This window comes from Pseudomonas sp., from assembly GCF_030147005.1.
Classification (GTDB): Bacteria; Pseudomonadota; Gammaproteobacteria; order Pseudomonadales; family Pseudomonadaceae; genus Aquipseudomonas.
Genome location: NZ_JASLAW010000200.1, coordinates 1 through 48,786, shown reverse-complemented (window position 1 = coordinate 48,786; position 48,786 = coordinate 1). Strand labels below are relative to the sequence as shown.

The following is a 48,786-nucleotide window of genomic DNA, read 5'->3' as shown; positions in this document are numbered from 1 at the left end:
CGGCGTCGCTGTATACCGCGAATACCATGTCTGCGTAATGCGCGACCACAGCCTTGGCGGCAGCCTCGTCGACCTGGCCCGCAGGCGTGGCAGCCGCCGGGGCGGTAGTGCTGGCAGCGGCAGGCGCCTGAGGCGCGGCGGCCTTGTCTTTACCTTCGCCGCAACCGGCGAGAGAAATAGCAATGGCCAGCAGACTGGCGGTGGCCAGGGGCATACGAATCATGGCGAACATCCTGCTTCGGTTGTTGATAGGGCGCGCGTGCGGGCGCAAAAACTGCGACATAATGCGAAAGATTTGCATTTTGTGTAAAGGCTTATACGCGGGAAATATTTTGTATCGTCCTGCCCGCTCAGAGAATCGCCGCGTTGTTGCGTTCCGATTGCTTCAGAAAAGCCGCCAACTCCCTGGCCTGCAGCGGTTTGCTGTAGTGGTAGCCCTGGCCCTCATGGCAACCCTCGGAAATGATGTAGGCCTCTTGCTCGGCGGTTTCCACGCCTTCGGCAATCACCTGCATGCCCAGGCTTTTGCCCAGTTGGATGATGGCCCGCACGATCGTCGCATCGTCGTCGTCGTCGAGCAGGTCCTGGACGAAGCTCTTGTCGATCTTGATCTTGTCCAGCGGCAAACTTTTCAGGTAACTGAGGGATGAGTAGCCGGTGCCGAAGTCATCAATGGCGATCAGCGCCCCCGAACGGCGCAGGCTCAGAAGGTGTTGGGCGGCGGTGCTGATGTCTTCCATCAGGCCCGTTTCGGTGACTTCCAGCTCCAGGCTACGGGGTGGCAGGCGGTAAATCTGCATCAGGTTATTGACCACTCGCGGCAACTCGGTGTGGTGCAACTGCACGGTGGACAGGTTGACCGCCATGCGCAGCTCGGTGAAGCCCAGATCATGCCATTCGCGCAGTTGGCGGCACGCTTGGTCCAGCACCCATTCGCCAATCGGGATAATGGTGCCGTTCTGTTCCGCCAGCGGGATGAACAGATCCGGCGGAACCAGGCCGTGTTCCGGGTGCTGCCAGCGAATCAACGCCTCTACACCGACCACGCGATGGTCGCGGTAACTGATCTGCGGTTGGTACACCAGGTGAAACTGGTCGCGGCTCAAGGCCTCGCGCAGGTCTTTCTCCAGCTCACGGCGCCGACGCATTTCGCTGTCGACGCTGGCGATATAGAACTGATAGCGGTTGCGCGAGCGGCTTTTGGCCAGGGTCATGGTCTGTTCGGCTTTTTGCAGCAGCTTCTCTGTGCTGTCGCCGTCTTCCGGGAACAAGGTGATGCCGATGGTGGCGCGCAAGCGGATCTGGTCCTGGTCGAGGGCGAATTCCGCTTCCAGGTCATCGAGGATACTTTGCGCAAGCTCGGCGGCTTCGTAGGGCTGGTCGATATCGGCCTGCACCAGGGCGAACTGGTCGCCACCCAGGCGGGCGAGCGCGCCGAGGCGGCCGCTGTGGGCGCGCAACCGATCAGCCAGCGCCAGCAGCAGTTTGTCACCGTTCTGGTAGGTGAATTGTTCGTTGACGCTCTTGAAGTCATCCAGCCCCACGCACAATACCGCCACGCGGCGCTGGCGACGGCCGGCATCGGTCAGGATCCTGTCCAGTTGCTCCTGCAACTTCTGGCGGTTCGGCAGGCCGGTAAGAAAGTCGTACTGGGCCATGCGCAACAGGCTGGACTCAGCCTCGTGGCGCAAGTGGGTATTGCGTTGGATGGATTCGAGCAGCTGGTTGGCGGTGTTTATCCACAGGCCCAACTCGTTGCGTTCATGACCCTTGAGCTGCGGGATCTTGTGCTCGCTGGGCCGGTCCGGGTTGATCGATGTCAGGTGCTCGATAATCCGCGACAACGGTTTGGTCAGTAGCCAGTGATACACCAGGTACAGCACCAGGCCCATGGCCAGAGCGCGCAGCACGCCGGAAATAAAGATGATCACTGAGCTGACAAGGAAACCTTCGCCGTAGGTGGCGGTGTCGAGGGTAATGCTCAGGTCGCCGTAATACTCGCTGTACGGGCCCTTGCCGACCAGCGGGGTAGTAAAGGTGCGTTCCTGTCCAAGGATCAGGTCGGTCAACCAGCGGCTGGGAGATTGCTGCAAGGCGCGGCTTTTTTCCGCGAGCATGGTTTCGTTGGGATGGCCGATGGACGCGACGCGCACGGCGTCATCCTGAAACAGACCTTCGATCACCTGCATGCCCATTTCGCGGTCCAGGCTATAGACGGCCTGGGTCGAGGGGTCGCGAAACATGTCGAGGATACGCTGGGCATCCCCGGCCACGGCCTGGCGCGTCTTGTAGGCATCGAAAACGATCTGCGCCACACTCAGTGCCACGCCCACGATCAATGCCGAGAGCAAGACAACCCGTAGCAACTTCACCGACAAGCTGTTTTTGAGTTCCAGCTTCAAAGGGGCATTCCTTGTCTCATGCGGGTGGCCTTCAATATGCCATGAGTATTGGCAATCTGAAGGTGGCAGTCAAAGGAACATTGGGGCATCGACGGGTTTGACGAATAACTTGAGGGGAGGCGGGGGGGAAGGCGGAGGTGAGTCCGCCTGCCTTGGCCGCACAACGTGCGTTCGGAGCTGGCACAGTCGTGTTTTACGAGATTTTGATGCTCACGTTACTGTTTGCCGAGTTACCGCCGGAAAAATCCACAGGCTTGTTGTGATAATGGGTATTTTCCCAGGCGATTTTGTTCTGACCCTCCCAGTTTTGCTGCGCGGCGGTAAGTGAGTCGACCGCTTTACCCGCTACTTTGAACGCCTCGGTGGCTGTTTTAGCCAGTTCGCCCACCACCGGAAGGGCGGTTTTGGCCAGTTCGCCCACCATAGGGATTGCTGCTAGTGCGCCAATGGACATTGTAGTTTCTCCGACAGGTACGTGAGGCGGATTCCTCACGCTGATTGTGTGGCGACATTCCTTCATCCAGTTCCGATCATCGGAGGGCGTATTCAGAGCCCACAAAAAAGCCCGGCAATCGCCGGGCTCTTTCTATTGCAAACGCTGCTTAAGCAGTGAAGGCCTTGCCTTCGAACTGCTCAGCCACGAATTTCCAGTTGACCAGGTTCCAGAACGCTTCTACATACTTCGGACGCACGTTGCGGTAGTCGATGTAGTAGGCATGTTCCCAGACGTCGCAGGTCAGCAGTGGAGTATCGCCGCTGGTCAGCGGGTTGCCTGCGCCGATGGTGCTGGCCAGGGCCAGGGAGCCGTCAGCCTTTTTCACCAGCCAGCCCCAACCGGAACCGAAGGTGCCGATGGACGTCTTGCTGAACTCTTCCTTGAACGCGTCGAACGAACCGAACGCAGCGTTGATGGCTTCAGCCAATGCGCCGGTTGGTTGACCACCGGCGTTTGGCGCCAGGCAGTTCCAGTAGAAAGTGTGGTTCCAGACCTGAGCGGCGTTGTTGAAGATGCCGCCCGAAGAAGACTTGACGATTTCTTCCAGGGTCTTGCCTTCGAACTCGGTGCCTGGCACCAAGTTGTTCAGGTTCACGACATAGGTGTTGTGGTGCTTGTCGTGGTGGTACTCCAGGGTTTCCTTGGAGATGTGCGGCTGCAGAGCATCGTGTGCGTAGGGCAGCGGCGGCAATTCGAAAGCCATGATGATTCTCCTAATCAGGTCAGTTGCGGTGAGCGCAAGGCCGATCACGGGCGGCCAAACAAGCGCCGACGAGTCTGTACTCTTTGCGACGCAAGTTCGGGATCATAGCACCGGGGGTGCGGCAAAACCACGCAACAACTGTGTGGGATAGAGGTTCCAGAGCCTTTTGGAATAAGTTCATGGCGCACTGATTAATTGGTAGGCCACGCTGAACATCATCACGGCCACCAAGAGATCCAGCAGGCGCCATGTAGCGGGACGCGCCAGCCACGGCGCCAACCAGGCCGCACCGAGGGCCAGGGTGGTAAACCACAGGAACGATGCGCTCGCCGCACCGGCCACGTAGGCCCCCGGCTGCGTTTGTTGCGCGCCCAGTGAGCCGATCAGCAGCACGGTGTCCAGATAAACGTGGGGGTTAAGCAGGGTCACCGCCAACGCGCTTAACAGGACGGCGCGCAATGAGCGGGTCTTGAGGCTGGCGTCCTGGTCCAGGCTTTGTTTCGAACAGGCCCGGCGCAGTGCGCACGCCCCGTACCACAGCAGGAATGCCGCACCGCCCCAGCGCGCCACTGCCAGCAGTATCGGGCTCTGTGCCAACACGGTGGCGAGCCCGAATACCCCGGCCGCCACCAGCAGCGCATCGCAGATCACGCACAAGGCCGCGACCGGCAAGTGATGTTCGCGGCGCAGGCTTTGCGCCAGGACGAACGCATTCTGCGTGCCGATGGCCATGATCAGCCCAAGTGCCACCAGCAACCCGTTCATATAGCTCTGCCACATAGTGAAATCCTTAAGTCATGCTGAAACGATGCTGGCTATGGTGCCGGTCGGGCCTGTATAAGAAAAACCAATATTGCTGATCGCTCATTAGGAAAACTGATGTTCGACTATAAATTGCTTTCCGCTTTGGCGGCCGTGGTGGAACAGGCTGGCTTCGAACGCGGTTCACAGGTGCTGGGGCTTTCGCAGTCGGCCGTCTCCCAGCGCATCAAACTGCTGGAAGCGCGCGTCGGCCAACCGGTACTGGTACGGGCGACGCCGCCGACTCCCACTGACATTGGTCGGCGCTTGCTCAACCATGTGCAACAGGTACGCCTGCTGGAGCGCGATCTGCAAAGCCAAGTGCCGGCGCTGGACGAAGAGGGCATGCCCGAGCGCCTGCGCATCGCGCTGAATGCCGACAGCCTCGCCACCTGGTGGGCGCTGGCGGTCAGCGACTTTTGCGGCGAACAGCGCTTGCTGCTGGACATGGTGGTGGAAGACCAGACCGTGGGCCTCAAACGCATGCGGGCCGGTGAAGTGGCGGCGTGTATCTGCGCCAGCGAGCGTCCGGTTTCCGGCGCCCGCAGCCTGGTGCTTGGCGCCATGCGTTATCGCGCATTGGCCAGCCCTGCGTTTATAGCGCGGCACTTTCCCGCCGGCATACGGGCCGACCAATTGGCCGGTACGCCGGCGCTGGTGTTCGGGCCGGATGATTTCCTGCAACACCGTTACTTGGCGTCGCTCGGGGTGAACGGTGGTTTCGAGCACCATTTATGCCCGTCATCCGAAGGTTTTATCCGTCTGATGGAAGCCGGCCTGGGCTGGGGCCTGGTGCCTGAATTGCAGGTGCGCAATCAGCTCGAAAAAGGCCTGCTGGTCGAATTGCTGCCAGATAAGCCCATCGATGTGCCGCTGTACTGGCATCATTGGCGCAGCGGCGGGCAACTGTTGGGCCTGTTGACCGAGCATCTGGCCCAGGTCTGCGGGCAATGGTTGGTGCCGTTGGAGTGATGGCGGGCGTCAAGGCAAAGCGATGAAAAACGAAAGAACATGGGGTAATGCATGAAAATTCTGGTCACCGGCGCAAGCGGCTTCATCGGCGGGCGCTTTGCGCGTTTCGCCCTGGAGCAGGGCCTGGACGTGCGGGTCAACGGGCGACGCGCCGAGGGTGTGGAACACCTGGTCCGGCGCGGTGCCGAGTTTATCCAGGGTGATCTGAGCGATGCCGATCTGGTGCGCGACCTGTGCCGCGACGTCGAGGCCGTGGTGCATTGTGCCGGTGCCGTCGGGCTGTGGGGCAAGTATCAGGATTTCCATCAGGGCAACGTGCTGGTCACCGAGAACGTCGTCGAGGCGTGCCTCAAGCAGCGGGTCGGGCGGTTGGTGCATCTGTCGTCGCCTTCCATCTATTTCGATGGGCGCGACCACTTGGGGCTGACGGAAGAACAAGTGCCCAAGCGCTTCAAACATCCTTATGCCGCGACCAAATACCTGGCCGAGCAGAAGGTGTTCGGCGCTCAGGAGTTCGGCCTCGAAGTGCTGGCCCTGCGCCCGCGTTTCGTCACCGGCGCCGGTGACATGAGCATCTTCCCGCGCCTGTTGAAAATGCAGCGCAAGAACCGCCTGGCCATCGTCGGCGACGGCCTTAACAAGGTCGACTTCACCAGTGTGCACAACCTTAACGAGGCGCTGCTCAGCAGTTTGCTTGCTCACGGTTCGGCGTTGGGCAAGGCCTATAACATCAGCAACGGCACGCCGGTGCCGGTGTGGGATGTGGTGAACTACGTGATGCGACAAATGGACCTGCCGCAGGTCACTCGCTATCGGTCCTACGGGTTGTCCTACAGCGTGGCAGCATTGAACGAGGCGTTTTGCGCGATGTGGCCGGGTCGGCCGGAGCCGTCGTTGACGCGCCTGGGCATGCAGGTCATGAACAAAGATTTCACCCTCGACATCAGCCGGGCGCGGCATTATCTCGACTATGAGCCCAAGGTCAGCCTGTGGAGCGCCCTGGACGAATTCTGCACCTGGTGGAAGGCCCAGGCCCCGGCCCACCCGTAAGGTTACAACCAGCGACACATCGGGAACCCAATTGCGGGTTGTGTGTCGACCCATGCGCCGGGAGCACGGTTTATACTCCCGCCGCTCGGCTTCCCAGCTAGCCATCTCATTGATTCAGGGTAGATTCATGCGTAACGATGCTAAAGACGATTTCGACAACGTTCCCAGCCTGCGGGCCGATCTGGGGGACGATGATGATTTCGTGCCGACTGCCGCCACCTCGGTGCGCTCGCGGACGCCTGTGGTCAAGGTTAAAAGGGCCAACACCGGCCCGTTGTGGGCCTTGGTCGGCGCGCTGCTGATCGCCTTTGCCGGCCTTGCCTGGTGGAGCTTCCAGCAGATTTCCCTAATGGGCCAGCAACTGGTCGCCACCCAGGAAAGCTTTGCGCGGATCAGCGAAGAAGCGGCGGGGCGCCTGCAGGATATTTCCGGCAAGGTCGTGGCCAGCGAAGCCAATGTGAACAACGGCAGCGAAGCCCTCAAATTGCAGATCAAACAGCTGGAAACCCAACTGCTTGAGCAGGGTAGGCAGCAAGTGGGCGTGGCCGGCCAAGCCACCGAGCTGGACCAGCGTCTGGCGCAGATGAGCGCCAGCACCACCGAGCTGACCAGTGCGAACGCCAAGTTGCAGGGCCAGGTTCAGGCCCTGACCGAGGCCGTTGCCACGCTCACTGCGGCGCAGGGTGAGATCAAAAATCTGGCTAACGATGTGGCGGCCTTGAAGAAACAAGGCAACCCGACGGCAGCCATAGCCCGTCTTGAGCAGGACCTGCTGGTGCTCAAGAGTGCACAGGAAAACCAGCCCGCCAATACGGATGCGCCCACCAATAAAGAGTTCGACGTGTTCCGCATCCAGACCACGCGCAATATCACTACGTTGCAGAGCCAGGTGCAGAACCTGAATCAACGCCTGAATGCGCCGGCAGCTGCCGCGCCGCTGGGGCAATAATAGGAGGATCGTTCCTGCGCTCAGCGTGGGAGCGATCATTAAATGTCACCAGCTGGTGACATTTCTTTTCCCCTTCGTTACTTGCCACGCTCATCCCCTTGTTTAGACTCCGGCCACCCCACAAAAAATAACAAGGGCCACCCATGACCATGCAACCACTGCCTGCCAGCAGTTGGCTGAACGCACCTGCCCATCACGCCTGGCTTGCGGCCGAAGGCCAGCGTTTGCTGGCATTTGCCAAGGCTTCGCGCCTGCCGCACGGCTTCGGCAATCTCGACGATAAAGGCCAACTGCCGGCCGATGCCCGCGCCGAAACCATGAACAGCGCCCGCATGACCCACAGCTTCGCCATGGCGCACGCCATGGGCTTGCCCGGTTACGCCGACTTGGTAGCGCACGGCGTTGCGGCCCTGAGTGGCCCATTGCGCGATAGCGAACACGGTGGCTGGTTCGCCGCGCCCGACGCCATTGATGGCAATACTGGCAAGGCCGCTTACCTGCATGCCTTCGTCGCCCTGGCCGCCAGCTCCGCGGTGGTGGCCGGTGCGCCCGGCGCGCAAACCCTGTTGAACGATGCGATCCACATTATCGACCAGTTCTTTTGGAGCGAAGAGGAGGGCGCGATGCTCGAATCCTTCGCCCGAAACTGGAGCGGCGTCGAGGCCTATCGCGGCGCCAACAGCAACATGCACGCCACCGAAGCGTTCCTCGCCCTGGCCGACGTCACGGGTGACACGCGCTGGCTGGACCGCGCTTTGCGTATCGTCGAGCTCGTCATCCATGCCCATGCCGCCGGTAACCGCTTCATGGTGATCGAACACTTCGACGCCCAGTGGCAACCGTTGCTCGGTTACAACGAAGACAACCCCGCCGACGGCTTCCGTCCCTATGGCATCACCCCCGGCCATGGCTTTGAATGGGCGCGGCTGGTGCTGCACCTGGAAGCCGCGCGGCTGCAAGCCGGGCTGGTCACGCCGGACTGGCTGGTGACCGATGCCCAGGGGCTGTTTGCCAGTGCCTGCGATTACGCCTGGGGCGTGGATGGCGCGCCGGGCATTGTCTATACCCTGGATTGGGACCAGCGCCCGGTTGTTCGCGAACGCCTGCACTGGACCCATGCCGAAGCCAGCGCTGCGGCACAGGCGCTGCTCAAGCGCACCGGCGAGTTGCATTACGAGATCTGGTATCGGCGGTTCTGGGAGTTTTGCGAAACCCACTTTATCGACCGACTCCATGGCAGCTGGCACCACGAACTCAGCCCGCACAATCAACCCAGCAGCAAAATATGGGGTGGCAAGCCGGACCTGTATCACGCCTGGCAAGCCGTATTGCTGCCTGCGTTACCCTTGGCACCCAGCCTGGCCAGCGCATTGGGCAGCGCACGCTATGTCACCAAGTGGTGACATTTGTACGTCCCTTTGTTACCTGCGACTGGAAAATCCCTGTTTAAACTCCGTGCAGCGCAAGCTCTAGACTTGCATGCATAACAACAAGAAAAGGTACCCAGATGAACGCGATTAATCGCCTCGCCGTTGCTATTTCCATTGCCTCGTTGTTTCCCCTCACTGCATTCGCCGCCGACTCGAAAGGTACGGTTGAAGTCGTGCATTGGTGGACCTCAGGCGGTGAAAAAGCGGCTGTGGATGTACTGAAGGCCCAAGTTGAGAAAGACGGCTTCACCTGGAAAGACGGTGCCGTCGCAGGTGGCGGTGGCGCCACTGCCATGACCGTGCTGAAAAGCCGCGCGGTCGCCGGTAACCCGCCAGGCGTTGCCCAGATCAAAGGCCCCGACATCCAGGAATGGGCGTCCACCGGCCTGCTCGACACCGACGTGCTCAAAGACGTCGCCAAAGAAGAAAAGTGGGACTCCCTGCTCGACGAGAAAGTCTCCGACACCGTGAAGTACGACGGTGACTACGTTGCCGTACCGGTCAACATCCACCGCGTGAACTGGCTGTGGATCAACCCGGAAGTCTTCAAGAAAGCCGGCATCACCAAAAACCCAACCACGCTCGAAGAATTCTATGCCGCCGCCGACAAGCTGAAGGCGGCGGGCTTCATCCCGCTCGCTCACGGCGGTCAGCCTTGGCAGGACAGCACCGTGTTCGAAGCGGTGGTGCTCTCTGTGATGGGTGCAGATGGCTACAAGAAAGCCCTGGTCGACCTGGATAACGGCGCACTGACCGGCCCGGAAATGATCAAGGCCCTGACTGAGCTGAAGAAAGTCGCGACCTATATGGACGTTGACGGCAAAGGCCAGGACTGGAACCTTGAAGCCGGTAAAGTCATCAACGGCAAGGCCGGCATGCAGATCATGGGTGACTGGGCCAAGTCCGAATGGACCGCCGCCAAGAAAGTCGCCGGCAAGGATTACGAGTGCGTAGCCTTCCCGGGCACCGACAAAGCCTTTACCTACAACATCGATTCCCTGGCGGTGTTCAAGCAGAAAGACAAAGGCACCGCTGCCGGTCAGCAGGACATTGCCAAAGTCGTGCTGGGTGAAAACTTCCAGAAAGTCTTCAGCATCAACAAGGGTTCGATCCCTGTACGTAACGACATGCTGACCAAGATGGATTCGTACGGTTTCGACTCTTGCGCCCAGACCGCCGCCAAGGACTTCCTGGCCGACGCCAAGACCGGCGGCCTGCAGCCAAGCATGGCGCACAACATGGCCACCACCCTGGCGGTACAAGGTGCGTTCTTTGACGTGGTCACCAACTACATCAACGACCCGAAAGCCGACCCGGCCGACACCGCCAAGAAACTCGGCGCTGCGATCAAGTCTGCCAAGTAACCCTATGTAGGAACCCGGCTTGCTGTGGCGAGGGAGCTTGCTCCCGCTGGGGTGCGAAGCACCCCCAAAGGCAGCGTCTGCTTCGCAGCCGAGCGGGAGCAAGCTCCCTCGCCACAAAAAAGCGGGTTTCTGCAGGCTGTAGTCCTTTTCCCCTGTACTGGATTTTCCCATGAGTTCTGTTGCTGTCTTCAGCAAGGCCTCGCCGTTCGATGCACTGCAGCGCTGGCTCCCTAAACTGGTGCTGGCGCCAAGCATGTTCATCGTGCTGGTGGGCTTTTACGGCTACATCCTGTGGACGTTCGTGCTGTCGTTCACCACCTCCACATTCCTGCCCAGCTACAAGTGGGCCGGTCTGGCTCAGTATGAGCGCTTGTTCGACAACGACCGTTGGTGGGTCGCGAGCAAGAACCTGGCGGTTTTCGGCGGGATGTTCATCGGTATTACGTTGGTGATCGGCGTGACGCTGGCGATTTTCCTCGACCAGAAAATCCGCCGCGAAGGTTTCATCCGCACCATTTACCTGTACCCGATGGCGCTCTCGATGATCGTCACCGGTACCGCCTGGAAATGGCTGCTCAACCCGGGCATGGGCCTGGACAAATTACTGCGCGACTGGGGTTGGGAAGGCTTCCGTCTCGACTGGCTGATCGACCCCGACCGCGTGATCTACTGCCTGGTGATTGCCGCCGTGTGGCAAGCCTCGGGCTTTATCATGGCGATGTTCCTGGCAGGCCTGCGGGGCGTTGACCAATCGATCATCCGTGCCGCGCAGATCGACGGCGCGAGCCTGCCACGCATCTACTGGAGCGTGGTGCTGCCAAGCCTGCGTCCGGTGTTCTTCAGTGCGGTGATGATCCTGGCGCACATTGCGATCAAGAGCTTTGACCTGGTGGCGGCGATGACCGCTGGCGGCCCGGGCTATTCGTCCGACTTGCCGGCCATGTTCATGTACTCGTTCACCTTCAGTCGCGGCCAGATGGGCATGGGCTCGGCCAGTGCAATCCTGATGCTCGGTGCGATCCTTGCGATCATCGTGCCGTACCTGTATTCCGAGCTGAGGACCAAGCGTAATGACTAGTCTCGCCGCTAAACCTGCCATCAGCCTGAGTCGCATCGCGATCTACGCAGTGCTGGTCCTCGCGGTGCTGCTGTACCTGGTGCCGCTGGTGGTGATGCTGCTCACCAGCTTCAAGACGCCGGAAGACATCAGTACCGGCAACCTGCTGAGCTGGCCGACCGTGGTCAGCGGCATCGGCTGGGTCAAGGCCTGGGCGACTGTGGATGGCTACTTCTGGAACTCGATCAAGATCACTGTGCCCGCTGTGCTGATTTCCACGGCCATCGGTGCGTTGAACGGCTATGTGTTGTCGTTCTGGCGCTTTCGCGGTTCGCAGCTGTTCTTCGGCCTGTTGCTGTTCGGCTGCTTCCTGCCGTTCCAGACGGTGCTGCTGCCGGCCTCGTTTACCCTCGGCAAGATGGGCCTGGCCAACACCACTGCCGGTTTGGTGTTTGTGCATGTGGTCTACGGCCTGGCGTTTACCACGCTGTTCTTCCGTAACTACTACGTGAGTATTCCGGATGCGCTGATCAAGGCGGCCCGCCTGGATGGTGCCGGTTTCTTCACCATCTTCCGTCAGATCATTCTGCCGATGTCGACGCCGATCATCATGGTCTGCCTGATCTGGCAGTTCACCCAGATCTGGAACGACTTCCTGTTCGGTGTGGTGTTCTCCAGCGGCGACTCCCAGCCCATCACGGTGGCGCTGAACAACCTGGTCAACACCAGCACCGGGGCTAAGGAATATAACGTGGATATGGCGGCGGCGATGATCGCCGGGCTGCCGACCCTGCTGGTCTATGTGATCGCAGGCAAGTATTTCGTGCGCGGCCTCACGGCCGGCGCGGTCAAGGGGTAATCATGGCTACGCTTGAACTTCGCAATGTAAACAAGACCTATGGCGCCGGCCTGCCCGACACCTTGAAGAACATCGAACTGTCGATCAAGGAAGGCGAATTCCTGATTCTGGTCGGCCCTTCGGGTTGCGGCAAGTCCACGTTGATGAACTGCATCGCGGGCCTTGAGACCATCTCCGGCGGCGCGATCATGATCGGTGATCAAGATGTGAGTGGCATGAGCCCCAAGGACCGTGACATCGCCATGGTGTTTCAGTCCTACGCGCTGTACCCGACCATGAGCGTGCGCCAGAACATCGAGTTCGGCCTGAAGATTCGCAAGATGCCCCAGGCTGACATCGACGCCGAAGTGGCGCGCGTGGCCAAGCTGTTGCAGATCGAACACCTGCTCAACCGCAAGCCGGGCCAGTTGTCCGGCGGCCAGCAACAGCGTGTTGCCATGGGCCGGGCATTGGCGCGTCGGCCCAAGATCTACCTGTTCGACGAACCGCTGTCGAACCTCGACGCCAAGCTGCGCGTCGAGATGCGCACCGAAATGAAGCTGATGCATCAGCGCCTGAAAACCACCACCGTCTACGTGACCCACGACCAGATTGAGGCGATGACCCTGGGCGATAAAGTCGCGGTGATGAAGGATGGGATCATCCAGCAATTCGGCACGCCGAAAGAAATTTACAACGACCCTGCCAACCTATTTGTGGCAAGCTTTATCGGTTCACCACCCATGAACTTCGTTCCCATGCGCCTAAATCGCAAGGACGGACAACTGGTAGCGCTGCTCGACAGCGGGCAGGCCCGTTGCGAGCTGCCGCTGAGCATGAATGACGCTGGTCTGGAAGATCGCGATGTGATCCTGGGCCTGCGCCCGGAGCAGATTGTGCTGGCAGCGGGCGAGGGCAATGGCTCGTCGAGCATTCGTGCCGAAGTCCATGTGACCGAGCCGACCGGCCCGGACACCCTGGTCTTTGTGCAGCTCAATGACACCAAAGTCTGCTGCCGTTTGGCGCCGGATGTGGCACCGCAGGTGGGCGAAACCCTGACCCTGCAATTCGACCCCGCCAAGGTGTTGCTGTTTGACGCCAAGACCGGTGAGCGATTGGGCACGGTTGCTTCATTGCCGGCACAGGGGCATGCCGACAACGTGGCCCAATTCAAGGGTCGTTAAGCACGATAACTGGTTGTTTTAGTTAAAAAATGTAACCCGCGTTAGATAAAAACAGTTTAATAACAATAAAGACGAGGATGTAGGGATGAAAAAGCAACACAACAACACCCGGCTGCTCTGCCAACTGTCAGCAGCAGCAGCTCTTGTATTGTCCGCCAATGCGATGGCGGCCGATGCGTTCAGCGCCGATTCCAAGTGGATGACCGGCGATTGGGGCGGCGAGCGTACCAAGCTGATCGAGCAAGGTATCGATATCAAGGCTGACTACGTTGGGGAAATGGGCTACAACGCCCACGGTGGTTACAACGACGACAAGACCGGTCGCTACTCGGACCAGTTCGGTCTGGGCGTGGCACTGGACCTGCAAAAGCTGTGGGGCTGGGATAACACCCAGGCCAAGATCCAGTTCACCAACCGTAATGGCCAGAACATCTCCAATGACCGTATTGGCGACCCGCGTGCCGGCACCTTGAGTTCGTCTCAGGAAGTGTATGGCCGTGGCCATATGGTGCGTCTGACCCAGTTCTGGGTTCAGCACCAGATGTTCGACAACAAGTTGGACGTGAAGCTCGGCTACTTCGGTGAAGGCGAAGATTTCAACACCTTCCCGTGCGACTTCCAGAACCTGTCGTTCTGTGGCTCCCAGGTCGGTAACTACGTAAACACCTGGTACAACTGGCCGGTCAGCCAGGCCGCTATCCGCGTGAAATACAACATCACGCCTGAGCTGTATGCGCAGATTGGTGCCTACAACCAGAACCCGTCGCAGCTGGAGCACGGCAACGGCTTCAAACTCAGCGGCAGTGGTACCAAAGGCACCGTGATCCCGGTGGAATTGGTCTGGTCGCCGAAGGTCAACAACCTGCCGGGCGAATACCGTGTGGGTTACTACAAAAGCGCCGCCGATGCTCCGGATGTGCGTAAAGACGTGAACGGCGGCGATGCAGTCCTCACCGGCGCAGACTTCCGTACCCGCAGTAGCAAAAAAGGCTACTGGTTCGTTGCCCAACAGCAACTCACCACGCATAACGGCGACGCTACCCGTGGCCTGAACATCGCTGCCAACGCGACCTTCCACGACAAGGAAACCAACCTGGTCGACAACTATCAGTCGTTGATGCTGGTGTACAAAGGCCCATTCGACGCGCGTCCAAAAGATGACGTCGGCATTGGCGTCGCTCGCCTGCACGTCAACGATGACGTGAAGAAGAACTCGGAGCTGCTCAATGCCGCCAACGGCGTCAGCGACTACGACAACCCGCTGTACACGCCGATTCGCGAGACCGAGTACAACGTCGAACTGAACTACGGTTTCCACGTCACCAACTGGCTGACCGTGCGTCCGAACCTGCAATACGTTGTCCAGCCAGGTGGCGTGGACAAAGTCGACAATGCGCTGGTAGCGGGCCTGAAAATTCAGTCTACGTTCTAACGCTGTTGCGATAAGCTCCTTCTCTCTGTGCGCATTTTGCGGGTAGCCATGGCTATCCGCTTTTTTTTGGGTTGCACTGTGATATTCGGGACTGTGGCACATGCATGAGCAACCGCTGCAACGCTTTTTCAAATCCTTGCGCGAACGCCCGGTGTTTGCCTGGGAGCGCTTTCAGATGCGCGATGTGTTGGTGATCGACCATCCGCTGTGCCAGGCGGTCTTCAGTCGCCAAGGCGCGCAATTGCTGCACTTTCAACCCGCCGGCCAGAGACCCTGGCTGTGGTGCGCGGCCAAATGGCCGCAAGTCGGCGCCATTCGCGGTGGTGTCCCGGTGTGTTGGCCGTGGTACGGCCGTCACCCCAGCGAAAATGCCTGGCCTTCCCACGGCTGGGCACGCTTGATCGACTGGAAACTGCTCGACAGCAGCACCGACGACGATGGCGTGCGCCTGCATTGGCAGTTGCAGTTGTGCGACTGGCAGGTGGACCTGCACGCGCATTTGGGTGAAACCCTGGAACTGCGCCTGAGCACCGAGCATCAGGATGAACTGCCCTGCCAACTGAGCCACGCTTTGCACGCTTACTGGCGTATTGGTCACGTTGACGAGGTAGCGCTGTCTGGGCTCGACGGAGCGCAAGGTTATGACCAGCTCAACCGTCAGGTTTGCCAGCAGGAAGGCGAACTGCGAGTGGATGGTGGGTGCCAGCGGGTGTTCCAGCAGGAGGGTGAGTTGCACCTCAAGGACCATGCCTGGCAGCGTGAACTGTGCATCGACACCGGCGACAGCGCCGACACGGTGGTGTGGCATCCGGGCAGCCGGCCGTTGTTGGGCGTGAGCTTCAACGAGGCGTCGGGGTTTGTGTGCGTGGAGTCGGCGATGGCCGGGGCGAGCCTGGCGCCAGGGGAGCGGGCGCATTTGAGCTTACAGGCCAGGGCAGGGGGCTAGCGGTGTAGTGGATGCCGGCCTTTGTGCAAGGGAGCTCACTTCCTTGCACAAAGGCCGGCGTGCATCTCAGTTGAACTCATCCCCCACCGGATACCGGCTGTCGTTCAAGCTCTCTTTGATCTTGCGCAAGTGCGGCTGGAAATCCACTCCTCGGCGCAACGTCATTCCGGTCGCCAGCACATCCAGTACCGTCAGTTGAATGATCCGCGAGGTCATCGGCATGTAGATATCGGTGTCTTCCGGCAATGGAATATTCAGGCTCACCGTGCTGGCCTTGGCCAGTGGCGAATTTTCGGCCGTCACGCCCAGCACCGACGCGCCGTTTTCCCGTGCAATACGCGCCACTTCCACCAACTCACGGGTACGCCCGGTGTAGGAAATGATCACGAACAACTCGCCGGTATGCGCCACGGAGGCGATCATGCGTTGCATCAGCACGTCGGCGTGGGCCGTCACCGCCAGGTTGAAGCGGAAGAACTTGTGCAGCGCGTCCATGGCCACCGGTGCCGATGCACCCAGACCGAAAAAGTGGATCTGCCGCGCCTGGATCAATAAATCCACGGCCTTGCTGATCAGTGCCGGGTCAAGGGCCTGGCAGGCGCTGTCCAGAGACGCAATGGCGCTGCCAAAGATCTTCTGGGTGTAGGCCTCAGGGTTATCATCGGCTTCCACGGCGCGGCTGACATATGCTGCGCCACTGGCCAGACTTTGCGCCAACTGCAGTTTGAGTTCAGGGTAACCGCTCACGCCGAACGAACGGCAGAAACGGTTGACCGTCGGTTCACTGACCGAGGCGGCTTGGGCGAGGGCCGCGATCGAGAAGCGGGTGGCCTGCTGCGGGTTGAGCAAGATCACCTCGGCGACTTTGCGTTCGGCTTTGTTCAATTCTTCGAGGCGTTTCCGGATCTGTTCCAGAAGATTTCGCACGCGGTCCATTCAGTCTTTCCTTCGGGCGACGATGCAAATAAAAAGGCGGTAACCAATCGATGAGTGGCGTTTCGCGGTGGCCTATCCTACTGAGGGTAGCTGAACACCACCACTCGCAATGCGTATTTGCGGAAAATGTTGTGGTTATTACTACATTTTTCCTTGAGTGATGCCTTGAAAAAAGGTATTTGTAGCTTAACTTGATAAAAGAACAAACATCATGCCTTCGATAACCGTAGAACCCTGCACCTTTGCCCTGTTTGGCGCTTTGGGTGATCTGGCGCTGCGCAAGTTATTTCCTGCTCTCTATCAACTCGATGGCGCCGGCCTCCTGCATGACGACACGCGCATCCTGGCCTTGGCCCGCGAAGCCGGTTCCGAGCAGCAGCACCTGGCTCATATCGAAAAAGAACTGCGCAAGTACGTCGGCAAGGAACTGGACGAAGCCGTGGCCCAGCGTTTCCTGGCGCGCCTGGCTTATGTGCACGTCGACTTCATGAAAGCCGACGACTACGTCGCCCTGGCCGAAAAGGTCGGTAGCGAACAGCGCCTCATCGCCTATTTCGCCACCCCGGCCGCCGTGTACGGTGCGATCTGTGAAAACCTGTCCAAGGTCGGCCTGGCGGAAAACACCCGCGTCGTGCTGGAAAAGCCGATTGGTTCGGACCTGGAATCCTCGCGCAAGGTCAACGACGCCGTAGCGCAGTTTTTCCCGGAAAACCGCACCTACCGCATCGACCACTACCTGGGCAAAGAGACCGTCCAGAATCTGATCGCCTTGCGTTTCGCCAACAGCCTGTTCGAAACCCAATGGAACCAGCACTATATTTCCCACGTGGAAATTACCGTGGCCGAGCAGGTTGGCATCGAGGGCCGTTGGGGCTACTTCGACAAGGCTGGCCAACTGCGCGACATGATCCAGAACCACCTGCTGCAGTTGCTGTGCCTGATCGCCATGGACCCGCCGGCCGATCTGTCCGCAGACAGCATCCGTGACGAGAAGGTCAAGGTGCTCAAGGCCCTGGCGCCGATCAGCCCGGAAGGCCTGACCACTCAAGTGGTGCGCGGCCAGTACATTGCCGGCTACAGCGCCGGTAAAGCCGTGCCGGGGTACCTCGAAGAAGAGAATTCCAACACCCAGAGCGACACCGAGACCTTCGTCGCGCTGCGGGCCGATATCCGTAACTGGCGTTGGGCCGGGGTGCCGTTCTACCTGCGTACCGGCAAGCGCATGCCGCAAAAGCTGTCGCAGATCGTCATCCATTTCAAGGAACCGTCCCATTATATTTTCGCTCCCGAGCAGCGCTTGCAGATCAGCAACAAGTTGATCATCCGCCTGCAGCCGGACGAAGGTATTTCCTTGCGCGTGATGACCAAGGAGCAGGGCCTGGACAAGGGCATGCAACTGCGCAGCGGTCCGCTGCAACTGAATTTTTCCGACACTTATCGCAGCGCGCGCATCCCCGATGCCTACGAGCGTTTGCTGTTGGAAGTCATGCGCGGCAACCAGAACCTGTTTGTTCGCAAAGATGAAATTGAAGCGGCGTGGATATGGTGCGACCAGTTGATCGCCGGGTGGAAAAAATCCGGTGATGCGCCCAAGCCGTACGCGGCGGGTTCCTGGGGGCCGATGAGCTCGATTGCACTGATCACGCGGGATGGGAGGTCGTGGTATGGCGATATCTGAATTGAAACTGCCTCAGGGCGTTACCGCCCATGAGTACCGCACGCCTGTGCTGTTGGCGGACGGTCTGGCCCATGATGTGGCCGAGCAACTGCGCGCGGCCATCAGCGCCCGTGGCGCGGCGACCCTGGTGGTGTCCGGTGGCCGTAGCCCCGTGGCGTTCTTCCAGAACCTGGCCAAGCAGGCCCTGGACTGGTCCAAGGTCACCGTCACCCTGGCCGACGAGCGCTGGGTGCCGGTGGAGCACGCCGACAGCAATGCCGGCTTGTTGAAGCAGCACTTGTTGCAGGGCCCGGCGGCCAACGCGAAATTTTTGAGCCTGTACAGCGCCGCAGCCAATCTTGAAGACGCTGCCGAGCAGGCCGATCGCCTGCTGGCCGAACTGCCGGCGATCGATGTGCTCGTGCTGGGCATGGGCGATGACGGTCACACCGCATCGCTGTTTCCCGACAGCCCGAACCTCGCCCAAGCGTTGCAGGCCGACGGCACCCGCCGTTGCTGGCCGATGCTGGCGCCGACCGTGCCGCACCAGCGCCTGACCATGAGTCGTGCCTTGTTGGCCACGGCCCACTACACCGTACTGTCGATTTCCGGCAGTTCGAAATTGACCACCTTGAGCGCCGCGCTGGCCGGTGACGATGTTGCCGCCATGCCGATTCGCGCGTTTTTGCAACCTACATTAGAGATTTACTGGTGCCCATGAGCCAAGGATCAGCCGCTATGAAAAGCCCTCAACCGACCGTGTCCATGGCGGATAAAGTTGCCCTGATCGACAGCCTCTGCGCTAAGGCGCGGATCCTGCCGGTGATCACCATCGCTCGCGAACAGGACATCCTGCCGCTGGCCGATGCCCTGGCAGCCGGTGGTTTGACCGCATTGGAAGTGACCCTGCGTTCCGAGTTCGGCCTCAAGGCCATTCAAGTGTTGCGTGAGCAGCGCCCTGAACTGTGCACCGGTGCCGGCACTGTGCTTGACCGTCATATGCTCGAAGCGGCAGAAGTGGCCGGCTCGCAATTTATCGTCACCCCCGGCATTACCCGCGACCTGCTGGAAGCCTCCGTGCACAGCTCGATCCCGCTGCTGCCTGGTATCAGCAACGCTTCGGGCATCATGGAAGGCTACGGCCTGGGCTATCGCCGCTTCAAGCTGTTCCCGGCCGAAGTCAGCGGCGGCGTGGCTGCGATCAAGGCCTTGGGCGGCCCGTTCGGCGAAGTGAAATTCTGCCCGACCGGCGGCGTCGGCCCGGCCAATATCAAAAGCTACATGGCACTGAAAAACGTGATGTGCGTGGGCGGTAGCTGGATGCTTGATCCTGAGTGGGTCAAGAATGGCGACTGGGCGCGCATCCAGGAAGTCACCGCCGAGGCGCTGGCGCTGCTGGACTGATCTGATTTATAGAATCGTTGTTGCTGCTTAACGGCATTTTTGCGGTGCACTTGGTCGGTGTACCGCTTTTTTTTGCCTGAAGAAAACCGGGATCATCACAAATCCCGCAGTTTAATCTGTGCTCAGCGCAGTAATGGCTTTGACCAGCACATTGATGTCCGCTGCCGAGGTTACCAACCCCGGCGTTACCCGGATGCAGGTGCCAAATGCCGCTCCTGTCCGCGTCGTCGTAAACAAGCCGTGCTCTTCCAACAACCGATCGACCATCACCTGCTGATCGCGCCCGACGAACTTGAACGCGGTTATTCCGCAATACAGTCGTGGATCATCCGAAGTCAGCACTTCAATCCCCGGCAACATCCGCACTGGGCTCACCCACAGATTTCGCAGGTAATTGAGTCGCGCGCCCTTGGCCGCCGCGCCACCCAATTGCCGATGCTCCTCAAACACCAATGGCAGGCTCATCAGCGCGGGAAAGTTCGGCGTGCTGTAGGAAGTGCGTACCCGCACGTCCGTGGCGGGGTAGTGGAATTCGCCCATGTCCGGGTCGATATCCGGCAGGCGTTCAGGGGCGATGTAGAGAAAGCCCAGGGTCAGCGGCGCGCCGATCCATTTGTGCAAGTTGAAGCCTGCAAACTGAATGCCCAGTTCGGCAAGGTTGAAATCGATCTGGCCGAGGGCGTGCGCGCCGTCGAGGATCACATCGACATCGTGCTCACGTGCCGCCCTGGCAATCGCCGCCACCGGCATCACCAGGCCAGTACGGTGGGTGACATGGGTCAGCGCCATCAGCTTCAAGCGCGGGTATTGCTTGAAGGTATCGCGATACGTCTGCACCAGGCTGTCGAAGTTGGCCGGGTGAGTGTGGGAAATCTCGATCACTTCAACACCTCGCACGCCGGCCAGCCAGCGCATCGCGCCTTTGACCGTGTCGTACTCCAGATCGCTGATCAGCACCTGATCGCCCGGTTCCAGGCGGTTGTAGTTGCGGATCAGCGACTGCAAGGCTTCGGTGGCGTTGCGGGTGAAGGCCACCGAATCCGGATCTGCGTCGATCAAACCGGCCAATTGGCGGCGAATCTCGATAGCTTCCCCTTGCTCGAAACGCTGGCGCACATACACCGAGTTGCTGCGGTTGATAAATGCAACGTGCTCCAGGTACTGCGCCTGGACTGCGCGGCTCATGCGCCCGAAGTAGCCGTTCTCCAGATTGATGGGGCCCGGTTCCAACTCGTAGCGCTGGGCGATGGCTTGCCAGTGACTTTCGTTGTTTGCATTCCTTGGCATGGCGCGTCTCTTGGTTAATGACGAGGGGCGGGTTTACCGTGTTTCACGCGCAGCGGCTCAAGCAATTCGGCCAGGCCGTTGTGATCGATTTCCTGCATCAGTGCCAGCAAGCCGCCCAATTCCCCATGGGGAAATCCTTCACGAGCGAACCAGTTCAGATAGGGGCCGGGAAGGTCTGCGATGATCCGCCCCTTGTATTTGCCAAAGGGCATTTCGCGGGTAATCAACAATTCGAGCTTTTCAGGGTTCATGTTCTTGGCATTGAAGGTCAGGCCTTCAAAAATACAGGCATTCTGCACGAAGGCCAAATGACAGATCATGCAAATAACGTAGATACAGATGGTTCAATTATTTGTAAGTTATTGAAATTAAAGAAAAAAGTTATTTTTCAAAACCTGGCACGAGGGCTGCAATCATTAAGGCAACCTTCCTCAATCCACACAAGGAATTGAAAAATGACTGACATCAACAAAGAATCGATCTCTGTATTGAATGACCTGATCGAAACCAGCATCGATGGCGAGAAAGGTTTCAAAGAGTGCGCTGAAGACATCAAGCACCCTGAACTCAAAGCGCTGTTCGCCAAGCGCTCCGCCGATTGCGCCACCGCCGCCGCCGAGCTGAAAACCGCCGTGCGTGCCTTGGGTGGTGATCCGGAAGATTCCGGCAGCATGGCCGGTGCACTGCACCGCGGCTGGGTTGACGTGAAGTCGATGGTGACCGGTAAGGACGAAGAGTCCGTGCTGAACGAAGCCGAGCGCGGTGAAGACCACGCACTGAAGGCTTATCGCGAAGCCATCGAAAAGATCAACAAGCACAACCTGCTGGGCATTCGTGACCTGGTTGAACGCCAGTATCACGGTGTGCAACGTAACCACGACCAAGTGAAAGCCCTGCGTAACCAGGCTCGCGCTCAGTCGTAAGCTACACGTAGCAACCCATGTGGGAGCGGGCTTGCTCGCGAAAGCGGTGTATCAGTCAGTGTATTGGCTGATTGACACGCCGCATTCGCGGGCAGGCCCGCTCCCATTTTGGGTTATGCGTATCAGCCAATGCTGATCGGTGGCAGTTCAGTCAGCGTTACAACCTGCTGCTTACGTGGCGCAAGAATTTCCGCTTCGCCATCCACCACCAACTCATCGCGCTGGTTGAACACGCGGGTTGCGATGCGTACACGAAACTTCGGCAGTTTTTCCAGGATTTCCAGGCGCACGGTCAGGGTGTCACCAATTTTGACCGGCTTTTGGAAGCTCATCTGCTGGCCGATATAAATCGTGCCCGGCCCAGGCAACTCGCAGGCTACGGCCGCACTGATCAGCGCACCGCTGAACATGCCATGGGCGATACGCTCCTTGAACATGGTCGCCTTGGCATATTCGGCATCCAGGTGTACCGGGTTGTGATCGCCGGACATGGCGGCGAACAACTGGATATCGCGCTCTTCAACGGTCTTGCTGAAGCTGGCGGTCTGGCCGACTTCGAGGGCCTCGTAGGGGGTGTTGGTAACCTGGGTCATCTAAACGTGCATCCTGTGGCTAATCGGTAAGTTAATTGGCTGATTTTAAACGCAAACTCATTCACAGCGGGTGGGTCTGGGCAATGCCAGCGTTTGCTCAAGCCACGTCAGCACATCCGCGGTGACAGCGTCGCGGTTGGTTTCATTGAATATTTCATGACGCGCCTGCGGATAGATCGTCAGTTGCAGGTTCTGGCAGCCGGCCTCACACAGGGCATCGGCCAGGCGCTTGAGACGCTTGCCTTCACTCACCGGATCACATTCGCCGCCTATCACCAGAATTGGCAGGCCCGGATCGATCTGCGCGAGATTGGACGCTTTGCTGATTTGCTGCAAGCCGCCAAGCAGGTCGACCCACAGTTGATTGGTGCAACGGAAACCACAAAGGGGGTCCTGAATGTACTTGTCGACTTCCACCGGGTCTCGACTGAGCCAGTCGAAGGCGGTGCGATTAGGTTTGAACGCTTTGTTGAATGAGCCGAACGACAGAAAGTCAATCAACGCACTGCGCCCGCGCACGCCCTGACGCGCGCGTTCGATACGTGCAATCGCCCGCGCTGCCCGATACAACGCCACCGGCTGCAGATTCGAACCGCTGAGTATTACCCCGTGCAGGCTGGCGCTGTGGTGCAAAAGATAGGCCTGGGCGATGTAGCTGCCCATGCTGTGGCCCAGCAAAATGATCGGCAGCCCCGGTTGCTGCTGGCCGATGTGCTGGTTGAGGCTGGCCAGGTCGCCCACCACGGTGTTCCAGCCATCCTTTTCGGCGAACAGCCCCAGGGTGCCTTCGTTTGCGGTAAGCCCATGCCCTCGTTGGTCCAGCGCATACACACCGTAGCCGGCACCGCACAACGCCTGCGCCAGGCGCTCATAGCGACCGCTGTGCTCGGCCATGCCATGGGACAGCATCACCACGGCCTTGGGGGAATCGTCGGGCATCCACTGATTGACGTACAGGCGGCTGTGGTCGTTCGCGGTCAGCCAGAAAGTGCTGTGGTTCATGGCGGGTCCTTTGCTCGGGGTCGTTGCAGTGTATAGCTCATCTGATGCAGGGCGGGGTATCTGCCTACGCCTCAGCAACAAGATTCATACAATCAATGACACAGCTCAGCGTATTTGCCTGTTTGGCCATTACTGCTAACGTCCTCGAAGCTCCGCTTTTTATAGCTGCATCGAACAGCGGCCGGACACACTCAGGTAAAGAGGACAAGAATAATGCAACCTGATTTTTGGAATGACAAACGTGCAGCGGGTGTACCCAATGCCATCGACCTCACCACCTACCATTCGGTGATCGAAGTTTTCGAGCGTTCCTGCAAGGCCTTTGCCGACCGTCCGGCGTTCAGCAACATGGGCATTACCCTGACCTACGCCGAGCTTGAGCGCCAGAGCGCGGCGTTCGCCGGTTACCTGCAGCAGCACACCGACCTCAAGCCCGGCGAGCGCATCGCGGTACAGATGCCCAACGTATTGCATTACCCGATTGCCGTTTTTGGCGCACTGCGCGCCGGGCTGATCGTGGTCAATACCAACCCGTTGTACACCCCGCGCGAGATGCGCCACCAGTTCAAGGACGCCGGCGTGCGGGCGCTGGTCTATCTCAATCTGTTCGGTTCGCGGGTGCAGGAAGTGTGTACCGACACCGAGATCGACTACCTGATCGAAGCCAAAATGGGCGATTTCATGCCCGCCGCCAAGGGCTGGTTGGTCAACACCGTGGTCGACAAAGTGAAGAAGATGGTCCCGGCCTACCACCTGCCGCGTGCGGTGTCGTTCAAGCGCGCACTGCGTTTGGGCGGGGGGCTGGGCGTGACGCGGCATCCGGTCAGCCTGGATGATATCGCCGTGCTGCAATACACCGGTGGCACCACCGGCCTGGCCAAGGGCGCGATGCTCACCCACGGCAACCTGGTGGCGAATATGCAGCAAGTGCGGGCGTGCATGTCGCAAACCGGCGACGATGGCCACCCGCTGATCAAGGAAGGGCAGGAGGTGATGATTGCGCCGCTGCCGCTGTACCACATCTATGCGTTCACCGCGAATTGCATGTGCATGATGGTGTCCGGCAACCACAACGTGCTGATCACCAACCCGCGGGACATCGGCGGGTTCATCAAGGAGCTGAAGAAGTGGCGCTTCACCGGGCTGCTGGGGCTGAACACTCTGTTTGTGGCACTGATGGACCATCCTGACTTCAAGCACCTGGATTTTTCCCATCTCAAGCTGACCAACTCCGGCGGCACGGCGTTGATCAAGGCCACCGCCGAACGCTGGCAGCAAATCACCGGTTGTGCGATCGGCGAGGGCTACGGCCTGACCGAAACCTCACCGGTGGCCAGCACCAACCCTTATGGCGATAAATCGCGACTCGGTACGGTCGGCATTCCGGTGCCCGCCACGGCCATGAAAGTGATCGATGACGAGGGCGCTGAGCTGCCGTTGGGCGAGCGCGGCGAACTGTGCATCAAGGGCCCGCAGGTGATGAAGGGCTATTGGCAGCAGCCGCAGGCCACCGCCGACACTCTGGACACCGAAGGCTGGCTCAAGACCGGCGATATTGCCGTGATCGATGCCGACGGCTTTATACGCATTGTGGATCGCAAGAAAGACCTGATTATCGTGTCGGGTTTTAACGTGTACCCCAACGAAATCGAAGACGTGGTGATGGCCCACCCGGCCGTGGCCAACTGTGCGGTGATCGGCGTGCCGGATGAGCGTACGGGGGAGGCGGTGAAGCTGTTCGTGGTGGCCCGTGCCCAGGGGGTGAGCCTTGAGGAGTTGAAGGCTTACTGCAAGGCCAACTTCACGGGGTACAAGATACCCAAGCATATTGTGTTGCGTGAATCGTTGCCCATGACGCCAGTGGGCAAGATTTTGCGCAGGGAGCTGCGCGACATCGCTTGATGTGAAATTGATTTCAAAAAATGTGGGAGCTGGCCTGCCTGCGAAGGCACTACTTCGGTGTATGCGTTACACGGAAGTGGTTACCTCGCAGGCAAGGCAGCTCCCACAGTGCTATGGGTGGCGCTGTAATGCCCATTCCAGAGCCATAAACAGCGTTATAGAATCTTTGCTCTAAAAGTGACCACTGAATATTCTTGAGTCATGTTTATGACTGTAGGGCCCTTTTTTGGCTCTAGGCGGCCCTTGGCAAAGCTGCTACTCTCGGCGCGCTTTGTGACGTCTAGGCCTGCTTGAAAGCGCCAGATTCACCTTAAAAAACATACACCAATAATAATCGCATCAAATGCGATGATGAATTCGCGTCGCTGAGGAGTGGGCTTCCATGAATGAAGACTTTTGGAAGGATAAGTACCCCGCCGGGATTGCTGCACAAATCAATCCAGACGAGTATCCGAATATTCAGGCGGTACTGAAGCAGTCCTGCCAGCGCTTCGCCAACAAACCGGCTTTCAGCAACCTGGGCAAGACAATCACCTACGGTGAACTGTACGAATTGTCCGGCGCATTCGCCGCCTACCTGCAACAGCATACCGACTTGAAGCCCGGCGATCGAATCGCCGTGCAGCTGCCTAACGTCCTGCAATACCCGGTCGCCGTGTTTGGCGCCATCCGTGCCGGGCTGATCGTGGTCAACACCAACCCGCTGTACACCGCGCGGGAAATGGAACACCAATTCAACGACTCCGGTGCCAAGGCCCTGGTTTGCTTGGCCAACATGGCGCACCTGGCTGAAAAAGTCGTGCCCAAGACCGCTGTCAAACATGTGATCGTTACCGAAGTGGCCGACCTGCTGTCGCCGTTCAAGCGCCTGTTGATCAACAGCGTAATCAAGTACGTGAAAAAAATGGTCCCGGCGTACCACTTGCCGCAAGCGATCAAGTTCAATGACGTGCTGGCCAAGGGGCAGGGCCAACCGGTCAGCGATGCCAACCCGGCCTGTGGCGATGTTGCGGTGCTGCAATACACCGGCGGCACCACCGGCGTGGCCAAAGGTGCGATGCTCACCCATCGCAACCTGGTCGCCAACATGCTGCAATGCAAGGCGCTGATGGGTTCCAACCTCAATGAAGGTTGCGAAATCCTGATCACGCCGCTGCCGCTGTACCACATCTACGCGTTCACCTTTCACTGCATGGCGATGATGCTGATCGGCAACCACAACATCCTGATCAGCAACCCGCGCGACCTGCCGGCGATGGTCAAGGAACTCTCCAAATGGAAGTTCAGCGGCTTTGTCGGCCTCAACACCCTGTTCGTGGCGCTGTGCAACAACGAAAGTTTCCGCAAGCTGGATTTCTCCGCGCTGAAGGTCACCCTGTCAGGCGGCATGGCCCTGCAACTGGCGGCGGCCGAGCGTTGGAAGGCCGTGACCGGTTGCAGCATCTGCGAAGGGTACGGCATGACCGAAACCAGCCCGGTGGCCACCGTGAACCCGATCCAGCACATCCAGGTCGGTACCATCGGCATTCCGGTGCCATCCACCGTGTGTAAAGTTATCGCCGATGACGGCACCGAACTGGCGCTGGGCGAAACCGGCGAATTGTGCGTCAAAGGCCCGCAAGTGATGAAGGGCTACTGGCAGCGCGAAGACGCCACCGCCGAGATGCTCGACAGTGACGGCTGGCTGAAAACCGGTGACATTGCGATCATCCAGCCAGACGGTTACATGCGCATCGTGGACCGCAAGAAGGACATGATTCTGGTCTCAGGTTTCAACGTCTACCCCAATGAATTGGAAGACGTACTGGCAGGCCTGCCGGGCGTGTTGCAGTGTGCGGCGATCGGCGTACCGGATGAAAAGTCCGGCGAGCACATCAAGCTGTTCATCGTGGTCAAGCCTGGGGCTACCCTCACCAAGGAACAGGTGATGGAACACATGCGCGCCAACGTCACCGGCTACAAGGTGCCCAAGGCCGTCGAGTTCCGCGATGCGCTGCCAACCACCAACGTGGGCAAGATCCTGCGGCGCGAATTGCGTGATGAAGAACTCAAGAAGCTCGGCCTGAAAAAGTAATCGGGTCGCTGTTCACCCAACCCGTACTTATAAAGTGCGGGTTTTTTTTGGCTGTCCTGTGGACTTTGCATTGATCGCAGAATTGCCACTTAACGCGAAGTGTGAAAAAAAGGCGGGGTTCGCCCCATTCGCTGGGGTAGTTGCCGTGCTACATGGGTGTTAGATCGTGTGACTGGCGTCGTTTCACAGACCGCCTACGCACAGAAATCGAACCCCTGCGTGTGACGGTATAGACGACGCGCAAGCTGCGGCCCGTCAAATAACCGCTCAAGCGGTTATACCGCGAACGACGCGCAAGCTGCGGCCCGTCAGATAACCGCTCAAGCGGTTATACCGCGAACGACGCGCAAGCTGCGGCCCGTCGATAACCACTCAAACGGTTATACCGCGAACGATGCGCAAGCTGCGGCCCGTCAAATAACCGCTCAAGCGGTTATACCGCGAACGACGCGCAAGCTGCGGCCCGTCAATAACCACTCAAACGCTTATACCGCGAACGATGCGCAAGCTGCGGCCCGTCAATAACCGCTCAAACGGTTATACCGCGAACGACGCGCAAGCTGCGGCCCGTCAATAACCGCTCAAGCGGTTATACCGCGAACGATGCGAAGCTGATGCCCGCACCGGCAGGGCGCACATCCTTAAGGAGCGAGTCTTTGTCGGCGCTCAGTTCCAGGGTGATCTCCGGCTTGCGCTTGCCGGCATTGCGCACCACCAACCCTTCAAGGTTTTCGCGCAGGAACAGGGTTGGTACCTTCAGGTGCAACAACTGGTCGGTCTCGGCGTTGTGCATCAACAGGTGTATCCACTCGTACTGGCCCACGGCAATCCGCGCCAGTGGCAGGTCGAACCACCAGATGTTGCGTTTGCGGTCCAGATCGGTGAAATGGCAGTTGTTGACGCCGAGTACGGCACCGCCCAGTTCCTGGTTTCTGCGGGCGATGGCCTGTGCTTTATTGAGTTTCATAACCTTCCTACGGGATCTGTATTCAGCGTTCGAGCCTGAATCTGCCGGGCATTCTCGTGGGTTGGCCGTAAAACATAAAGGCAAACCTGCCCCTTTCGATGAAATGCTCACGCAAAATAATTGAAACTCTGGCGCTTGGCTTCGAGTCAACCGAAGCGTAGTGACCAAAAACCATTGATTGTTATCAGGAGTAATACTATGAGCAGCACTTCCGATAAGGTAAAAGGCATGGCTAACGAAGCCGTCGGTAACGTCAAGCAAGGTGTGGGCAAGGCTACCGATAACGATAAAATGCGTGCTGAAGGCGTCATCCAGGAAAAGAAAGGTGAAGCACAGCAGGCAGTGGGCAAAACCAAGGACGCCGTGAAAAAAGCGACCGAGTAACACGGTTCGGCTGGCTCACCCCGGCAGCCCGACGGCCATCCACGGATGGCCGTTTTTGTATGCGCTTGCGCAACTAAAGTTTAGAAATTGTTTCAAAGTCGCCAAATGGGCTACTTTGATGTAGAAAACGGCCCCTGAGTCGCCCACGAACTACCTCTTTGCGGCGAAAGGAGACGCTATGATTTTTCCGGTGCTTAACGGTCTCAAGTTGCACAAGGTGCTGGTGCGCACCGTCACGGAATTTGTCGACGACGAGATGCCCACCTACGCCTCGGCACTGGCCTACCAGATGCTGTTCTCGCTGTTTCCCTTCCTGCTGTTTCTGATTGCCTTGATTGGTTTCCTGCATCTGCCGGACTTCTTCAGTTGGCTGCGCCTGCAATCGGAGCTGGTACTGCCGCCCCAGGCCCTGGAGCAGGTCAACCCGGTGATCGACCAACTGCAGCAATCCAAGGGCGGGCTGCTTTCGGTGGGTATCGTGATCGCTCTGTGGACTGCCTCCGCCGGCGTGCGCTTGATGATGAGTGCGATGAACGCGGCGTATGACGTGGTGGAGGGGCGGCCGATCTGGAAGCGTTTTCCGCTGTCGATTTTCTACACCGTGGGCATCGCCGGCATGCTGCTGGCCGCCGCCGCGCTGATGGTACTCGGCCCGCAAGTCATGGAATGGCTGGCGGGGCAGATCGGCATGCAGGAGTTCGTGGTCACGCTGTGGACCATCGTGCGCTGGCCGCTGATCGTGATCCTGCTGATGTTTGCCGTGGCCCTCATGTATTACGTGATGCCCGACGTGGAGCAGGAGTTTCGCTTTATCACCCCGGGTTCGGTACTGGCGGTGGTGGTGTGGATCGTCGCTTCCCTCGGCTTCGGCTACTACGTTAAAACCTTCGCCGACTACAACGCCATGTATGGCAGTATCGGTGCGATCATCGTCCTGCTCCTGTATTTCTACATTTCCGCCGCCGTGCTGTTGCTCGGCGCGGAGATGAACGCCGTCATCGAACACATGTCCGCCGAAGGCAAGGACCCCGGCGAAAAGCAAATCGACGAACCGGGCCATGGCGGCGAAAAACAACATGTCTCAGGCCTGGGCCGAGACCACTCCAAGCCTCCCACCGTTGAGCCTGATCAATGATCCGTGAAATCCTGAAAATGGGCGATGAACGTCTGCTGCGCATTGCCCAGCCCGTGCCGCCGGAAATGTTCGACAGCCCCGAACTGTGGCAACTGATTGATGACATGTTCCAGACCATGGAACACGTGGGCGGCGTCGGCCTGGCCGCGCCGCAGATCGGCGTGGACCTGCAACTGGTGATCTTTGGTTTCGAGGCCAGCGAACGCTACCCGGAGGCGCCGCCGGTACCGCAGACCATCCTGATCAACCCCTTGATCACGCCGCTCAGCCCGGTGCTGGAAGAGGGTTATGAAGGCTGCCTGTCCGTTCCCGGCCTGCGCGGCGCCGTGGACCGTTACCAGCAGATTCGCTACGAAGGTTTCGACCCCAAGGGCGAGCCGATCGTACGCTTCGCCGACGGCTTCCATGCACGGGTGGTGCAGCACGAGTGCGATCACCTGATCGGCCGGTTGTACCCGTCGCGGATTACCGACTTCAGCAAGTTCGGGTTTATCGAGGAGATCTTCCCCGACATGGACCCAACGGCTGACGAATAACCCCTGAGCCGTCGCCGATCAAAAAAGTGGGAGCGGGCTTGCTCGCGAATGCAGTGTGTCAGCTTGCACAGGTATCAACTGGCACACCGCATTCGCGAGCAAGCCCGCTTCCACATGGGTTCTGGGTTAATTCAAACCCATCGCAATCATCGGTTTGTTGCGCTTGTAGCGCACCAGCCGTTCGCTGAGCGATTGCGGCAGCACAGTGTCTTGAGAAAACCCCATGCGCTGGTACAGCGTTTCAAGGTCTGGATGGCACAGCAACCAGACCGTGTCCACCTTGGCCACCGCCTGATGGATCAATCGCCCGGCCAGCCCCTGGCCGCGATAGGCCGGGTCAACGAACACGCCCGTCAGCCACTGCCCACCGACCACGGGTGTCAGGCATAACCCGGCGACGATCTCCGCGTCTCTTGCCACCCACAACTGCCCGCCCTTGAGCGCCTTCATCGACGAGTTGTGGCTGCGGTAAAACTTATTCAACAACGGCCATAGCGGCGCCGCCAGCAATTCGATGTGCATGGTCAAACCAATGAAAGGGCGAGGCGGGCATTGTAACCGTTGCCGCCAGGCTGCAAACCACGGCCATTCGAACCTGATTTAAAGTTATATAGAGATGACTTTTAAATATTATTAAAGAATAAGAGGGCTTGTTAGGATCGCTCCACTTGAACCCCCGACCTACCGTGCAACGCCTGCTGTGCGGTTCGCTGCGGCTCCACGCCCGCGCCAGCCGCCAAGGTCAATGGAGCGCTCTGATGCTGAAAATGATTGCCGCCGCTGTTCTTTCGCTGGTCGCCGTTAACGTGCTGGCCGCCGACCCGCCCACCTTGCGCATTGGCTACCAGAAAAGCTCGGTGAGCATGGTGCTCGCCCGTGAGCACAAGCTCTTCGAAGCCGCGCTGCCTGGCACGCAGGTGCAGTGGACCGAGTTCCTCGGTGGCCCGCCGTTGATCGAGGCGCTGAACGCCGGCAGCCTGGACATCGGCAATATCGGCGACATCCCGCCAATTTTTGCCCAGGCCGCCGGTATCGAGTTGCAGTACATCGCCGTCGAGCCCAATGAGGGCAAGACCGAAGCCGTCCTCGTGCCCACCACCAGCGCCCTTCGTAGCGTGGCCGAACTCAAGGGCAAGCGCGTGGCGCTGCTCAAGGGCTCAAGTGCCCACAACCTGTTTCTCAAGAGCCTGCTGCGCGCCGGCTTGCAGTGGAAGGATGTAAACGTGGTGTACCTGTCGCCTTCCGACGGGCGCGCCGCGTTCGAGCAAGGCAAGGTGGACGCCTGGGTGGTGTGGGACCCGTACTACTCGGCCGCCGTGGTCGACGGTGCGGCCCGCGTATTGGGCACCGGTGAAGGCCTCAATCCTGCCGGCAGCTTCTTCGTGACCAGCGGCGCGTTTGCCCAGCAAAACCCCCAGGCCATTGCCACCATCATCCAGACCCTTGGCAAGGCCCAGCGTCTGTCGCTCGATCAGCCCGAGGACAGCATTGCGCTGATGGCCAAGACCCTGGGCCTGCAACCGGCCGTGGTCAAAAGCTACTTTGAGCACCGTTCCCCCGAGCCGATCCGGCCGCTGCAGGCGATCGACATCGCCAATCAGCAACGCACCGCCGACCTGTTTTTCGCCAATGGCCTGATCCCGAAAAAGGTCGATGTGCAGCAGGCTGTGTTCAAAGCGCCCTAGTCTGCGCGCGTCAACTTTTTTGCAGGCTGCCACCACTGCCCTTTTTTTAGATCAGCGGGCGCCGCTAAATCGCGGCCAATGTTTCTTTCACCGTCTGCGCCTGCGGGGCAGCCGTCTTCGCCGCTACCTGCTGTTGTTGCTGCTCTTTCAAGCGCTCAGCGACTTGCCGGGCAATGGCGTCTTGTTTCTCCTGCGGCAGGGCCTGCACTTGCTCCTCGGTCACACCTTGTTCCTTGAGCAACTGTTCGCGGATGCGTTCGGCCGGGGATTTGCTCATGTAATCGTTGAGTTCAGCCCGCGCGCCAGCGGTCGGCGCTGTAGCCTGCAACTGCACGCGGGTCTTGGCGAAGGCCTCGTCGATGCGGTCGCTCGCCGTGTCCAACGCCTTCTGCGCGGCCTGCACTGTCACGCTTTGCTGCGCTGCTTGCAGGGCGCCGCTGTACAACGCGCTGGCGGCGGCGTTGGCTGGGTCCATGTCGGAGCGTTTGAGCTGTTGAAGGGTCGACGCGGCTTGGGTGTCGTTGTTAACCAGCATGATCGGTCACCTGTGCAAATGTACGATGCAACAGCTGGAGCAATTAGCATGCCGGGCACCGACGTGCGCGTTTCAGGGGGGTTAAGCAGCCGTCGCGGCAAAGGCTGTCCCGTCGACGGCCAACCATTGCCGTCAATGGGCGATATTCTCCAACGCCAGATTGCGCGTGCGCGGCCCGAACCAACTGATGGTGATCATCACGATCAACATACTGCTGGCAATAAACGCCAGCACGCCCGGCGTGCCCAGGTGTTCGAGGATAAAGCCGATCAGCAGGCTGCTGAATACCGTGGACAAGCGGCTGAACGAGTAGCAGAACCCCACCGCCCGCGCACGGATATTGGTGGGGAACAATTCGCTCTGATACGAGTGATAGCTGAAGCTCAGCCAGGCATTGCAGAAGGTGATCATCACTCCACAGAAGATCAGCCCCACCGCCGTGGTTTGCAGGGCGAATAGGCTGCCGAAGATCACCGCGCCCATGGCCGAAGCGACAATCTGCCATTTGTTTTCAAAACGGTTGGCGACCTTCACGAACAGCAATGGGCCCAGCGGGTAGGCGAGGGTGATGATAAAGGCGTAGAGCAGACTGTGGGTCACACTGACGCCCTGGCCCGACAGCAATGCCGGCAGCCAGTTGCCAAAGCCGAAGAAACCGATGGCCTGGAACACGTGAAACACGATCAGCATCAAGGCGCGGCGACGGTAGGGCGGTTGCCAGATATCGGCGAAACGGCCGCTGCCCTGCACGCTGACAGCCTCCGGTTCCGGTGCATCCAGAGGCTTGCCGTGATCCTTCAGGCAGCGCGCTTCCAGGTTGTCCAGGATCGCGCCGGCTTCCTCGAAGCGACCTTTCTGCGCCAGCCAGCGCGGTGACTCCGGCAGGCGCTTGCGCAGTTGCCAGATAAACAGCGCAAACACCGCACTGCTGAGCACCACCCAGCGCCAACCGGAGATGCCAAACGGCGCCTGGGGCACCAGCCACCATGACATCAGCGCCACCGCCGGCACCGATAGAAACTGAATGGAAAACGCAAAGGCAAATGCCGAGCTGCGCATGCGCTTGGGCACCAGTTCCGACAGATAGGCGTCGATGGTCACCAACTCGATGCCCAGGCCGATCCCCACAAGAAAGCGCATGCAGATAATGCCCAGGGCCGAAGTTTGAATGCCCATCAACACCGTGGCCACGGTGTACCAGATCAACGCAAAGGTGAAAATCGCCCGGCGCCCGAAACGGTCGGCAATGGGGCTGAGCAGGCTGGCGCCGAGGAACAGACCAAGGAAGGTCGCCGAGGCGAACGCGGCTTGGTCAGAGAAGCCAAACACGCCCTCGCTGCCGGTGTGGAAGATCCCATCGCTGATCAGACCTGGGCTGATGTAGGCCGTCTGGAAAAGATCATACAGCTCGAAAAAACCGCCGATGGAGAGCAACGCAACCAGGCGCCATAGGCTGGCTACCGCGGGCAGGCGGTCGATGCGAGCGCTGATGTGGGCGGCGCGGGCCGGGTCGATACCGTCGATGGCGGAGCGTGCAGGCATGGTGAGAGCACTCAGTAAGTGATGGGGATTTCGAATACCTGGAACGCATCATCCACCGGCTGATAGCCCAGCACACGTGTGGTTTCGCTCAGGTCCAGGCGCTTGAAACGGTTATTGGAGATGCCGTGGGCGATCAAGTGTTTCACACCCTCGGCCTCTACCGAACGTTGCAACAATTGCACGGCATCACGTGGGCTGAGCCAGGCGCTGAGGTCGCGAGCGTTGTTCAAATCCTGGGTGTCAGGAGATTCGAAGGCGCCAATGCGCAGGGCGATGGCCGACAACGGCGTCTTTGCTGCGTAATAACCGCACAACGCCTCGCCGTAGCATTTGCTCACCCCATAAAGGTTGGCGGGCATCACTTGCATATCGGGGGTGATCTGACGGTCTATCGGATAACCTTCAACGGCTTGCGCGCTGCTGGCGTACACCAGGCGGCGCACGCTGGCGGCCACGGCGGCTTCGAACAGGTAGGTGGTCGCGAGGATATTGTTGGGGAGCAACGCCTCGAACGACGTATCGGGGTCTGGGATACCCGAAAGATGTACAACCACCTCGATGTTTTCGAGCAGGCTGGCGAGGACGGATTTGTTGCTCAGGTCGGCGCGCACGAAGCGATGTTCGCCCAGGTCGAAATCCGGCTCGATGCGATCGGTCAGGGTGAAGCGATAGCGGTCTTTCGATGCCTCGAAAAATGTCTTGCCGACTTTTCCGCAGGCGCCGGTCAAGAGCACGTTGAGTCCGTTCATGGGGTGCCCCTGTTTAATTATGGCCGTCGAGTGCGAAGGTCTTGAAACCTGCATGCCGGCCGAGCCGCTGATAATACGCTGCGATGGCAGGGTAGGGCGGGCGCTCCATGGGGGTTATTTGCCAGCGGTGCACCGAGAGGCCGATCAGGATATCGGCGAGGGTGAATTCATCCCCCGTTACGTAGGCACCGGTCCTGGCCAGCTGTTGTTCGAGAATGCCCATCTTGTCATTCCACACCTGCACGGCGGCGGCAATTTGTGTCGCGTCCAGGCCGTCGGGGTTGTTACGCACCAGCGCTGTGAACGCGTCGCCCCAGGCCCGGTTGAGTTCGACCGCTTGCCAGTCAATCCATTGTTCGACGCGGGCCCGTGGCGCGGGCTCGAGGGGCAGCAGGTCAGTGCGTTGATAGAGGCCGACGAGGTAGCGGCAGATGGTGTTGGACTCCCACAGCACGCCGTGGTCGTCGATCAGCACCGGCACTTGGGCGTTGGGGTTCAGGGCAAGAAACTCGGCAGATTGGGTGGGCTTGAAGCCGATGCCCCAGTCCTCGCGCACGTAGTCGATGCCCAGTTCCTGGCAGGTCCAGAGTACTTTGCGCACGTTGATGGAGGATGCGCGACCCAAAATTTTCAGCGAATGTCCCATGGTGCTTCCCTGCGCTCGTGAATGGCAGGGAGCAATTTAACAGACGTTTGGCGACAATGGCGAGGTGGTGTAGCCGGCAAAAAAGGCGGCAATTGTCCGCTCACGGCAACTGCCACCTTAATATGGATAAAGGCTCATGGGTTATAAGTCTGTGTACTGCATTTATTGGGATATGGTGCAACTCTTCGTTCACGAATAGAACGGTCCTTTCTTCTGACGGCTTTTGCCGCATGAAGCGAAGGACTTAGACACTACCACCTTAGGCATTTGATCCGGTGAGCGTGAAGACGCCTTCCGTGGCCACTACGGGCTGCCCATCGGGAGTAACGGTTGAGGTGAATTCGAATGTTCCGTCTACCTGATTCTTGTCGAAATCAACGCTGGTCAGCTTGAGTGTTCCTTTATCGGCATGGTAAGTCCATCCGAACGTTCCATGGTTGTGGCAGTAGGAAGCGGACACTGTTGAGCTGGGGCTGAACTTATAAGTGCCTGGAATAATATCTTTATCCAGATAGATAACCACGTTATGTCCACGTGCATCTGCATCAAACGCCATGATGCCGTAGCTGGTAGCATTTGCTTCGAAGAAGTTCACGCTAGTTGAAGTGAATGGATTGGTAAATGATAGTGTGCAGCTCACTGCACCATCGGCAAATGTAGTTTTCCCTTTTGATGCGTGCATAACGAGTTCCTTTTTAGTGGCATTGATGAAAGATAATGCGGCCAACCACTCACTTATAGGACATCGTCATACACTTGCCTACTGTCAAAGTTGACAGGTATAGCGGGTTGGATTGCGCGTTCGATGAACGTGTAAAGACCTAAGCGTAGGTAGCGGAGCAAAGGCGCTTGCCGTGATGTCAGCCGCTTCCTGCACCCGTCCTACGTACTCTCGCGCACCTGCAACTCAAACCCCATATCCACCACCGGCTTGGCGATCTTGTTACCCGCCATGATCGTCAACAAGTGCTCTGCCGCACGCCGGCCTATGGCTTCGCGTGGCGTGCTGATGCTGCTCAGGCGCGGCACCATGAACGACGAGGCGGGCAGGTCGTTGAAGCCCAGTACCGCCACGCGCCCCGGCACTTTGATGCCGTGGCGCATGGCTTCGAGCAGTGCGCCCTGGGCCAGGTCGTCGTTGCCAAAGAAAATGGCGTCTACATCCGGATGGGCTGCGAGCAATTGCAGGAACAGTTCGCCACCCAGGCCCACGGAAGAAGGGCGCGGGGTCAGCAATTCCAGCGCCGGGTCGTACATGCCCGCTTGTTGCAAGGCGCGGCGGAAGCCCTCACCACGCAGTAAAGTGCGTTGGTCCAACTGTGCGCCGATATAGGCCAGGCGCCTGCGCCCGCGGGCGAGCAGATGCGCCGCTGCTGTTTCACCGGCAGCCAGTTGCGAAAAACCAACGCAGTTGACGCCCGCGTTGGGGTCCAGGTCCATCATGTATACGCAAGGCACATGGCTGGCCTCGACCATCCGTCGCGCACTTTCGGTGCGGTCAAACCCGGTCAGCAGCAAGCCCCGCGGCTGGTAAGCCATGTAATTGCGCAGCAGGTTTTCTTCTTCGTCGCGGGAATAGTGGAAGTTGCCGATCAGCACTTCAAAGCCCTTGGGCCGCAGCACTTGGTGGATGGCTTCCAACGTTTCGATAAACAGCAGGTTGGATAAGGACGGTACCAATACCACCACCGAATGGCTCTGGGCCGATGCCAGGGCCCGGGCGGCGGGGTTGACCACGTAGCTGAGTTCGGCGGCGGCGTGCTGCACTTTTTCCACCAGTTCGGTGGCTACGGTGCTGATACCGCGCAAGGCGCGGGACGCGGTAATAGGGCTGACGCCCGCCAGACGGGCGACTTCACTCAACGTGGGGCGACCGGTAGTGCGGGTATTTTTATCGTTCTTGGAGGTCATCAGGCGGCTTGCCAAACAAAAATCGAGGCACTAAGGTAGCGCTGTCTCCAAAGGGCTGCAAATGCTTGAACAAAGGGTTGCCTGATCCTGTTCAAAACGTTGGAGCGGATGCACGCGTCACTCCATAAAAAAAGACAAGTCGGCGCGGGAAAAGCCTGTTTTTGCACTAGCCTTATGCTGTGCAAAGGTAGCGCTATCTGCGTCCTGAGGTGTTTATGAGTCAACCTGTTACTGCCCTGGTCATCATGGGTGTTGCCGGCTGTGGCAAGACCAGCGTCAGCGAGGCCCTGTGCCGCCTGAACGGCGCCACCGCCATTGAAGGCGACAGCTTTCACCCCGCCGCGAACATCGAAAAGATGAGCGCCGGCCACCCCCTCAACGACGACGACCGCGCCGGCTGGCTCGACATCCTCTGCGATGAACTGCGCCGTTCGCTCAAGGCCGGTGAGCACCCGGTGCTGACCTGCTCCGCGCTGAAAAAGAAATACCGCGACCACCTGCGCGAAGCCGCGCCGGGGCTGGGCTTTGTGTTCCTGGAGCTGACCCGTGAAGTGGCGGCCGACCGCGTGTCTCATCGCCCCGGCCACTTCATGCCGGCAAGCCTCATAGACAGCCAGTTCGCCACCCTGGAATCGCCCAAGGGCGAGCCGCTGACCCTGGCCCTCAACGCCAGCGAAGACAGCGTCGAGGAGCTGGCCGAGCAGACCAACGTCTGGTGGCTCAAGCACGGCTTTGAACCCACTCATTAATTTCTTGCCGCAAAGATAGCGCTATCCCCGGCAGGAAGTTCAACACCCGCTTTAATAACAACAACAAACAGGAGAGACCCCCATGTTTGGCATGTCCCACGAGTCGTACCTGCTGCTGGACGCAGTCGTCACTATCATCGGGTTGATCGTTCTGATCACCAAGTTCAAGGTGCACCCGTTCATTGCACTGATCATCGCGGCCGGCTTCCTCGGCCTGACCTCGGGCATGCCCGTGGACAAGATCATCAAGGCCTTCCAGGACGGTTTCGGCGGGGTGCTCGGCTTTGTCGGCATCATCCTCGCGCTGGGCACGATGCTCGGCAAGATGATGGCCGAATCCGGCGGCGCCGATCAGATCGCACAAACGTTGATCCGCGCCTTCGGCAAGGAAAAGGTCCAATGGGCCATGATGTTCGCCGCGTTCCTGGTGGGCATCCCGCTGTTCTTCGAGATTGGTTTTGTGCTGCTGATCCCGCTGGTATTTATCGTCGCGCGGCGCACGGGTGTGTCGCTGATCAAGATCGGTATTCCGCTGCTGGCCGGCTTGTCGGCGGTACACGGCCTGGTACCACCGCACCCTGGCCCGCTGCTGGCCATCGGCGTGTTTGGCGCGGATATCGGCAAGACCATTCTGTATGGCCTGATCGTTGCGCTGCCGACCGCCATCATCGCTGGCCCGATTTTCGGTACGTTCATCGCCAAGTACATTCCGGGCAACCCGTCCCAGGAGCTGGTGGACCAACTGGCCCGCGAAACCGATAACAAATCACTGCCAAGCTTCGCCATCACTCTGGTCACCGTGCTGCTGCCGGTGTTCCTGATGCTGCTCAAGACCTTCGCCGACATCGCCTTTGCCGAAGGCAACGTGGTGCGCAACTGGATGGACATGATCGGTCACCCGATCACCGCGCTGTTGCTGGCGTTGTTGCTGTCGCTGTACACCTTCGGCCATCGCCAGGGCATCCATTCCAAGCAGATCCTCAAACTGCTCGACGCCAGCCTTGCGCCGACCGCCGCGATCATCCTGATCATTGGTGCCGGTGGCGGCTTCAAGCAGATGCTGGTGACCAGCGGCGTGGGTGACGTGATCGGCCACATGGCGGTGAACGCGCAGATCAACCCGATCCTGCTGGCGTGGCTGGTGGCGGCGGTGATTCGGATTGCCACAGGTTCCGCAACGGTGGCGACCATTACCGGCGCGGGCATCGTGGTGCCGGTGGTGGGCATGATTCCGGGCGTTAACCGCGAGCTGCTGGTGTTGGCGACGGGGGCAGGTTCGTTGATCCTGTCTCACGTCAACGATGCGGGGTTCTGGCTGGTCAAGCAGTACTTCAACATGACCGTGGCGGAGACGTTCAAGACCTGGACGGCGATGGAGACCATTCTGTCGGTGGTGGCGCTGATCTTCATCATGTTGCTGTCGTTGGTGGTCTGACAGACACACCGCGCAGCCAGGGGTAAAAACCCAATCCAAATGTGGGAGCGGGCTTGCCCCAATGCCAGTCAGTTAAGCGCTAGAGCAGGCAACCGTCGGCCTGTGGCGAGGGAGCTTGCTCCCGCTGGGCCGCGAAGCGACCCCAGAAAATGGGACTGCTGCGCAGTCCAGTGGGAGCACGCTCCCTCGCCACGGTAAAGCGCTCCTCCTTAACTGACTGGCATTAGGGCTTGCCCGCGAAGGCGGTGTATCAGTCAATAGGTTGCTGACTGATCCACCGCCTTCGCGAGCAAGCCCGCTCCTACATTGTTTGATCGCATTTAGTCAGGTGGATTGGATCAGGCCTTCGTGACCTGCCCATCGGCCCTGAACATCCCGCGAATCCCCCGCACGGCCTGGCGAATCCGGTCCTGGTTCTCGATCAGCGCAAAGCGCACGTGATCATCCCCATACTCACCAAACCCGATCCCCGGCGACACACACACCTTCGCCTCCAGCAGCAGTTTCTTGGCAAACTCCAGCGAACCCATGGCGGCATACTGCTCGGGAATCTTGGCCCAGACATACATTGACGCCTTCGGATTTTCCACCATCCAGCCCAGTTCATGCAGGCCCTTGACCAGCACGTTACGGCGCTGGCGATACTGCTCGGCGATGTCTTTCACGCACTGTTGATCGCCTTCCAGCGCAGCAATCGCCGCTACCTGCAGCGGGGTGAAGGTGCCGTAGTCGTGGTAGCTCTTAATCCGCGCCAGCGCGTTGACCAGTTCCGGGTTGCCCACCATGAAGCCGATGCGCCAGCCGGCCATGTTGTAGCTCTTGGACAGGGTGAAAAACTCCACCGCAATATCCTTGGCGCCGGGCACTTGCATGATCGACGGGGCTTTCCAGCCGTCGTAGACGATGTCGGCGTAGGCCAGGTCATGCACCACCAGCACGTCGTACTGCTTGGCCAGGGCGATCACACGTTCGAAGAAATCCAGCTCCACGCACTGCGCGGTGGGGTTGGACGGGAAGCCGAGGATCATCATCTTCGGTTTGGGGATCGAACCGCGAATCGCCCGTTCCAGCTCGGCGAAGAAGTCCACGCCAGGAATCAGCGGCACCGAGCGCACCTGGGCGCCGGCAATCACGGCACCATAAATGTGAATCGGGTAGCTGGGGTTGGGCACCAGTACGGTGTCGCCCTGGTCCAGGGTGGCCAGCATCAGGTGCGCCAAGCCCTCCTTGGAACCGATGGTGACAATGGCTTCCGACTCGGGGTCGATATCCACCTCATAACGGTCTTTGTACCACCGCGAAATCGCCCGGCGCAGGCGCGGAATGCCTTTGGAAGTGGAATAGCCGTGGGTGTCTTCACGCTGGGCGACGGTGATCATTTTTTCCACGATGTGCGGTGGCGTGGCACCGTCGGGGTTACCCATGCTCAAGTCGATGATGTCTTCGCCGCGCCGACGCGCAGCCATCTTCAGCTCGGCAGTGATATTGAACACGTAGGGGGGGAGTCGATCTATGCGCGCAAAGCGGCGCGGCGAACCTTGGTCTGCCATTGTTGCCTCGAGGTACGTAAGCGCCCGGAACCGTCCGAGCGACGTCGGCCACTGCGGTGGCCTGCGGGCAGACAATACGGTCGGTGATGGCCAGTTGTCCAGATACGTAGGAAAAATTTCTACATGGAGCACGGCGCGGATATGCCCCTATACTCGATGCGGGTTTGTTCCCTCATAAGAAGGAGACTGTTCGTATGGATCAGCAGACAAGACAACCGTTGGAACCACGCATGGAAGCCGGCAAGGCGTTGGTGATCGCAGGCGTCCAAGGGCGTTATTCGAAGGCCACCGTGGGGGATATTCCCCGGCTGTGGGAATTGTTCGACAGCTGTATCAAAGACATCAAGAAACGCGTAGGTGGCGTGACCTACGGCGTTTGCCATAATCCGCACCACGGCGAATTCGACTACATCGCCGGCGTTGAAGTCCCGAGCAAAAGCGATGTGCCGAGCAATTTTCAATGCATCGAGATTCCGCCGCTCAACTATGCCGTATTCCCTCATCACGGGCCGGTGCAAGCGCTTGAGCAAACTTATGAGCGCATCATGTTCGAATGGCTCCCGGACTCGGGCTACAAGGTAACGGGTGCGGATTTCGAGCGCTACAGTGCGGATTTTGATGGAAGGAAGGGCACCGGGACCGTAGAAATCTGGTTACCGGTAGAGCGCACGTAAAAATCCGCCAAGCCAGTCTCAACCAGCCTGCTAACCACTCATTGGGCAATTCGACAATGGGCCAATGAGTGGGGCGGCATTTTGCTGATGCCGGTCTATTGGCCATCGTTCAGTTGTGCAGACGTCCCATTCTGGCGCTGTCAGGGCGATGCAAACACCCATTGCAACCTGCGCTCGTACCCATCCCGTCCCTTGTAAGCCTCACCGATATCTACCCAGCCAGCCCCCAGATACAAGCCTATCGCCGCCACATTGGCGCTATCGACCGACAACTCCAATGCGGTGATCTGCGGCCAAGTCTCGATTGCCACAGCCGGTAGCGTCTGCAGGCAAAGCTTGCCGAACCCGCGCCCCTGCTGTCGCCGATCCACCTGCAGCGCATGCAGCGTCGCACTGAGTTCATTGGCCCAGTGGGGCAGGCAGGGCGGGCGTTTGAGCAGGAGGAACGCGACCGGGGTTTCGTCGGCGAGTAAGGCAAAGCCTCTGACGCCGGGGTTTGGCTTGGCCAGCAGAGTGTTGAGGGTGCAATACATATCACCGCAAAACGCTAGTTGTTCAGGGTGAACTTCGAGGGTGCCGACGTGCTGTTGTTGCACAGCATTCAGCGCCTCGTAGGAAACAAGACGGGTTTGCATCGGAATATCCGAACGGCTGCAAAAGAAGGGCGCAGTCTATCGGGAATGCGTCATGCGTACCGCACCCATTACTCGAGCATTTTTTTCAGCAACCAACTCCCCGCCGGGCCGGGCGGCTGCCGTCGCGACCACAGCGCATCCACCGCCACCGAGCGCGGCCAACCGCGCACCTTGAGCTCGACCAACTGGCCGCCGCCGAACCGCTCCACCAACCAGCGCGGTATCGGGGCCCAGCCGAAGCCCAGTTGCGCCATCTCCATCAGCATCAGGTAACTCGGCGCCGACCACACGCGCTGGGCGCCGCGGTTTTCGTCAGGGTTGATGATGCTTGCCAGGCGCAGCTCCCGATGGTGTTGCAGGGTGTGCGGATCAAGACTGGCCAGGCTCGCCAGCGGGTGTTTGGGCGAGACGAACAAGGCGATCTCGGTGCGTTCTTCTACCGGCGAGCCGCTCAGGTCCGGGGGGTAAACCTGCTGCTGTTCGATAAATGCGATGTGCGCCCGGCCACTTTGCACCAGCGCGATCAGGTCTTCGCATTCGGCCACCAGGCATTCCAACTCAAGGTCCGGGTAGCGTTGTTCAAAGGCGCTGAGGGCTGTCTCGAAGCGATCGGACTGGTAAGTATCGGACATGGCGATACTCAGCTTCGGCTCCAATCCCTGGGCCAGTTGGCTCGCCGCCAACTCCAGCCGGCTGCTGGCCTCCAGTACCTGCTCCGCACGCTGCAACAACACCTGGCCGGCCGGTGTCAGCGTCGGTTTGCGGCTGCTGCGATCAAACAACACCACGTCCAGGTCGATCTCCAGGCTCGCCACCGCCGCACTGACGGTGGACTGGCTCTTGCCCAGCTTGCGCGCCGCCGCGGAAAAAGAACCCTGGGTAGCGGCCTGAACAAACGCCTGGAGCACTTCATGGGAAGCCATTACTATCGCCTTGATCGATGGTTACTGGTTATGAAGTATCGGCTCAAGGGGTAATCATGGCAATCATCGTCATTCACGGAGCCGGGTCATGAACCCTACCAAGTCGATTACTGAACGCGTTTTCCAGGCCCTGGGGTTTGAAGGGTTGGCCTTGTTGATCTGTACGCCATTGCTGGTCTGGGTGACCGGCCGACCAGCCCTGGAAATGGGCGCGGTGACCCTTGCCATCAGTTTGCTGGCGCTGAGCTGGAACGTCATATTCAACAGCCTGTTCGACCGTCTTAAAGTGCGCCTGCAACTGCCCGGCGGCGGCCGGACGCGGGTGCTGCACGCGCTGCTGTTTGAAGGGGGCTTGATCCTGCTGGCGGTGCCGTTGATTGCCGCATTGATGAAGATCAGCCTGTTGGAAGCCTTCATCCTCGACATCGGGGTGCTGCTGTTCTTCTTGCCGTACACCTACGTCTACCACTGGGGTTATGACGTCATACGCGAAAAAGTCACCAGCAAAACCCCGATTTCCCTGTAAGCGCCAGTTGCCTACAGAAACATGCCACCTGAGGCCTCAATGCGCTGGCCGGTGATCCATTTGCTGCCATCGGCCAGCAACATCGAAATGGCCCCGCCAATGTCGTCGGGCAACCCGGCGCGGCCCAGGGCGGTGTTGTTGGCGACCATGGCGTTGAGGTCGGCGTTATCGCGTACCGCACCGCCACCGAAGTCGGTTTCAATCGCGCCGGGGGCGAGGATATTGACGCTGATGCCTCGCGCGCCCAACTCCTTGGCCTGGTAGCGGGTCAGCACTTCCATCGCGCCTTTCATCGCCGCGTAGGCCGCGTAACCCGGCAGGCTGAAGCGCGCCAGGCCGCTGGACACATTGAGAATGCGGCCGCCGTCGCGAATCAACGGCAACAGCTTCTGTGTCAGAAAAAACGGCCCCTTGAATTGGATCGCCACCAGTTGGTCGAACTGGGCTTCGGTGGTTTCGGCAAAGCTTGCATGAATGCCGATACCGGCGTTGTTGATCAGAAAATCAACGTGATCCTGTGCGAAAACATCCTTGAGCGCGTCGGTAACCTTATTGACGAACCCTGCGAATGTCGCGCTCTGGCTCACGTCCAGTTGCAACATGGCCGCGCGGCCGCCCAGTTGTTCGATTTGCGCCACGAGCGCTTGCGCCTCATCGGCCTTGCTGTGATAGGTGCCGATGATATCGACGCCCTGAGCGGCAAGGTGCAGTGCAGCGCTTTTGCCCAGGCCGCGGCTGGCGCCGGTGATCAGTGCGATTTTACGTGGGGTCATGGTGCAGTCCTCTGGGGTGATCAGTGGGACTGAGTGTATTTGTACGCCCATAACGTGATAAACAGCGCTGTGCCGGAATCACTGATCGGGTAGGGCGAACAATCCCATGAATAAACTTGAGCTGCTGCGTACCTTTGTGCGCGTGACCGAACTGTCGAGTTTTACCCAGGCCGGTGAGAGCCTCGGCTTGCCGCGCTCCACCGTGTCCGAGCAGGTGCGCGCCCTGGAAGAGCTGCTCGGCGCACGCCTGTTGCAACGCACCACGCGCAAGGTGCAGGCGACCCAGGACGGCCGAGTGTTGTATGAGCGCAGCAAGGATTTGCTGGCGCACATGGAGGAACTGGAGGGCCTGTTTCGACAGGACGAAACCCAGTTGGCCGGGCGCATACGCGTGGACATGCCCAACGTGATGGCGCGCACGTTGATTGTGCCCAACTTGCCCCCGTTCATGGAGCGCCACCCCCTGATCGAGATGCAAATCAGCAGCTCCGATCGCCAGGTAGACGTGATCGCCGAAGGCTTCGACTGCGTCGTGCGCGTCGGCGCCCAGCCCGATCAAAGCGTGGTGGCGCGGCGTGTGTGCAGCATGCCGATGGTCAACTGTGTGAGCGCCGGGTATGTGCAGCGCTATGGTAGGCCCGAAACCCTGGCGGACCTCGCAAATCATCGATTGGTGCATTACGTACGTCCGCTGGGCGCACGTTCGGCGGGGTTCGAGTACCTGCAAGGCAACAAGGTGCAGCGGCTACCGATGGCCGGGCGGGTGACTGTCAACAGCACCGATGCGTATCAGGCTGCGTGCCTGGGTGGCTTTGGCATCGTCCAAGTGCCACGGCTGGGCATTCGCGATTTATTGGCCAGTGGCGAATTGGTTGCGGTACTGGCCGATTACCCGGCGCCGCCGCTGGACGTGTCGTTGCTTTACGCCGGCCAGCGGCATTTGCCCTTGCGCGTGCGGGTGTTCATGGACTGGCTGGCGACCACCCTGCAAGCGCATCTCTAACGGTCAATGGGCTCAGAACAGTTGGGTGAACAGCCAGTAAAGGCTGCCCGACAACACAATCGCCGCCGGCAACGTCAATATCCAGGCCATCAACAAATTGCGGATGGTGCGCATCTGCAAGCCACCCCCGTTGGCCACCATGGTCCCGGCCACGCCCGATGACAACACGTGGGTGGTCGACACCGGCAAACCGAACATGTCCGCCGCGCCAATGGTCAGCATCGCCACGGTCTCGGCCGAGGCGCCCTGGGCGTACGTGAGGTGGGTCTTGCCGATTTTTTCGCCCACCGTCACCACGATGCGCTTCCAGCCGACCATGGTGCCAAGCCCCAGGGCGATGGCCACCGCGATCTTCACCCACAACGGGATAAAGCGCGTGGCGCTGTCGATCTGTTGCTTGAACAGCTGCAGTTTGTCCTGGGTGTCGGCGTCGAAATTGCCGACCTTGCCCTTGTCCATCAAGCGGATGGTTTCGCTGGTCAGGTACATGTCGTTACGCACGTTGCCCACCGCTTCAGCCGGTACCGCGGCAAGCGAGCCGTAGCCTTTGACTTCGGCGCCGATGTGGCCGGTGATGGCGGCAAGCGCGGGCACCAGTTCCGGCGTGGCTTCCTTGGTGCGCACGTAGGTCGACAAGGTTGCACGGGAGTCAGCGGGTGCCGGCTGCGGTGCCGTCTTCACCAGCGCGGCCTGGGTGACCTCGGCCACTGCTGCGAATTGCAGCGACTGGTCGGCGGGCATGGTGCGGTTCAAGGCGTAGGCCATCGGCAGGGTGCCCACCAGGATCAGCATGATCAGGCCCATACCTTTTTGCCCATCGTTGGAGCCGTGGGCGAACGACACACCGGTGCAGGTGACGATCAGCATGCCGCGAATCCACCAGGGCGGCGGGGTGTTGCCTTTGGGCGCTTTGTACAGCGAACGGTTCTTCACGAAGGCGCGCAGGGCGAGCAGCAGCAAAGCGGCAAACGCGAAGCCGATCAGCGGCGACAGCAGCAAGGCGTAACCGATCTTGGATGCCTGGCTCCAATCCACACCGCTGGTGCCATCGCGGCCGTGCATCAAGGCATTCGCCACGCCGACGCCGATGATCGAGCCGATCAGTGTGTGGGACGACGACGCCGGCAAACCCAGCCACCAAGTGCCGAGGTTCCACAGGATCGCAGCGATCAGCAGGGCGAAGATCATGGCGAACCCGGCCGATGAACCCACCTGCAGAATCAGCTCCACCGGCAACAAGGCGATGATGCCGAACGCTACCGCACCGCTGGAGAGCAGCACGCCGAGAAAGTTGAAAAAACCCGACCACACCACCGCGAAATGCGGCGGCAGCGAGTTGGTGTAGATCACCGTGGCCACCGCATTGGCGGTGTCGTGAAAGCCGTTGACGAACTCAAAGCCCAAGGCGATCAACAACGCCACGCCAAGCAGCAGGAACGGCGTCCAGGTGGTGAGCTGGGCGCCCATTTCGTGCATGTCATGCATCAGGCTGTAGGCGGTGAACAGCAGGCCCATGGCGAGCACGGCGAAGAACATGATCACCGTCACCAGGCCGGGCTTGGTGTCCAGGCGCGGTTTTGGGTCGGCGGATGAGGTGTGGGGGGAGGCAGTCAGGGAAGGGGTGGCCATGCCGGAGCATCCAGTGTGGGGAGGATGTCGTTCATGATCGTTGCAGAATGTTACAGAGGTGCTGCGGCAGGTCAGTGTTTGCGGACATAAGTATGCCGCTGGTCTGTCAGCGTGGGATTGCTCGCGCACGGTGTGAGGCTAGTTCACGAGGCGCCTGACAGGCCGCCTTCGCGAGCAAGCCCGCTCCCACAGGTTGAGTGCATTTCAATTCAACAGATCCTTGCGCTTTCTGAAGGCCCAGCGCCCGGCGATCAAGGTGAAGGTGGCCACCAACGCTACCAGTATCCAAAAGCCTTCCGGGTCTTGGGACAGCGGCACCCCACCCACATTCATGCCAAAAAAACCGGCAATGATATTGATCGGCAGCGCCAGCACCGTCACCACTGTGAGGGTGAACAATGTGCGGTTGCTTTGCTCATTGAGGTTGGCGGCGATTTCTTCCTGCAACAACTTGATGCGTTCACCCAGGGCCGTCAGGTCGTTGATGATCAGCGCGAACTCCTCGGTGGATTTGCGCAACTCCTTCACGTCTTCCTTTTGCAGCCAGGGCGGCGGCCGGTTGAGCAGGCGCAACAGCGAGCCCGGCTCCAGCGCCAGCAGGCGTTGCAAACGCACCAGTACGCGGCGCGCGGCACCGAGTTCGGCGCGATTGGTGGACAAGCGCGAAGACAGTAACTGGTCTTCGATATGGTCCACGCTCAGGCTGGTCTTGCGCACGATCTGCGTCAGCACTTCGCCCTGATCACGCAGTAAATGCACCAGCAGTTCCAGCGGCGAGCGAAAGCGTTCACCGGCCTTCACCGAGGAGCGCAATTTATCCACCGAGTGCAGCGGTTGCAGGCGCGCACTGATCAGCAAACGACTGCGCGCGCACACCCACAGCGTGGAAATATCCGACGAGACCATGCTGCTGAAGTTGAACACCACATCGTTGACCACCGCCAGCAGCGCGGAATCGACGTGCTCGATGCGCGTGGAGCGCGAGCCTTCGTGCAACGCTTCGAAGAACTCTTCAGGCAATTCCAGATGCGCTTGCATCCAACGCTCACAGGCGGCGTGAGCCAGGTTCAGGTGCAGCCAGAGAAATGTCTGCGGGTCGCCTGGTTCTTGCAGGCACTGAAGCGCGGTGGCGGAGTCAATCTGCTCGCCTTTTTCGCCGGGCAGAAAGCGAAAACCGTAAAGCAGCCCAAACAGATCGGGATCCTGATGGGCGTGGTCGATGCTGTGGTTCATGGAGTCTCGCAGAGAAAGCGCCTGTAGGACGTTTCACAGGTTCGCATGGGCGAATCATTGCAAGGCGCTATGACGGTTATGTGACGGGTTGGCGAGCGCCCATAAAAAAACGCGCCACCCGAAGGTGGCGCGTTTTTTGGGGTTGAACTCAGGTGTCGAGTTTG

Annotated in this window: 48 protein-coding genes and 1 pseudogene; 25 read left to right on the top strand and 24 right to left on the bottom strand. The window is 59.6% G+C overall.

Annotation, left to right across the window (positions count from 1 at the left end):
- From Q1V60_RS18815 to Q1V60_RS18795, 5 genes and pseudogenes are all read right to left on the bottom strand, one after another.
- A pseudogene (locus Q1V60_RS18815) lies at window positions 1-223 on the bottom strand (peptidase); the annotation flags it as partial.
- Between the two features lie 127 nt (window positions 224-350).
- Entirely contained in the window at window positions 351-2,402 is a 2,052-nt protein-coding gene (locus tag Q1V60_RS18810; protein ID WP_300633345.1) for a bifunctional diguanylate cyclase/phosphodiesterase, read from the bottom strand.
- Between the two features lie 193 nt (window positions 2,403-2,595).
- The gene (locus tag Q1V60_RS18805; protein ID WP_300633343.1) at window positions 2,596-2,856 is read right to left on the bottom strand and encodes a hypothetical protein; all 261 of its coding nucleotides are present in this window, start codon (window positions 2,854-2,856) and stop codon (window positions 2,596-2,598) included.
- Window positions 2,857-3,004: 148 nt separating this feature from the next.
- The gene (locus Q1V60_RS18800; protein ID WP_300633341.1) at window positions 3,005-3,601 is read right to left on the bottom strand and encodes a Fe-Mn family superoxide dismutase; all 597 of its coding nucleotides are present in this window, start codon (window positions 3,599-3,601) and stop codon (window positions 3,005-3,007) included.
- Between the two features lie 177 nt (window positions 3,602-3,778).
- Window positions 3,779-4,381 carry a LysE/ArgO family amino acid transporter gene (locus Q1V60_RS18795; RefSeq protein WP_300633339.1) on the bottom strand — a complete coding sequence of 201 codons (603 nt, stop codon included), beginning with the start codon at window positions 4,379-4,381 and terminating at the stop codon, window positions 3,779-3,781.
- A 99-nt stretch (window positions 4,382-4,480) separates the two neighbouring features.
- Between Q1V60_RS18795 and Q1V60_RS18790 the strand changes: the two genes are divergently transcribed.
- The 10 genes from Q1V60_RS18790 (at window position 4,481) to Q1V60_RS18745 (ending at window position 15,624) form a co-directional block, all read left to right on the top strand.
- Window positions 4,481-5,374: a LysR family transcriptional regulator ArgP gene (locus Q1V60_RS18790; RefSeq protein WP_300633337.1), complete on the top strand. Its 894-nt coding sequence runs from the start codon at window positions 4,481-4,483 to the stop codon at window positions 5,372-5,374.
- Between the two features lie 51 nt (window positions 5,375-5,425).
- A complete protein-coding gene (locus Q1V60_RS18785; RefSeq protein ID WP_300633335.1) occupies window positions 5,426-6,424 on the top strand; it encodes an NAD-dependent epimerase/dehydratase family protein in 999 nt (332 codons plus the stop codon).
- 127 nt (window positions 6,425-6,551) lie between these two features.
- Complete coding sequence (locus Q1V60_RS18780; protein ID WP_300633333.1) at window positions 6,552-7,373, top strand: ATPase; 822 nt, start codon at window positions 6,552-6,554, stop codon at window positions 7,371-7,373.
- 143 nt (window positions 7,374-7,516) lie between these two features.
- Entirely contained in the window at window positions 7,517-8,776 is a 1,260-nt protein-coding gene (locus Q1V60_RS18775) for an AGE family epimerase/isomerase (RefSeq protein ID WP_300633331.1), read from the top strand.
- 104 nt (window positions 8,777-8,880) lie between these two features.
- Window positions 8,881-10,167: an ABC transporter substrate-binding protein gene (locus tag Q1V60_RS18770; RefSeq protein ID WP_300633329.1), complete on the top strand. Its 1,287-nt coding sequence runs from the start codon at window positions 8,881-8,883 to the stop codon at window positions 10,165-10,167.
- 169 nt (window positions 10,168-10,336) lie between these two features.
- A complete protein-coding gene (locus tag Q1V60_RS18765; RefSeq protein ID WP_057723789.1) occupies window positions 10,337-11,245 on the top strand; it encodes a sugar ABC transporter permease in 909 nt (302 codons plus the stop codon).
- A complete protein-coding gene (locus Q1V60_RS18760) occupies window positions 11,238-12,083 on the top strand; it encodes a carbohydrate ABC transporter permease (RefSeq protein WP_300633326.1) in 846 nt (281 codons plus the stop codon). The genes Q1V60_RS18765 and Q1V60_RS18760 overlap by 8 nt, the downstream gene beginning before the upstream one ends.
- A 2-nt stretch (window positions 12,084-12,085) precedes the next feature.
- Complete coding sequence (locus Q1V60_RS18755) at window positions 12,086-13,246, top strand: ABC transporter ATP-binding protein (protein WP_300633324.1); 1,161 nt, start codon at window positions 12,086-12,088, stop codon at window positions 13,244-13,246.
- 85 nt (window positions 13,247-13,331) lie between these two features.
- Window positions 13,332-14,678, top strand: coding sequence for a carbohydrate porin (locus Q1V60_RS18750; protein WP_300633322.1), 1,347 nt, complete (start codon window positions 13,332-13,334; stop codon window positions 14,676-14,678).
- Window positions 14,679-14,778: 100 nt separating this feature from the next.
- A complete protein-coding gene (locus Q1V60_RS18745) occupies window positions 14,779-15,624 on the top strand; it encodes a D-hexose-6-phosphate mutarotase (RefSeq protein WP_300633320.1) in 846 nt (281 codons plus the stop codon).
- 66 nt (window positions 15,625-15,690) lie between these two features.
- Here Q1V60_RS18745 and Q1V60_RS18740 read toward each other — a convergent pair whose 3' ends face one another.
- The gene (locus Q1V60_RS18740) at window positions 15,691-16,551 is read right to left on the bottom strand and encodes a MurR/RpiR family transcriptional regulator (protein WP_300633352.1); all 861 of its coding nucleotides are present in this window, start codon (window positions 16,549-16,551) and stop codon (window positions 15,691-15,693) included.
- A 220-nt stretch (window positions 16,552-16,771) separates the two neighbouring features.
- Here Q1V60_RS18740 and zwf point away from each other — a divergent pair, with 220 nt between their 5' ends.
- The 3 genes from zwf to Q1V60_RS18725 are packed head-to-tail and all read left to right on the top strand — an operon-like array spanning window position 16,772 to window position 19,621.
- The gene (gene zwf / locus Q1V60_RS18735; RefSeq protein ID WP_300633318.1) at window positions 16,772-18,238 is read left to right on the top strand and encodes a glucose-6-phosphate dehydrogenase; all 1,467 of its coding nucleotides are present in this window, start codon (window positions 16,772-16,774) and stop codon (window positions 18,236-18,238) included.
- On the top strand, window positions 18,225-18,938 hold the full coding sequence (pgl, locus tag Q1V60_RS18730) for a 6-phosphogluconolactonase (RefSeq protein WP_300633316.1): 714 nt from the start codon (window positions 18,225-18,227) through the stop codon (window positions 18,936-18,938). The genes zwf and pgl overlap by 14 nt, the downstream gene beginning before the upstream one ends.
- Window positions 18,939-18,955: 17 nt before the next feature.
- Window positions 18,956-19,621: a bifunctional 4-hydroxy-2-oxoglutarate aldolase/2-dehydro-3-deoxy-phosphogluconate aldolase gene (locus Q1V60_RS18725; protein WP_300633314.1), complete on the top strand. Its 666-nt coding sequence runs from the start codon at window positions 18,956-18,958 to the stop codon at window positions 19,619-19,621.
- 111 nt (window positions 19,622-19,732) lie between these two features.
- Here Q1V60_RS18725 and Q1V60_RS18720 read toward each other — a convergent pair whose 3' ends face one another.
- Both Q1V60_RS18720 and Q1V60_RS18715 read right to left on the bottom strand, forming a co-directional pair.
- Entirely contained in the window at window positions 19,733-20,908 is a 1,176-nt protein-coding gene (locus tag Q1V60_RS18720) for an aminotransferase class V-fold PLP-dependent enzyme (protein WP_300633312.1), read from the bottom strand.
- Window positions 20,909-20,922: 14 nt separating this feature from the next.
- Window positions 20,923-21,159 carry a DUF3820 family protein gene (locus tag Q1V60_RS18715; RefSeq protein WP_104505342.1) on the bottom strand — a complete coding sequence of 79 codons (237 nt, stop codon included), beginning with the start codon at window positions 21,157-21,159 and terminating at the stop codon, window positions 20,923-20,925.
- A 204-nt stretch (window positions 21,160-21,363) separates the two neighbouring features.
- Between Q1V60_RS18715 and Q1V60_RS18710 the strand changes: the two genes are divergently transcribed.
- On the top strand, window positions 21,364-21,831 hold the full coding sequence (locus Q1V60_RS18710; protein WP_300633310.1) for a PA2169 family four-helix-bundle protein: 468 nt from the start codon (window positions 21,364-21,366) through the stop codon (window positions 21,829-21,831).
- Between the two features lie 122 nt (window positions 21,832-21,953).
- Here the strand turns inward: Q1V60_RS18710 and Q1V60_RS18705 are convergent, their stop codons facing one another.
- Window positions 21,954-22,424 carry a MaoC family dehydratase gene (locus tag Q1V60_RS18705; RefSeq protein ID WP_034115694.1) on the bottom strand — a complete coding sequence of 157 codons (471 nt, stop codon included), beginning with the start codon at window positions 22,422-22,424 and terminating at the stop codon, window positions 21,954-21,956.
- A 57-nt stretch (window positions 22,425-22,481) separates the two neighbouring features.
- Window positions 22,482-23,426 (bottom strand): alpha/beta hydrolase, encoded by a 945-nt coding sequence (locus Q1V60_RS18700; RefSeq protein WP_300633306.1) that lies wholly within the window; start codon window positions 23,424-23,426, stop codon window positions 22,482-22,484.
- A gap of 213 nt (window positions 23,427-23,639) precedes the next feature.
- Here Q1V60_RS18700 and fadD2 point away from each other — a divergent pair, with 213 nt between their 5' ends.
- Entirely contained in the window at window positions 23,640-25,328 is a 1,689-nt protein-coding gene (gene fadD2 / locus Q1V60_RS18695) for a long-chain-fatty-acid--CoA ligase FadD2 (protein ID WP_300633304.1), read from the top strand.
- 382 nt (window positions 25,329-25,710) lie between these two features.
- Window positions 25,711-27,402, top strand: coding sequence for a long-chain-fatty-acid--CoA ligase FadD1 (gene fadD1, locus Q1V60_RS18690; RefSeq protein WP_300633302.1), 1,692 nt, complete (start codon window positions 25,711-25,713; stop codon window positions 27,400-27,402).
- A 589-nt stretch (window positions 27,403-27,991) separates the two neighbouring features.
- Here the strand turns inward: fadD1 and Q1V60_RS18685 are convergent.
- A complete protein-coding gene (locus Q1V60_RS18685; protein ID WP_300633301.1) occupies window positions 27,992-28,369 on the bottom strand; it encodes a hypothetical protein in 378 nt (125 codons plus the stop codon).
- A 198-nt stretch (window positions 28,370-28,567) separates the two neighbouring features.
- Here Q1V60_RS18685 and Q1V60_RS18680 point away from each other — a divergent pair, with 198 nt between their 5' ends.
- The 3 genes from Q1V60_RS18680 (at window position 28,568) to def (ending at window position 30,424) form a co-directional block, all read left to right on the top strand.
- On the top strand, window positions 28,568-28,753 hold the full coding sequence (locus tag Q1V60_RS18680) for a CsbD family protein (protein WP_300633299.1): 186 nt from the start codon (window positions 28,568-28,570) through the stop codon (window positions 28,751-28,753).
- A 178-nt stretch (window positions 28,754-28,931) separates the two neighbouring features.
- On the top strand, window positions 28,932-29,888 hold the full coding sequence (locus tag Q1V60_RS18675; protein WP_300633297.1) for a YihY/virulence factor BrkB family protein: 957 nt from the start codon (window positions 28,932-28,934) through the stop codon (window positions 29,886-29,888).
- Window positions 29,885-30,424, top strand: a complete 540-nt coding sequence (def, locus tag Q1V60_RS18670) for a peptide deformylase (protein ID WP_300633295.1) — start codon at window positions 29,885-29,887, stop codon at window positions 30,422-30,424. The genes Q1V60_RS18675 and def overlap by 4 nt, the downstream gene beginning before the upstream one ends.
- 126 nt (window positions 30,425-30,550) lie before the next feature.
- Here def and Q1V60_RS18665 read toward each other — a convergent pair whose 3' ends face one another.
- Window positions 30,551-30,946 (bottom strand): GNAT family N-acetyltransferase, encoded by a 396-nt coding sequence (locus Q1V60_RS18665; RefSeq protein WP_300633293.1) that lies wholly within the window; start codon window positions 30,944-30,946, stop codon window positions 30,551-30,553.
- 236 nt (window positions 30,947-31,182) lie between these two features.
- Between Q1V60_RS18665 and Q1V60_RS18660 the strand changes: the two genes are divergently transcribed.
- Window positions 31,183-32,109 carry an aliphatic sulfonate ABC transporter substrate-binding protein gene (locus tag Q1V60_RS18660; protein ID WP_300633349.1) on the top strand — a complete coding sequence of 309 codons (927 nt, stop codon included), beginning with the start codon at window positions 31,183-31,185 and terminating at the stop codon, window positions 32,107-32,109.
- A gap of 64 nt (window positions 32,110-32,173) precedes the next feature.
- Here the strand turns inward: Q1V60_RS18660 and Q1V60_RS18655 are convergent, their stop codons facing one another.
- The 6 genes from Q1V60_RS18655 to Q1V60_RS18630 all read right to left on the bottom strand — a co-directional run bounded on the left by Q1V60_RS18655 (window position 32,174) and on the right by Q1V60_RS18630 (window position 37,495).
- Window positions 32,174-32,644 carry a hypothetical protein gene (locus Q1V60_RS18655; RefSeq protein ID WP_300633291.1) on the bottom strand — a complete coding sequence of 157 codons (471 nt, stop codon included), beginning with the start codon at window positions 32,642-32,644 and terminating at the stop codon, window positions 32,174-32,176.
- Window positions 32,645-32,776: 132 nt separating this feature from the next.
- Window positions 32,777-34,186: an MFS transporter gene (locus Q1V60_RS18650; RefSeq protein ID WP_300633289.1), complete on the bottom strand. Its 1,410-nt coding sequence runs from the start codon at window positions 34,184-34,186 to the stop codon at window positions 32,777-32,779.
- 11 nt (window positions 34,187-34,197) lie between these two features.
- Window positions 34,198-34,935, bottom strand: a complete 738-nt coding sequence (locus Q1V60_RS18645) for an NAD(P)-dependent oxidoreductase (RefSeq protein WP_300633287.1) — start codon at window positions 34,933-34,935, stop codon at window positions 34,198-34,200.
- 13 nt (window positions 34,936-34,948) lie between these two features.
- Entirely contained in the window at window positions 34,949-35,581 is a 633-nt protein-coding gene (locus Q1V60_RS18640) for a glutathione S-transferase family protein (protein ID WP_300633285.1), read from the bottom strand.
- A 259-nt stretch (window positions 35,582-35,840) separates the two neighbouring features.
- Complete coding sequence (locus tag Q1V60_RS18635; RefSeq protein WP_300633283.1) at window positions 35,841-36,263, bottom strand: DUF6252 family protein; 423 nt, start codon at window positions 36,261-36,263, stop codon at window positions 35,841-35,843.
- Between the two features lie 200 nt (window positions 36,264-36,463).
- Window positions 36,464-37,495, bottom strand: a complete 1,032-nt coding sequence (locus tag Q1V60_RS18630; protein WP_300633347.1) for a LacI family DNA-binding transcriptional regulator — start codon at window positions 37,493-37,495, stop codon at window positions 36,464-36,466.
- Window positions 37,496-37,707: 212 nt separating this feature from the next.
- On the opposite strand from Q1V60_RS18630, the gene Q1V60_RS18625 reads away from it, so the two are divergent.
- Window positions 37,708-38,241, top strand: coding sequence for a gluconokinase (locus Q1V60_RS18625; protein ID WP_300633281.1), 534 nt, complete (start codon window positions 37,708-37,710; stop codon window positions 38,239-38,241).
- Between the two features lie 82 nt (window positions 38,242-38,323).
- Complete coding sequence (locus tag Q1V60_RS18620) at window positions 38,324-39,676, top strand: GntP family permease (RefSeq protein WP_057723763.1); 1,353 nt, start codon at window positions 38,324-38,326, stop codon at window positions 39,674-39,676.
- A gap of 338 nt (window positions 39,677-40,014) precedes the next feature.
- Here Q1V60_RS18620 and alaC read toward each other — a convergent pair whose 3' ends face one another.
- Window positions 40,015-41,226 (bottom strand): alanine transaminase, encoded by a 1,212-nt coding sequence (alaC, locus tag Q1V60_RS18615; protein WP_300633278.1) that lies wholly within the window; start codon window positions 41,224-41,226, stop codon window positions 40,015-40,017.
- 194 nt (window positions 41,227-41,420) lie between these two features.
- On the opposite strand from alaC, the gene Q1V60_RS18610 reads away from it, so the two are divergent.
- The gene (locus Q1V60_RS18610) at window positions 41,421-41,900 is read left to right on the top strand and encodes a GyrI-like domain-containing protein (protein ID WP_300633276.1); all 480 of its coding nucleotides are present in this window, start codon (window positions 41,421-41,423) and stop codon (window positions 41,898-41,900) included.
- A gap of 140 nt (window positions 41,901-42,040) precedes the next feature.
- On the opposite strand, the gene Q1V60_RS18605 is transcribed toward Q1V60_RS18610, so the two are convergent.
- A complete protein-coding gene (locus Q1V60_RS18605; protein WP_300633274.1) occupies window positions 42,041-42,535 on the bottom strand; it encodes a GNAT family N-acetyltransferase in 495 nt (164 codons plus the stop codon).
- A gap of 68 nt (window positions 42,536-42,603) precedes the next feature.
- Window positions 42,604-43,458 (bottom strand): LysR family transcriptional regulator, encoded by an 855-nt coding sequence (locus tag Q1V60_RS18600; RefSeq protein ID WP_300633272.1) that lies wholly within the window; start codon window positions 43,456-43,458, stop codon window positions 42,604-42,606.
- Between the two features lie 88 nt (window positions 43,459-43,546).
- Here Q1V60_RS18600 and Q1V60_RS18595 point away from each other — a divergent pair, with 88 nt between their 5' ends.
- Window positions 43,547-43,984 carry a multidrug/biocide efflux PACE transporter gene (locus Q1V60_RS18595; RefSeq protein WP_300633270.1) on the top strand — a complete coding sequence of 146 codons (438 nt, stop codon included), beginning with the start codon at window positions 43,547-43,549 and terminating at the stop codon, window positions 43,982-43,984.
- Between the two features lie 11 nt (window positions 43,985-43,995).
- Here Q1V60_RS18595 and Q1V60_RS18590 read toward each other — a convergent pair whose 3' ends face one another.
- Window positions 43,996-44,757, bottom strand: a complete 762-nt coding sequence (locus tag Q1V60_RS18590; protein WP_300633268.1) for an SDR family oxidoreductase — start codon at window positions 44,755-44,757, stop codon at window positions 43,996-43,998.
- 106 nt (window positions 44,758-44,863) lie between these two features.
- On the opposite strand from Q1V60_RS18590, the gene Q1V60_RS18585 reads away from it, so the two are divergent.
- Window positions 44,864-45,760: a LysR family transcriptional regulator gene (locus tag Q1V60_RS18585; RefSeq protein ID WP_300633266.1), complete on the top strand. Its 897-nt coding sequence runs from the start codon at window positions 44,864-44,866 to the stop codon at window positions 45,758-45,760.
- 12 nt (window positions 45,761-45,772) lie between these two features.
- Here the strand turns inward: Q1V60_RS18585 and Q1V60_RS18580 are convergent, their stop codons facing one another.
- Window positions 45,773-47,389 carry an inorganic phosphate transporter gene (locus Q1V60_RS18580; RefSeq protein ID WP_300633264.1) on the bottom strand — a complete coding sequence of 539 codons (1,617 nt, stop codon included), beginning with the start codon at window positions 47,387-47,389 and terminating at the stop codon, window positions 45,773-45,775.
- 204 nt (window positions 47,390-47,593) lie between these two features.
- Window positions 47,594-48,622: a transporter gene (locus Q1V60_RS18575; protein WP_300633262.1), complete on the bottom strand. Its 1,029-nt coding sequence runs from the start codon at window positions 48,620-48,622 to the stop codon at window positions 47,594-47,596.
- Window positions 48,623-48,786: the final 164 nt, after the last annotated feature.

Excerpts from the sequence above, each read along its gene's own strand:
- Q1V60_RS18805 (WP_300633343.1), bottom strand. The coding sequence starts at position 2,856 with ATGTCCATTGGCGCACTAGCAGCAATCCCTATGGTGGGCGAACTGGCC.
- Q1V60_RS18800 (WP_300633341.1), bottom strand. The coding sequence starts at position 3,601 with ATGGCTTTCGAATTGCCGCCGCTGCCCTACGCACACGATGCTCTGCAG.
- Q1V60_RS18795 (WP_300633339.1), bottom strand. The coding sequence starts at position 4,381 with ATGTGGCAGAGCTATATGAACGGGTTGCTGGTGGCACTTGGGCTGATC.
- Q1V60_RS18790 (WP_300633337.1), top strand. The coding sequence starts at position 4,481 with ATGTTCGACTATAAATTGCTTTCCGCTTTGGCGGCCGTGGTGGAACAG.
- Q1V60_RS18785 (WP_300633335.1), top strand. The coding sequence starts at position 5,426 with ATGAAAATTCTGGTCACCGGCGCAAGCGGCTTCATCGGCGGGCGCTTT.
- Q1V60_RS18780 (WP_300633333.1), top strand. The coding sequence starts at position 6,552 with ATGCGTAACGATGCTAAAGACGATTTCGACAACGTTCCCAGCCTGCGG.
- Q1V60_RS18775 (WP_300633331.1), top strand. The coding sequence starts at position 7,517 with ATGACCATGCAACCACTGCCTGCCAGCAGTTGGCTGAACGCACCTGCC.
- Q1V60_RS18770 (WP_300633329.1), top strand. The coding sequence starts at position 8,881 with ATGAACGCGATTAATCGCCTCGCCGTTGCTATTTCCATTGCCTCGTTG.
- Q1V60_RS18765 (WP_057723789.1), top strand. The coding sequence starts at position 10,337 with ATGAGTTCTGTTGCTGTCTTCAGCAAGGCCTCGCCGTTCGATGCACTG.
- Q1V60_RS18760 (WP_300633326.1), top strand. The coding sequence starts at position 11,238 with ATGACTAGTCTCGCCGCTAAACCTGCCATCAGCCTGAGTCGCATCGCG.
- Q1V60_RS18755 (WP_300633324.1), top strand. The coding sequence starts at position 12,086 with ATGGCTACGCTTGAACTTCGCAATGTAAACAAGACCTATGGCGCCGGC.
- Q1V60_RS18750 (WP_300633322.1), top strand. The coding sequence starts at position 13,332 with ATGAAAAAGCAACACAACAACACCCGGCTGCTCTGCCAACTGTCAGCA.
- Q1V60_RS18745 (WP_300633320.1), top strand. The coding sequence starts at position 14,779 with ATGCATGAGCAACCGCTGCAACGCTTTTTCAAATCCTTGCGCGAACGC.
- zwf (WP_300633318.1), top strand. The coding sequence starts at position 16,772 with ATGCCTTCGATAACCGTAGAACCCTGCACCTTTGCCCTGTTTGGCGCT.
- pgl (WP_300633316.1), top strand. The coding sequence starts at position 18,225 with ATGGCGATATCTGAATTGAAACTGCCTCAGGGCGTTACCGCCCATGAG.
- Q1V60_RS18725 (WP_300633314.1), top strand. The coding sequence starts at position 18,956 with ATGAAAAGCCCTCAACCGACCGTGTCCATGGCGGATAAAGTTGCCCTG.
- Q1V60_RS18720 (WP_300633312.1), bottom strand. The coding sequence starts at position 20,908 with ATGCCAAGGAATGCAAACAACGAAAGTCACTGGCAAGCCATCGCCCAG.
- Q1V60_RS18715 (WP_104505342.1), bottom strand. The coding sequence starts at position 21,159 with ATGAACCCTGAAAAGCTCGAATTGTTGATTACCCGCGAAATGCCCTTT.
- Q1V60_RS18710 (WP_300633310.1), top strand. The coding sequence starts at position 21,364 with ATGACTGACATCAACAAAGAATCGATCTCTGTATTGAATGACCTGATC.
- Q1V60_RS18705 (WP_034115694.1), bottom strand. The coding sequence starts at position 22,424 with ATGACCCAGGTTACCAACACCCCCTACGAGGCCCTCGAAGTCGGCCAG.
- Q1V60_RS18700 (WP_300633306.1), bottom strand. The coding sequence starts at position 23,426 with ATGAACCACAGCACTTTCTGGCTGACCGCGAACGACCACAGCCGCCTG.
- fadD2 (WP_300633304.1), top strand. The coding sequence starts at position 23,640 with ATGCAACCTGATTTTTGGAATGACAAACGTGCAGCGGGTGTACCCAAT.
- fadD1 (WP_300633302.1), top strand. The coding sequence starts at position 25,711 with ATGAATGAAGACTTTTGGAAGGATAAGTACCCCGCCGGGATTGCTGCA.
- Q1V60_RS18685 (WP_300633301.1), bottom strand. The coding sequence starts at position 28,369 with ATGAAACTCAATAAAGCACAGGCCATCGCCCGCAGAAACCAGGAACTG.
- Q1V60_RS18680 (WP_300633299.1), top strand. The coding sequence starts at position 28,568 with ATGAGCAGCACTTCCGATAAGGTAAAAGGCATGGCTAACGAAGCCGTC.
- Q1V60_RS18675 (WP_300633297.1), top strand. The coding sequence starts at position 28,932 with ATGATTTTTCCGGTGCTTAACGGTCTCAAGTTGCACAAGGTGCTGGTG.
- def (WP_300633295.1), top strand. The coding sequence starts at position 29,885 with ATGATCCGTGAAATCCTGAAAATGGGCGATGAACGTCTGCTGCGCATT.
- Q1V60_RS18665 (WP_300633293.1), bottom strand. The coding sequence starts at position 30,946 with ATGCACATCGAATTGCTGGCGGCGCCGCTATGGCCGTTGTTGAATAAG.
- Q1V60_RS18660 (WP_300633349.1), top strand. The coding sequence starts at position 31,183 with ATGCTGAAAATGATTGCCGCCGCTGTTCTTTCGCTGGTCGCCGTTAAC.
- Q1V60_RS18655 (WP_300633291.1), bottom strand. The coding sequence starts at position 32,644 with ATGCTGGTTAACAACGACACCCAAGCCGCGTCGACCCTTCAACAGCTC.
- Q1V60_RS18650 (WP_300633289.1), bottom strand. The coding sequence starts at position 34,186 with ATGCCTGCACGCTCCGCCATCGACGGTATCGACCCGGCCCGCGCCGCC.
- Q1V60_RS18645 (WP_300633287.1), bottom strand. The coding sequence starts at position 34,935 with ATGAACGGACTCAACGTGCTCTTGACCGGCGCCTGCGGAAAAGTCGGC.
- Q1V60_RS18640 (WP_300633285.1), bottom strand. The coding sequence starts at position 35,581 with ATGGGACATTCGCTGAAAATTTTGGGTCGCGCATCCTCCATCAACGTG.
- Q1V60_RS18635 (WP_300633283.1), bottom strand. The coding sequence starts at position 36,263 with ATGCACGCATCAAAAGGGAAAACTACATTTGCCGATGGTGCAGTGAGC.
- Q1V60_RS18625 (WP_300633281.1), top strand. The coding sequence starts at position 37,708 with ATGAGTCAACCTGTTACTGCCCTGGTCATCATGGGTGTTGCCGGCTGT.
- Q1V60_RS18620 (WP_057723763.1), top strand. The coding sequence starts at position 38,324 with ATGTTTGGCATGTCCCACGAGTCGTACCTGCTGCTGGACGCAGTCGTC.
- alaC (WP_300633278.1), bottom strand. The coding sequence starts at position 41,226 with ATGGCAGACCAAGGTTCGCCGCGCCGCTTTGCGCGCATAGATCGACTC.
- Q1V60_RS18610 (WP_300633276.1), top strand. The coding sequence starts at position 41,421 with ATGGATCAGCAGACAAGACAACCGTTGGAACCACGCATGGAAGCCGGC.
- Q1V60_RS18605 (WP_300633274.1), bottom strand. The coding sequence starts at position 42,535 with ATGCAAACCCGTCTTGTTTCCTACGAGGCGCTGAATGCTGTGCAACAA.
- Q1V60_RS18600 (WP_300633272.1), bottom strand. The coding sequence starts at position 43,458 with ATGGCTTCCCATGAAGTGCTCCAGGCGTTTGTTCAGGCCGCTACCCAG.
- Q1V60_RS18595 (WP_300633270.1), top strand. The coding sequence starts at position 43,547 with ATGAACCCTACCAAGTCGATTACTGAACGCGTTTTCCAGGCCCTGGGG.
- Q1V60_RS18590 (WP_300633268.1), bottom strand. The coding sequence starts at position 44,757 with ATGACCCCACGTAAAATCGCACTGATCACCGGCGCCAGCCGCGGCCTG.
- Q1V60_RS18585 (WP_300633266.1), top strand. The coding sequence starts at position 44,864 with ATGAATAAACTTGAGCTGCTGCGTACCTTTGTGCGCGTGACCGAACTG.
- Q1V60_RS18580 (WP_300633264.1), bottom strand. The coding sequence starts at position 47,389 with ATGGCCACCCCTTCCCTGACTGCCTCCCCCCACACCTCATCCGCCGAC.
- Q1V60_RS18575 (WP_300633262.1), bottom strand. The coding sequence starts at position 48,622 with ATGAACCACAGCATCGACCACGCCCATCAGGATCCCGATCTGTTTGGG.